Origin of the sequence: Duganella sp. 1411, from assembly GCF_017833525.1 — a bacterium.
Classification (GTDB): domain Bacteria; phylum Pseudomonadota; class Gammaproteobacteria; order Burkholderiales; family Burkholderiaceae_D; genus Rugamonas.
Genome location: NZ_JAFICD010000001.1, coordinates 459,584 through 517,254 on the forward strand (window position 1 = coordinate 459,584; position 57,671 = coordinate 517,254).

Annotated in this window: 44 protein-coding genes (2 of these 44 running past the window's edge); 27 read left to right on the top strand and 17 right to left on the bottom strand. The window is 65.0% G+C overall.

Annotated features, from left to right (window positions below):
• Window positions 1-631: the 5' portion of a polysaccharide lyase family 1 protein gene (locus JOD97_RS01850; protein ID WP_209712918.1), read on the bottom strand. 815 nt of this gene lie to the left of the window's left edge; 631 of the gene's 1,446 nt are visible here — the first part of the coding sequence; it begins with the start codon at window positions 629-631; its stop codon lies off the left edge, out of view.
• Between the two features lie 511 nt (window positions 632-1,142).
• On the opposite strand from JOD97_RS01850, the gene JOD97_RS01855 reads away from it, so the two are divergent.
• On the top strand, window positions 1,143-3,335 hold the full coding sequence (locus tag JOD97_RS01855; protein WP_209712919.1) for a copper-translocating P-type ATPase: 2,193 nt from the start codon (window positions 1,143-1,145) through the stop codon (window positions 3,333-3,335).
• On the opposite strand, the gene JOD97_RS01860 is transcribed toward JOD97_RS01855, so the two are convergent.
• On the bottom strand, window positions 3,316-4,497 hold the full coding sequence (locus tag JOD97_RS01860; protein ID WP_209712920.1) for an MFS transporter: 1,182 nt from the start codon (window positions 4,495-4,497) through the stop codon (window positions 3,316-3,318). The genes JOD97_RS01855 and JOD97_RS01860 overlap by 20 nt on opposite strands.
• On the bottom strand, window positions 4,497-4,970 hold the full coding sequence (gene arsN2, locus JOD97_RS01865; RefSeq protein ID WP_209712921.1) for an arsenic resistance N-acetyltransferase ArsN2: 474 nt from the start codon (window positions 4,968-4,970) through the stop codon (window positions 4,497-4,499). The genes JOD97_RS01860 and arsN2 overlap by 1 nt, the downstream gene beginning before the upstream one ends.
• A 163-nt stretch (window positions 4,971-5,133) precedes the next feature.
• On the opposite strand from arsN2, the gene JOD97_RS01870 reads away from it, so the two are divergent.
• From JOD97_RS01870 to JOD97_RS01905, 8 genes are all read left to right on the top strand, one after another.
• A complete protein-coding gene (locus tag JOD97_RS01870) occupies window positions 5,134-5,463 on the top strand; it encodes a helix-turn-helix transcriptional regulator (protein WP_209712922.1) in 330 nt (109 codons plus the stop codon).
• Window positions 5,464-5,478: 15 nt separating this feature from the next.
• A complete protein-coding gene (locus tag JOD97_RS01875) occupies window positions 5,479-5,973 on the top strand; it encodes an arsenate reductase ArsC (protein WP_209712923.1) in 495 nt (164 codons plus the stop codon).
• A gap of 141 nt (window positions 5,974-6,114) precedes the next feature.
• On the top strand, window positions 6,115-7,395 hold the full coding sequence (locus JOD97_RS01880; RefSeq protein ID WP_209712924.1) for an arsenic transporter: 1,281 nt from the start codon (window positions 6,115-6,117) through the stop codon (window positions 7,393-7,395).
• A gap of 29 nt (window positions 7,396-7,424) precedes the next feature.
• Complete coding sequence (gene arsH, locus JOD97_RS01885; protein WP_209712925.1) at window positions 7,425-8,141, top strand: arsenical resistance protein ArsH; 717 nt, start codon at window positions 7,425-7,427, stop codon at window positions 8,139-8,141.
• A 186-nt stretch (window positions 8,142-8,327) separates the two neighbouring features.
• Entirely contained in the window at window positions 8,328-8,492 is a 165-nt protein-coding gene (locus JOD97_RS01890) for a hypothetical protein (RefSeq protein WP_209712926.1), read from the top strand.
• Between the two features lie 114 nt (window positions 8,493-8,606).
• Window positions 8,607-9,563 carry a hypothetical protein gene (locus JOD97_RS01895; protein WP_209712927.1) on the top strand — a complete coding sequence of 319 codons (957 nt, stop codon included), beginning with the start codon at window positions 8,607-8,609 and terminating at the stop codon, window positions 9,561-9,563.
• Window positions 9,560-10,885, top strand: coding sequence for an HlyD family secretion protein (locus JOD97_RS01900; protein WP_209712928.1), 1,326 nt, complete (start codon window positions 9,560-9,562; stop codon window positions 10,883-10,885). The genes JOD97_RS01895 and JOD97_RS01900 overlap by 4 nt, the downstream gene beginning before the upstream one ends.
• 8 nt (window positions 10,886-10,893) lie before the next feature.
• Window positions 10,894-13,050 carry a peptidase domain-containing ABC transporter gene (locus JOD97_RS01905; RefSeq protein ID WP_209712929.1) on the top strand — a complete coding sequence of 719 codons (2,157 nt, stop codon included), beginning with the start codon at window positions 10,894-10,896 and terminating at the stop codon, window positions 13,048-13,050.
• Between the two features lie 9 nt (window positions 13,051-13,059).
• On the opposite strand, the gene JOD97_RS01910 is transcribed toward JOD97_RS01905, so the two are convergent.
• The gene (locus JOD97_RS01910; protein ID WP_209712930.1) at window positions 13,060-13,956 is read right to left on the bottom strand and encodes a LysR substrate-binding domain-containing protein; all 897 of its coding nucleotides are present in this window, start codon (window positions 13,954-13,956) and stop codon (window positions 13,060-13,062) included.
• Between the two features lie 124 nt (window positions 13,957-14,080).
• Between JOD97_RS01910 and JOD97_RS01915 the strand changes: the two genes are divergently transcribed.
• Complete coding sequence (locus JOD97_RS01915; protein WP_209712931.1) at window positions 14,081-15,544, top strand: aspartate/glutamate racemase family protein; 1,464 nt, start codon at window positions 14,081-14,083, stop codon at window positions 15,542-15,544.
• An 87-nt stretch (window positions 15,545-15,631) separates the two neighbouring features.
• On the opposite strand, the gene JOD97_RS01920 is transcribed toward JOD97_RS01915, so the two are convergent.
• Entirely contained in the window at window positions 15,632-17,608 is a 1,977-nt protein-coding gene (locus JOD97_RS01920) for a glycoside hydrolase family 97 protein (RefSeq protein ID WP_229264149.1), read from the bottom strand.
• Window positions 17,609-17,764: 156 nt separating this feature from the next.
• Between JOD97_RS01920 and JOD97_RS01925 the strand changes: the two genes are divergently transcribed.
• The gene (locus JOD97_RS01925) at window positions 17,765-19,966 is read left to right on the top strand and encodes an OsmC domain/YcaO domain-containing protein (RefSeq protein ID WP_209712932.1); all 2,202 of its coding nucleotides are present in this window, start codon (window positions 17,765-17,767) and stop codon (window positions 19,964-19,966) included.
• A 67-nt stretch (window positions 19,967-20,033) separates the two neighbouring features.
• On the opposite strand, the gene JOD97_RS01930 is transcribed toward JOD97_RS01925, so the two are convergent.
• Entirely contained in the window at window positions 20,034-20,978 is a 945-nt protein-coding gene (locus JOD97_RS01930) for a LysR family transcriptional regulator (protein ID WP_209712933.1), read from the bottom strand.
• A 147-nt stretch (window positions 20,979-21,125) separates the two neighbouring features.
• On the opposite strand from JOD97_RS01930, the gene JOD97_RS01935 reads away from it, so the two are divergent.
• From JOD97_RS01935 to JOD97_RS01945, 3 genes are all read left to right on the top strand, one after another.
• On the top strand, window positions 21,126-21,755 hold the full coding sequence (locus JOD97_RS01935) for an FMN-dependent NADH-azoreductase (protein ID WP_209712934.1): 630 nt from the start codon (window positions 21,126-21,128) through the stop codon (window positions 21,753-21,755).
• A 15-nt stretch (window positions 21,756-21,770) separates the two neighbouring features.
• Window positions 21,771-22,094, top strand: a complete 324-nt coding sequence (locus JOD97_RS01940) for a YciI family protein (protein WP_209712935.1) — start codon at window positions 21,771-21,773, stop codon at window positions 22,092-22,094.
• Between the two features lie 96 nt (window positions 22,095-22,190).
• Complete coding sequence (locus JOD97_RS01945; RefSeq protein ID WP_209712936.1) at window positions 22,191-22,970, top strand: alpha/beta fold hydrolase; 780 nt, start codon at window positions 22,191-22,193, stop codon at window positions 22,968-22,970.
• A gap of 83 nt (window positions 22,971-23,053) precedes the next feature.
• On the opposite strand, the gene JOD97_RS01950 is transcribed toward JOD97_RS01945, so the two are convergent.
• The 3 genes from JOD97_RS01950 to JOD97_RS01960 are packed head-to-tail and all read right to left on the bottom strand — an operon-like array spanning window position 23,054 to window position 25,569.
• Window positions 23,054-23,776, bottom strand: coding sequence for an ABC transporter substrate-binding protein (locus JOD97_RS01950; RefSeq protein WP_209712937.1), 723 nt, complete (start codon window positions 23,774-23,776; stop codon window positions 23,054-23,056).
• A 5-nt stretch (window positions 23,777-23,781) separates the two neighbouring features.
• Window positions 23,782-24,522 (bottom strand): ABC transporter substrate-binding protein, encoded by a 741-nt coding sequence (locus JOD97_RS01955; protein WP_209712938.1) that lies wholly within the window; start codon window positions 24,520-24,522, stop codon window positions 23,782-23,784.
• Window positions 24,523-24,534: 12 nt separating this feature from the next.
• Complete coding sequence (locus JOD97_RS01960) at window positions 24,535-25,569, bottom strand: porin (protein ID WP_229264150.1); 1,035 nt, start codon at window positions 25,567-25,569, stop codon at window positions 24,535-24,537.
• A gap of 446 nt (window positions 25,570-26,015) precedes the next feature.
• Between JOD97_RS01960 and JOD97_RS01965 the strand changes: the two genes are divergently transcribed.
• Window positions 26,016-27,938, top strand: a complete 1,923-nt coding sequence (locus JOD97_RS01965) for an NPCBM/NEW2 domain-containing protein (protein WP_209712939.1) — start codon at window positions 26,016-26,018, stop codon at window positions 27,936-27,938.
• A 47-nt stretch (window positions 27,939-27,985) separates the two neighbouring features.
• Window positions 27,986-29,947: a sialate O-acetylesterase gene (locus JOD97_RS01970; RefSeq protein WP_209712940.1), complete on the top strand. Its 1,962-nt coding sequence runs from the start codon at window positions 27,986-27,988 to the stop codon at window positions 29,945-29,947.
• Between the two features lie 21 nt (window positions 29,948-29,968).
• On the opposite strand, the gene JOD97_RS01975 is transcribed toward JOD97_RS01970, so the two are convergent.
• Window positions 29,969-30,862, bottom strand: coding sequence for a LysR family transcriptional regulator (locus tag JOD97_RS01975; RefSeq protein WP_209712941.1), 894 nt, complete (start codon window positions 30,860-30,862; stop codon window positions 29,969-29,971).
• 132 nt (window positions 30,863-30,994) lie between these two features.
• Here JOD97_RS01975 and JOD97_RS01980 point away from each other — a divergent pair, with 132 nt between their 5' ends.
• The 8 genes from JOD97_RS01980 (at window position 30,995) to JOD97_RS02015 (ending at window position 40,283) form a co-directional block, all read left to right on the top strand.
• Window positions 30,995-31,846 (top strand): fumarylacetoacetate hydrolase family protein, encoded by an 852-nt coding sequence (locus JOD97_RS01980; protein WP_209712942.1) that lies wholly within the window; start codon window positions 30,995-30,997, stop codon window positions 31,844-31,846.
• A 23-nt stretch (window positions 31,847-31,869) separates the two neighbouring features.
• Window positions 31,870-33,972 carry a hydantoinase/oxoprolinase family protein gene (locus JOD97_RS01985; protein ID WP_209712943.1) on the top strand — a complete coding sequence of 701 codons (2,103 nt, stop codon included), beginning with the start codon at window positions 31,870-31,872 and terminating at the stop codon, window positions 33,970-33,972.
• Window positions 33,972-35,717, top strand: a complete 1,746-nt coding sequence (locus JOD97_RS01990) for a hydantoinase B/oxoprolinase family protein (protein ID WP_209712944.1) — start codon at window positions 33,972-33,974, stop codon at window positions 35,715-35,717. Before JOD97_RS01985 ends, JOD97_RS01990 begins: the two co-directional genes overlap by 1 nt.
• Window positions 35,718-35,721: 4 nt before the next feature.
• On the top strand, window positions 35,722-36,099 hold the full coding sequence (locus JOD97_RS01995) for a hypothetical protein (protein WP_209712945.1): 378 nt from the start codon (window positions 35,722-35,724) through the stop codon (window positions 36,097-36,099).
• 12 nt (window positions 36,100-36,111) lie between these two features.
• A complete protein-coding gene (locus JOD97_RS33075) occupies window positions 36,112-37,152 on the top strand; it encodes a GTP-binding protein (protein WP_209712946.1) in 1,041 nt (346 codons plus the stop codon).
• 48 nt (window positions 37,153-37,200) lie between these two features.
• The gene (locus JOD97_RS02005) at window positions 37,201-38,628 is read left to right on the top strand and encodes an MFS transporter (protein WP_209712947.1); all 1,428 of its coding nucleotides are present in this window, start codon (window positions 37,201-37,203) and stop codon (window positions 38,626-38,628) included.
• Between the two features lie 119 nt (window positions 38,629-38,747).
• Window positions 38,748-39,776, top strand: coding sequence for a porin (locus JOD97_RS02010; RefSeq protein ID WP_209712948.1), 1,029 nt, complete (start codon window positions 38,748-38,750; stop codon window positions 39,774-39,776).
• Window positions 39,777-39,821: 45 nt separating this feature from the next.
• The gene (locus JOD97_RS02015) at window positions 39,822-40,283 is read left to right on the top strand and encodes a cache domain-containing protein (protein WP_209712949.1); all 462 of its coding nucleotides are present in this window, start codon (window positions 39,822-39,824) and stop codon (window positions 40,281-40,283) included.
• A 190-nt stretch (window positions 40,284-40,473) separates the two neighbouring features.
• On the opposite strand, the gene JOD97_RS02020 is transcribed toward JOD97_RS02015, so the two are convergent.
• On the bottom strand, window positions 40,474-42,453 hold the full coding sequence (locus JOD97_RS02020; RefSeq protein WP_209712950.1) for a U32 family peptidase: 1,980 nt from the start codon (window positions 42,451-42,453) through the stop codon (window positions 40,474-40,476).
• Window positions 42,454-42,925: 472 nt separating this feature from the next.
• On the opposite strand from JOD97_RS02020, the gene JOD97_RS02025 reads away from it, so the two are divergent.
• On the top strand, window positions 42,926-45,085 hold the full coding sequence (locus JOD97_RS02025) for a sialidase family protein (RefSeq protein WP_209712951.1): 2,160 nt from the start codon (window positions 42,926-42,928) through the stop codon (window positions 45,083-45,085).
• 84 nt (window positions 45,086-45,169) lie between these two features.
• Here the strand turns inward: JOD97_RS02025 and JOD97_RS02030 are convergent, their stop codons facing one another.
• From JOD97_RS02030 to JOD97_RS02055, 6 genes are all read right to left on the bottom strand, one after another.
• The gene (locus JOD97_RS02030; RefSeq protein WP_209712952.1) at window positions 45,170-45,760 is read right to left on the bottom strand and encodes a protein-S-isoprenylcysteine O-methyltransferase; all 591 of its coding nucleotides are present in this window, start codon (window positions 45,758-45,760) and stop codon (window positions 45,170-45,172) included.
• A gap of 10 nt (window positions 45,761-45,770) precedes the next feature.
• Window positions 45,771-48,464, bottom strand: a complete 2,694-nt coding sequence (locus JOD97_RS02035) for a hypothetical protein (RefSeq protein ID WP_209712953.1) — start codon at window positions 48,462-48,464, stop codon at window positions 45,771-45,773.
• Between the two features lie 3 nt (window positions 48,465-48,467).
• Entirely contained in the window at window positions 48,468-51,200 is a 2,733-nt protein-coding gene (rdrA, locus tag JOD97_RS02040; protein WP_209712954.1) for an antiviral RADAR system adenosine triphosphatase RdrA, read from the bottom strand.
• A 123-nt stretch (window positions 51,201-51,323) separates the two neighbouring features.
• Window positions 51,324-52,541 (bottom strand): site-specific integrase, encoded by a 1,218-nt coding sequence (locus JOD97_RS02045; RefSeq protein ID WP_229264151.1) that lies wholly within the window; start codon window positions 52,539-52,541, stop codon window positions 51,324-51,326.
• Between the two features lie 140 nt (window positions 52,542-52,681).
• A complete protein-coding gene (locus JOD97_RS02050) occupies window positions 52,682-54,127 on the bottom strand; it encodes a DUF1593 domain-containing protein (RefSeq protein ID WP_209712955.1) in 1,446 nt (481 codons plus the stop codon).
• 250 nt (window positions 54,128-54,377) lie between these two features.
• Window positions 54,378-55,319 (bottom strand): MBL fold metallo-hydrolase, encoded by a 942-nt coding sequence (locus JOD97_RS02055; protein WP_209712956.1) that lies wholly within the window; start codon window positions 55,317-55,319, stop codon window positions 54,378-54,380.
• Between the two features lie 544 nt (window positions 55,320-55,863).
• Here JOD97_RS02055 and JOD97_RS02060 point away from each other — a divergent pair.
• Together JOD97_RS02060 and JOD97_RS02065 are read left to right on the top strand one after the other, a co-directional pair.
• Complete coding sequence (locus JOD97_RS02060) at window positions 55,864-56,847, top strand: MBL fold metallo-hydrolase (protein ID WP_209712957.1); 984 nt, start codon at window positions 55,864-55,866, stop codon at window positions 56,845-56,847.
• An 8-nt stretch (window positions 56,848-56,855) separates the two neighbouring features.
• Window positions 56,856-57,671: the 5' portion of an alpha/beta hydrolase gene (locus JOD97_RS02065; RefSeq protein ID WP_209712958.1), read on the top strand. 78 nt of this gene lie beyond the right edge of the window; only the first 816 of its 894 coding nucleotides appear in the window; the start codon lies at window positions 56,856-56,858; its stop codon lies off the right edge, out of view.

Genomic DNA, 57,671 nt, shown 5'->3' on the forward strand with positions numbered 1-57,671 from the left:
CCGATTCCGGATCGCCGCCGGGCGCCAGCGCCAGCTCGCCACCGATCAGCAGCGAGGTGCCGGTGATGCGCGCCGGCCGGCCCTGGGCGTCGTTGATGCCCACCAGCGTGGTGTTCGACGGCAGGTTGATCGAACCGCCGAACTTTTGATCGGAGTAGCTGGTGTATTCCTTGAACACGGTGTTGTTCTGGCTCCAGCGCAGATCGATATGGCCGATCACGCGGATGATCTTCGGCTCGTTGCCGGCCTGCTCGATGGCGGCGCGCAGCTGCTGGCCGTTGTAGACGGTGTAGACGCGGTTGGCGCTGGCCGAGCTGCCACCGGTCACCAGCACGTTGCCCTTGCGCGACCAGGCGTGCCAGCCGGCGGTGGGCGCGGGCTGGCGCTCGAAGGTGAGTACGCCGCCGGTCGGATCGGCCGAGGCGAACTGCCAGGTGGGCAGCTTGGGCGCGGCCATGTAGCTGGCCGGGTCGTGCAGGCCGCCGACCAGCACCGGCGCCGAGTAATTGCGCACGCCGTATTGCGCCGTTTGCAGCGGCGTGCTGGCGCCGACCAGCGTGGCGGCGTCGATGGTGGCGGCTTGCGCGGAATAGGCCAGCAGGATGCCGGCGGCGAGGATGGTGTATTTCATGGTTGTCTCCAATATGGAAGTAAGTGCGGCTGCGTTCTTTTGTGAACGCTTGCTTGTGTGCTCGCGCTACGATCCGTACCCGCGTGTCGGCGCCTTGCGTGAAGCAATGCGGAATCGATTTTCGATCTGAAAACCGATGCTGACGTCAGCCGGAGGCGATGGCGAATGGCCACGGCGGATCGCGACGGACGTTGTTCCAACTGGGTGGGTACGGACAAACATTCAGCATCCGGACAGCGATGGCTGAAACAGGCACCTTGCGTACCTGTCGCCGTTGCGAGGAGGGCGGTGGGCCGAGTTCGCGCAGGTCAAGGAACCGGCGCCGGCGAACCTTGACAGGTGCGGGACGGCGTCGATGGATTAATACTAATCCCGAAGAAAGAAATTTGCAATATTGGATTTATGCTACACAGTCGCACCGCGCGCTTGACCTTTCCACCGTGGGAGGGTCTATCTTTGGGCATCGCGGCACTATCAATGGCGCCCGGCGCCACGTCCAGAGGAGGGTCCCATGAGCGACATCGAGCATCGGCATCATCATGACGGGCATCGCGCGCCGTCCGAATCCGGCGTAGCGCAAGGCACGGCCTACACCTGTCCCATGCATCCGCAAATCAGGCGGCCCGCCCCGGGCAGCTGCCCGATATGCGGCATGGCGCTGGAACCGGCCATGCCCACGCTGGACGAGGAGGAGAACCCCGAGCTGGTGGATTTCCGGCGCCGGTTTTGGTGGACGCTGCCGCTGACGGTAGCGGTATTCGCGCTGGCCATGTTCGGCCATATGGTGTTCGGCGCGGCCTTGCCCGGCCAAAACTGGATCGAGTTCGCGGCCGCCACGCCGGTCGTCGTCTGGGCCGGCTGGCCATTTTATGTGCGCTGGGCGCGGTCGATCGCCACCGCCAGCCCAAACATGTGGACCTTGATCGGCACCGGCGTCATCGCCGCATATGGCTACAGCGTGGTGGCGACGCTGGCGCCCGGGATCTTCCCGCCGTCGTTTTCCGCGCACGGGCCGATCAGCGTCTACTTCGAGGCGGCCGCCGTCATCGTGTCGCTCACGTTGCTGGGGCAGATATTGGAACTGCGCGCGCGCTCGCAGACGTCGGCGGCTATCAAGTCGCTGCTTGGCCTGGCGCCGAAGACGGCGCGGCGCATCGCGCCCGACGGCGGCGAGGAAGACATCCCGTTGACCCATGTGCATGTGGGCGACACGCTGCGTGTGCGCCCCGGCGAAAGGGTGCCGGTGGACGGCGTGGTGGCCGAAGGCGAGAGCGCGGTCGACGAATCGATGCTGACCGGCGAGCCGGTGCCGGTGACCAAGCGCGCGGGCGACAAGTTGATCGGCGCGACCATCAACACCAGCGGCAGCATGGTCATGCGCGCGCAGAAGATCGGCGCCGACACGGTGCTGTCGCAAATCGTACAAATGGTGGCGCAGGCGCAGCGCTCGCGCGCGCCGATGCAGCGCCTGGCCGACAGCGTGGCCGGCTACTTCGTCGTCGTGGTGGTCGCCATCGCACTGCTGACGTGGATCGTCTGGGGCCTCTACGGGCCGGAGCCGAGCTGGGTGTTCGGCTTCGTCAACGCGGTCGCGGTGCTGATCATCGCCTGTCCCTGCGCGTTGGGGCTGGCCACGCCGATGTCGATCATGGCGGCGACCGGGCGGGCGGCGACGCAGGGCGTGCTGTTTCGCGACGCCGCCGCGATCGAGGACCTGCGGAAGGTCGACACGCTCATCGTCGACAAGACCGGCACGCTCACCGAGGGCAAGCCGGGCTTCGACCGCGTGGTCGCCGCCGCCGGTTTCGACGAGGACCAGGTGCTGCGGCTGGCGGCCGGCATCGACCAGGGTAGCGAGCATCCGCTGGCGCACGCCATCGTCGGCGAGGCGAAACGGCGTGCGCTGGTGTTGGACAAGCCGGAATCGTTCGAGTCGGCGAGCGGCATCGGGGTGCGCGGCAGCGTTGGCGGCAAGCGCCTCGCGCTTGGCAACACCGCGCTGATGGAGGCCGAGGGTGTCGACTGGCGGCCGCTGGGCGAGGCGGCCGAGGCGCTGCGGGTGGAGGGCGCCAGCGTGATGTATCTGGCCGCGGACGGGCGTATCGCCGGGCTGCTGGCGGTGTCCGACCCGATCAAGCCCACCACCCGCGACGCGCTGGTCGGGCTGTATGCCGACGGCGTGGCGGTGATCATGGCCACCGGCGACGGCGCGGCCACGGCGAAATCGGTCGCGGCCAGGCTGGGCATCGGCGAGTATTACGGCGAAGTCCAACCCCGGGACAAGCTGGCGCTCGTGGAGCGGCTGCAAGGGCGCGGGAAAGTGGTGGCGATGGCCGGCGACGGCATCAACGACGCGCCGGCGCTGGCCAAGTCGGACGTCGGTATCGCGATGGGCACCGGCACCGACGTCGCGATCAACAGCGCGCACGTCACGCTGGTCAAGGGCGACTTGCGCGGCATCGCGCTGGCCCGCGGCATCTCGGTTGAGACGGTGCGCAACATGTGGCAGAACCTCGCCTTCGCCTTCGTCTACAACGCGCTGGGCATCCCGCTGGCGGCGGGCGTATTGTATCCGCTGACCGGGCAGTTGCTGTCGCCGATGATCGCCGCGCTGGCGATGAGTCTGAGCTCGGTTTCCGTGATCGCCAACGCGCTGCGCTTGCGCCGCCGGGCCGGCGCGCCGGTCAGCACCCGGTCGGCATAGAGGCGGTGTTCTTTACCGCTTGCAGATAAAAGAGTAGCGACAGGATCGACACGCCCAGCAAGATCACCAGCAATATCGCCGGGCTGGCATGGCGACTCAAAATGACGCCGGCGACGATCGGGCCGGCCGCCTTGGCCAGCAGCGACGGCCCGGCCATCGCGCCCGAGATGGCGCCATAGTTGGCGCGCCCGAACATCGCCTGCGGTATGGTGCCGCGCACGATCGTCAGCACGCCGTTGCTCAAGCCATACAGCACGCAGAAGACGGCCGCCGCCCAGGCTTGGGTGCCGAACAACAGCAGGACCAGCAACCCGGCCGGCAGCGTGGCAAAGGTGAATTTGCCCACCGTCCGCGGCAGCGCGTTCCTGGCGACGGTGCGTTCGCACAGGCGGCCGGCGACCTGCATCGGCCCCATCAAGGTCGACAACAGCACGGCGACGGCGGCCGTGTGGCCCAGGTCCGTCAGCAGCGGAATCAGGTGCACCGACAACGCCGAGAAGATGAAGATGTTGGCCGAGAACGCCATCGCCAGCTTCCAGAACGCCGGATGGCGCAGCGCCTCGGCCAGCGTGTGGCTGGGCGCGTGCGGCACCGGCTCGGCCGGCGCATCCCGTCCCAGCATCAGGTGCAAGGGCAGGCATAGCAGCAACTGGGCTAAACCGTACCAAAAATAGGTGTCGCGCCAGCCGATCAGCGCGCTCAGTTTCAACGTCAGCGGCCAGAACACGGTGCTGGAGAAGCCGCCGAACAAGGTCAGCGTCGATATCGCCTGGCGGCTGTCGAAGTGGAACTTGCGGTTGATGGTGGCGAACGCCGCCTCGTACATCGTCAGCGCCATGGCGACGCCGAGCAGGGTCCAGGCGCCGAAATAGGACAGCGTGCCGGTCGCCCGGCTCAGCCAGACCAGGCCGGCGCCGCACAGCAGCGAACCGAGCGCCATGATCCACTGGCCGCCGAAGCGGTCGAGCAGGATGCCGGCGGGCGTGGCGACCAGTCCGGAGACGAGCAGGCTCCACGAGAAGGCGCCGTACACCAGTTCGGCGCGCATGCCCAATTCGCCGCCGATGGCCGGGGCGACGATGCTGAAGGCGTAGTAGACGGAGCCCCAGGTGGCAATTTGTGTGAACGCAAGTTTGCCGATAGTGCGCCAAGGACGATGCATCAAGCCGCTCTATGGAGATCGCGGAGGGAGCAGGACATCAATGTCGCCGACGCGGGGCAAGCGCCCTGGAACTCGCGCGAGACCAGCACCGCGGCGGGCACCGCGGCGCGCGCGTCCTCGCTGAACCCGCGCCTTGCGAAAAAAGTCGCGGCGGTCGTCGTCAGCAGGTACAGCTTGCCGATGCCGCGTGCATCGGCGATCGCCTTCAAGGCGTCGAACAGGTGGCCGCCTATGCCCGAGCCCTGCCGATCCGGCACCACCACGACCGAGCGCAGCAATGCCGCCGCGCCATAGTGTTCGAGCGCGCCGGCGCAGACGATCGCGCCGCCGGCCTCACCGACGAGGAAACCGGCCAGATGATCGTGCGCGCCCTCGCGCGGCAACCCGGCCTCGGTTAACAAAGTCTCGATCGTGGGCCAGTCGGCGGGCGTGGCGGGGCGAAAGGTGGGAAATTCTGCTTGCATACTGCTCATCAGCGCTCCTGGTTGGCGTCGGGCCAACTGCTGGAATCAATTCGGCTTGCCTAAAGAATAATTCCTTCTCATCAAGCTGTCAATATACTTCGATATTATTTGAATGGTCGTAGCTTGTGCGTTACAATAGTTCAATCATCTTCGAATCATGGAATCGATCCTTATGGAAACCAAAGACGTGCTGGCGGCGCTGGCGGCCATCGCCCAGGAGAGCCGGCTGGCGATTTTCCGGCTGCTGGTGCAGATCGGCCCGGGCGGCATGGCGGCCAGCAGGATCGCCGGGCAGCTGGACATTGCGCCGTCGTCGTTATCGTTCCACCTGAAGGAGCTGTCGCACGCCAGGCTGATCACCTCGCGCAACGAGGGGCGGTTCGTCATTTATTCGGCCGACGTCGCCGTCATGAACGGCTTGATCGGCTACCTGACGGAAAACTGCTGCGGCGGCATTCCCTGCGGCCCGACCGGCTGCGGTCCCGACACGAAATCCACCTAACCCAGGAGAAGCCGCATGCCTGAAACAAACTATACCGTCCTCTTCCTATGCACCGGCAACTCGTGCCGTTCGGTCATCTCGGAAGCAACGTTCAACCACCTGGCGCCGGCCGGGATGAGGGCGATCAGCGCCGGCAGCCAGCCGACGGGAAAATTGCACCCGCGCGCGGTGTCGCTACTGGCCAGCAAGGGTATCTCGACCGAAGGCTACTTCAGCAAATCATGGAACGACCTGCCGGCGACGCCGGATATCGTGGTAACGGTATGCGGCAGCGCCGCGGGCGAAACCTGCCCGGCCTATCTGGGCGCGGTGACGCGCACCCACTGGGGCGTGGACGACCCCGGCCACGTGGTAGGCACGGAAGAGGAGATCAGCATCGCGTTCGAACGGACCTACGACATCATCCGCGCGCGCATCGAAGCCTTCCTCGCGTTGCCGCTGGACCGGTTGATGAACGACCAACCCGCCCTGAAGGCCGAGCTCGACAAAATCGGCCACCTCCCCACCTAAACCAACTCCGGGGTCAAAACCAACTCCGGGGTCAAGTCTAACATTCCTACATGAGCACGCCCGTAACGGCGATGCGCCGGGTGGTACGGCACAGTCCGTGTAGAAATGGTGGACCTGACCCCGGAGTGTGAAGGACTTGCGATGCTTGCAGCGTTTCTGATTTTTATCGCCACATTGTGCCTTGTGATCTGGCAGCCGCGCGGCCTCGGCATCGGCTGGAGCGCGGCCGCCGGCGCCGTCGTGGCGCTGCTCGCCGGGGTGATCCATGCCGCCGATATTCCGATCGTCTGGCACATCGTTTGGAACGCCACCGGCACTTTCGTGGCGGTGATTATCATCAGCTTGCTGCTGGATAGGGCCGGCTTCTTCGAGTGGGCCGCGCTCCATGTGGCGCGCTGGGGAGGCGGCAGCGGCAGCCGTCTGTTCGTGTTGCTGGTCCTGCTAGGCGCGGCCGTGTCCGCGCTGTTCGCCAACGACGGCGCGGCGCTGATACTGACGCCGATCGTCATCGCCATGCTGCGCGCGCTGCGTTTTCCACCCCGGGCCACGCTGGCCTTCGTGATGGCGGCCGGCTTTGTCGCCGATACGGCCAGCTTGCCGCTGGTGGTGTCGAACCTGGTCAACATCGTGTCGGCCGACTATTTCGACATCGGCTTCGCCCGCTACGCCGCCGTCATGGTGCCGGTCGACCTGGTCGCCGTGGCCGCCACGCTGGCGGCGCTGATGTGGTTCTTCCGCAAGGACATCCCGGCCGGCTACGACGTGGCGCAACTGAAGGCGCCCGGGCAGGCCATCCACGACCGCGCCACCTTCATCGCCGGCTGGTGGGTGCTCGGCGTGCTGTTGGCCGGCTTCTTTTGGCTCGAACACTTGGGCGTGCCGATCAGCGCCGTGGCCGCCGCCGGCGCCGCCCTGTTGCTGGCGGTCGCCGCCCGCGGCCACAAGATCTCCACGCGCGAGGTCGTCGCCAACGCGCCGTGGCAGATCGTCGTCTTTTCGCTCGGTATGTACCTGGTCGTCTACGGCCTGCGCAACGCCGGCCTGACCGCCTATCTGACCGCCATCCTCAACCAGTGCGCCAGCCACGGCGTGTGGGGCGCGGCGCTGGGCACCGGCCTGATCACGGCCGCGCTGTCGTCGGTGATGAACAATATGCCGACCGTGCTGATCGGCGCGCTGTCGATCGACGCGACGACAGCCCAGGGCGCGGTGCGCGAGGCGATGATCTACGCCAACGTCATCGGCAGCGACCTGGGCCCGAAAATCACGCCGATCGGCAGCCTGGCCACGCTGCTGTGGTTGCACGTGTTGTCGAGCAAGGAGATCCGCATTTCGTGGGGCTACTATTTCCGCGTCGGCATCGTGTTGACCTTGCCTGTGCTGGTGATCACGCTGGCCGCGCTGGCCGCGCGGCTCGCTTGAATCTCGAACCAACCCAACTGGATTTAAACATGGAAAAGATCACCAACCTGCCCAACATTAATCCCGAACAGTTGGATTTGCCGACGCTGGACAAGCTCGCCCAAGCCGGCGACCTGGACCATCCGCCGCGCATCCTGATGCTGTACGGCTCGCTGCGCGAGCGCTCCTTCAGCCGTTTCCTGACCGAGGAGGCGGCGCGCATCCTGGAGCACTTCGGCGCCGAGGTGAAAATCTTCGATCCGATGGCGTTGCCGATGGCCGGCAGCGTGCCCGAGGACCATCCGAAGGTGGTCGAGTTGCGCGAGCTGTGCCTGTGGTCCGAGGGCCAGGTGTGGTGCAGTCCGGAGCGCCACGGCGCCGTCACGGCCGTCATGAAGAACCAGATCGACTGGATTCCGCTGGAGATGGGCGCGATCCGCCCCAGCCAGGGACGCACCCTGGCCGTGATGCAGGTGTGCGGCGGTTCGCAATCGTTCAACGTGGTCAACACGCTGCGCCTGCTGGGCCGCTGGATGCGCATGTTCACCATCCCGAATCAATCGTCGGTGCCGATGGCCTACAAGGAGTTCGACGATGCCGGTCGCATGCGGCCGTCCGGCTACTACGACCGCGTGGTCGATGTGATGGAGGAACTGTTCAAGATGACGCTGTTGATGCGGGGCAGGGCGGATTACCTGACCGACCGTTACAGCGAGCGCAACGAACGGCAAATGAAAGCGATCGACGCGGCCATCAAGAAAATCTGACGGCATCGGCGCGCCACGCGCGTTCTTTTTCGCAGCCACATCATCCACTGCCTCCATCGCGCCGTAATCGGCGCGCCTCTACGCTGAGTTTGTTTGTTCGCAAACTAGCGCCTTGATATCGACCTAGCATAGTCCTTGGGGCTTCGATCCCCGGGCAATCCGCCCGCATTTCTCAAGGAGATCATCATGCGTAACCTCAAAAGCACCGAGCTGCAGCACGTCTACGGCGGCGGCAACACCACTGGTGGCAGCGGCAAGAGCGACAGCAAATGCAAGAGCCACAGCATGGGCAAGAGCGACAGCAAAGGCAAGAGCCACAGCAAGGGCAAGAGCCGTAGCTGCACCTACTGATAGCACTTGCGTCACCCTGCCGGCCTAACCGCCGGAGCGCCGGGGCCCGCGCGTACGAGTGGGCCCCGGCGCCGATGCCGATCATGCATACGCCTTAGCCGAACAGGAGCCGTCATGAAACGAGACAAAGTGCCAACCGCCGCGATCCTCGCTCCGCAGCGAACCGGGCAGCACGAAACCTGGCTGCTCGGGCAAGCGCCGCTGCGCAAGTACCTCGATTTCATCGACGACATGGGCGCGCCCGGCCTGGCCGCCCAGCGTGCCGAGTTGGTGCGCGAGTGGAGCGCGGCCGCGCTGTATTACGAAGAGCTGGCGCGGCGCGAGCCGGGCGTCGCCGACCATCCGGTCACGCCGCCGCTCGACCCCGCGCTGGCGCCGCTGGTCGCGCAGCTGGCGCTGAGCGCGGCCTATACGCGCACCTTCGACAGCCTGCCCGTCACCATACAGATGGTGGACCTGGCGCAACTGGTGGTGTGCCAGAATCACGTCACCCATACCTTCGTCGAGCGGATCAAGGCGCGCCTGGGCGCGGCCCCCGATCCGGCCGCGCTGTTGCGCTTTTGCCTGCCGCAAGAGGACAGCCCGGCTCCTGTCGAGCTGCGCGCGGCCGGTTCCCGACGCTACGTGTTCCGCAGCGAGTCGACCGATTTCCGCTTCCACGAGCCCGTCATGCTTGAGCAAGGCCAACTGGAGAACTATCGTTCGTTCGGCCCGGTCGCCGGCGCGCTGGCCCTGGTCGTCGGCTTCAGCTGCAATTTCATGAACGCCGTGTGCGACGACGACAGCGGCCGGCTGCTGCTGCACAACGGCTACCATCGCGCCTGCGCGCTGCTCGAGCTCGGCGTACGCTACGCGCCATGCGTGGTGCAAACCGTGACCTCCCGCGATGAGCTCGACATCGTCGCCAAGGCCTGCGTGGCCAGCGATCCCGGCTACTATTTCAACGCGCCGCGCCCGCCGCTGCTGAAGGACTTCCTCGATCCGCGCATCCGCAAGGTGCTGCCGGTGAAAAAGATGACGCGCGTGATCGAGCTGAGCTACGAGGTGCGCGACTACTTCACGGAAGCATGATGGACGCGCCAGAGCGCACGCCGCGGCACGACGAGGACGCCTTGCCGCTGTTCCGTCCCGAGCTGTTGCAGGAGCGCCAGCACCAGTGGCTGGGCACCGTGCTGCTCAAGCCGCGCCCGATGCACGCCTGGTTTGCCGCCAGCGCGGCGCTGACCGTGGCGGCCATCGTCGCCGCGCTGGCCCTGGGCAGCTACACCAGCAAGGCGCGGGTGGCCGGCTGGCTGGTGCCGGCGCAAGGGGTGGTGCGGGTGTTCGCGCCGCGCGCCGGCGTCGCCACGCGCGTGCTCGTGCACGAGGGCGAGACCGTGGCGCGCGGCCAGCCGTTGATGGCGCTGTCGACCGAGGAGCAGAGCGCGGCGTTGGGGCCGACCCAGGCCCTGGTCGCGCACGAGTTGGCCGCGCAGCGCGACAGTCTGGGCCTGGACAGCGAGCGCAGCGCACAATTGTTCAGCCAGCGGCGCGCCAACCTGGAGGGGCGGCTGGCGGCGATGGCCGAGGAGGAGCGCAAGCTGGCGCAGGAGATCGGCCTGCAAAAGTCGCGTCTGGAGATGGCGCGCCAATGGGAGGCGCGCGCGAAAGAGCTGCGCCTGATCGGCTTCGCCCTCGAGCAGCAGGTGCGCGCCGCCAGCCAGGACGCGGTCGAGCAGGCGGCGCGGGTGGCGGCGCTCGAGCGCAGCCTGATCGCCTCCGCGCGCGAGCGCGCCACCCTCGACGGCGAGCTCAAAGAGATACCGCTGCGGCTGGCCGCGCAGGAGGAAACGATCAAGCGCGGCATTGCCGCCACCTCGCGCGAGCTGGCCGAGACCGAGGCGCGGCGCTCGCTGTCGATCCCGGCGCCGCAGGCCGGCACCGTCACGGCCATCCACGCCAGCCCGGGCGCCGCGATCCGGCCCGACATGTCGTTGCTGTCGATCGTCCCGCTCGGCGTGCCGCACGAGGCGCACCTGTACGCGCCGAGCCGGGCGGTCGGCTTCGTCCGGGCCGGGCAGGCGGTGTTGCTGCGCTATCGCGCTTATCCGTACCAGAAGTTCGGCCATTACCGGGGCACCGTCGTGAGCGTGTCGCGCAGCCCGATCGAGCCGGCCGAGTTGCCGGCCGGGTTCGCCGCCGGCGGCAACCGCGACGCCAACCCGGGCGGCGCCGCCGAGGCCTTGTACCGCATCGTCGTGCGGCTCGATCGGCAGGAGGTGACGGTCTACGGCAAGCCGATGCCGCTGCAGCCGGGCATGCAGCTCGACGCCGACATCCTGCTCGACCGCCGCCGGCTGTACCAATGGATGCTCGATCCGCTGCGGGCGCTGTCGGGGAACTGGAAATCATGAAGCAGCCCATGAAACAGTCCGATTTCGGCGCGCTGCTCGGCATGCGCCTGCCCTTGATCCTGCAGACCGAGGCGGCCGAGTGCGGCCTGGCCTGCCTGGCGATGGTCGCCGCCTATCACGGCCGCGACACCGGCCTGTCGCAACTGCGGCGCCGCTTCGGGCTGTCGCTGCGCGGCGCCTCGCTCAAGGATCTGGTGGCCATCAGCGGCCATCTCGGCCTGGCGTCGCGCCCGCTGCGGCTGGAGCCGGACGAGCTGCGCCTGCTGTCCACGCCATGCATCCTGCACTGGGACCTGAGCCACTTCGTCGTGCTCAAGAGCGTGAGCGCGGGCGCCGTTTCGATCCACGACCCGGCCGTCGGCGTGCGGCGGCTGACGCACGCCGAGCTGCAGCGCCATTTCACGGGCATCGCGCTGGAGCTCGCGCTCGCGCACGACGTCGCCCGCGCCGAACCGGAGCCGCGCCTGCGCGTGGGCGCGCTGTTCGGCCGCATCGTCGGCGTCAAGCGCTCGCTGCTCACGCTGGCCGTCATGGCGCTGGCGATCGAGCTGCTCGGCGTGACCAGCCCGTTCCTGATGCAGTGGATCGTCGACGACGCGCTGGTCAGCGCCGACCGCGACTTGCTGCTCACGCTGGCGTGCGCGCTGCTGTTCATGATGCTGCTGCGCGTGGCGATCGGCGCCATGCGCGGCGCCACGCTGATCGCCATCTCCGGCACGGTCAAGGTGTCGGGCCGGGGCTCGCTATTCGGACATCTGGTGCGGTTGCCGACCCGGTATTTCGAAAGCCGCCACCTGGGCGACGTCATGTCGCGCTTCGGTTCGCAGGAAACCATTTTGCAGGCGCTGACCACCGACCTGGTCGAGATCCTGCTCGACGGGTTCATGTCGGCCATCACGCTGGTCGCGATGCTGTGCTACGCGCCGGACCTGGCCGCCATCGTGCTGGCCGGCGGCGTGCTGTACGCTGCCCTGCGCGCGCTGTCGTACTCGACGCTGCGTAACGCCCAGGCCGAGGCGATCGTCTGGGGCGCGCGGCGCGACAGCCACTTCCTTGAAACCTTGCGCGGCATAAAAACGATCAAGCTGTTCAACGCACAGCTCGCGCGCCAGACCCATTGGATCAATCTGCTGGTGCAGACCGTCAACCGCCAGGTGACGACGCAGCAGCTGGGGGTGATGTTCCGCTCGGTGAACGCGGCGCTGATCGGACTGGTCGCCGTGCTGGTGGTCTGGCTGGGGGCCGAGCGGGTGCTGGCCAACCAGTTTTCGGTCGGCATGCTGCTGGCCTTTATCAGCTACAAGGACCAGTTCCTGACGCGCGTCAGCGCCTTGATCGACAAGGCGCTCGACCTGTTCATGTTGCGCCTGCATGCCGAGCGCCTGGCCGACATCGCGCTGACGCCGGCCGAGCCGGATGAAGCGCCGCCCATGGCCGCGCCGGCGCGCGCGCCGCTGGCCGTCGAGCTGCGCGACCTGCGCTTCCGCTACGGCGCCAGCGATCCGTGGATACTCGACGGTATCGACCTGGCCATCGCGCCGGGCGAATCGGTGGCGATCGTCGGCCCGTCCGGCTGCGGCAAGACGACGCTGCTGCGGCTGCTCGCCAGCCTGCTCGAACCTTGCGCCGGCGAGCTCAGGATCGACGGCCGGGCCCTGGCGTCGCGCGCGCTGGGGCACTACCGCTCGCTGATCGGGGTGGTGCTGCAGGACGACCAACTGTTCGCCGGCTCGATCGCCGACAACATCAGCTTCTTCGCCGACGCGCCGTCGCAGGAAAGAATAGAATCCTGCGCGCGCCAGGCCGCCGTGCTGGAAGACATCCTTGCCATGCCGATGGGTTTTCACACCTTGATCGGCGATATGGGCGCCGTGCTGTCCGGAGGACAAAAGCAACGCGTGCTGATCGCGCGGGCGTTGTACAGGGAACCCGGCCTGCTGCTGCTCGACGAGGCGACCAGCCATCTGGACCTGGCGCGCGAGCGTTCGGTCAACACGGCGGTGGCGCAATTGCCGATGACCCGCATCATCGTGGCGCACCGGCTCGAGACGGTGCTGGCGGCCGACCGCATCATCGTGCTGGAAAACGGCAAGGTCGCGGCCGACCTGCGCGGGGAGGGCGGCCGGGGACGTTTCCGCGAGATGGCTGCGGCGGCGCTTGAATAGGATTTGCCGTCAAAGGACGCGCAGTTTGTCCCACAACGCGTCCAGCATGGGCTTGCGGTGCGCGATGGCGCGGAACAGGCGGATCTCCAGCCGCATGGTCCAAAGCTCGCCGCCGGCGCGCACCAGCTTGCCCTCGGCCAGCTCACGCCCGATGCAACTCTCCGGCAGCCACGCCACGCCATGGCCGGACATCGCCATCGTCTTGAGCAGTTCGGCCATGTCGCTTTCGTAGCAGCTTTGCAGGCAGGCGGGCTGGCCGGCGCGCTCCTGCAGCCGCTGCACCACACGGCCGAAATAGGAGGTGGCCGTGTAGCTCAAATAAGGCAGCGGCGCGGCCTTGCCACCCGGCAGGGCGAAGGCGGGCGAGCCGGCGCGGTTGGGCACGCACACCGGCATCACCGTTTCGTCGCCCAGGTGCAGGTATTCGAAGCGCCGCGCGTCCAGCTCGACCGGCAGGTCGGCGTGGTGGTAGCACAGCAGCAGGTCGCAATTGCCTTCGACCAGCGCCAGCACCGAATCGTGCACATTGGTCGGCAGGATGCGGGCGGGCAGCGGGCCGTGCCAGGCTTGCACCGAGTTCAGCCAGTTGGGGAAGAAGTTCAGCGACAGCGCATGGCCGGCGGACACGCGCAGCACCTGGTCGTTGGTTTGCTCGACGCGCAGCATGGCGCGGGTGTCGTTCAACAGGCGCACCGCCTCGGTGGCGGCGGCGCCGAACAGCTTGCCGGCCGGCGTCAGCTCCAGCGGATAGCTGCCACGGTCGACCAGATCGGCGCCGACCCACGCCTCCAGCGACTGGATGCGCCGGCTCAGCGCCGACTGCGTCACGTTGCGGTCGTCGGCCGACCGCGAAAAATTGCGCGTCTGCGCCAAGCTGATGAAATCCTCCAGCCACTTGATGTCCATCCGCCCGCTCTCCTTTGCCGCCCTGGTCGCTATTCCGATTCCGCATAGTATCAGAGCAAACTTGCATAACCATCGCGGCCAGGTCCGATATCGTGGGTCTCCACGATAGAAAAAGGAATTCGCCATGACCGCAAACACCGCGCCCCGTCACCTCGCCGTCATCGGTGGGCTGGGACAGCTGGCCGGCATCGATTTGTACGGCAAACTGCGGCAAGCGGTGACCGCCAGCGGCGCCGCCGGCCGCTATCTGCTGGACCTGGAGCGTTTGCCGTATCTTCGGGGCGACGGCACGGGGGCCGAGCGGGAGCGCATCGGCGGCCGTAAATTATATTTGTACGATGCGGCCACGCGGCTTGAACAGCGCCGGGCCGACGGCGTACTGCTGCCATGTTTTATCAGCCACACGTTTTTGGAGGAACTGCAGGCCGAGCTACAGATACCGATTCTAAACATGATGAGCGCGCTGGGACAGCGGCTGCATGGCGGAACCGGGAAGCTGGGCGTGCTGTGCACCGATTACGTGCGTACCAGCCGGTTGCTCGAGCGGTATATCGACGCGGACCGGCTCATTTATCCATCGCGGCGGACGTACGAGAGTTGCGTGGCGCCGGCGATCTATGGAGCCGACGGCGTGTTGGCCGGATCGGCCGGCGATGCAGTGCTGGACCGGCTGCAGCGCGCATGCGAGGAATTGCTGGAGCAGGGCGCCGAGGTCATCATCCCCGGCGTCAGCGAGATCGCCGCGCTCGCCGGGGCGCTGCGCCGACGCGGGCTGCCGGTGCTGGACAGTCACCAGATCTATGTGGATTACGCGCTGGCATGGCGGGATGGGGGAAGGCCGCCGGCGTTCAAGCTCGGCATCGTTGGCGGCATCGGTCCGGCGGCGACGGTGGATTTCATGCAAAAAATCATACGGAACACGCGCGCGGAGCGCGATCAGGACCACATCCGCCTGATCGTCGACCACAACCCGCAGATACCGGACCGGACCGCCAATCTCATCGGGCAAGGGGCCGACCCGACGCTGGCGCTGTACTCCGCCTGCAAGCGCCTGGAAGCCAACGGCGCCGCGCTGATCGCCATGCCATGCAACACCGCGCATGCGTATGTGGCTAGGCTGCAGCCGGGCCTGGCCATACCGATCGTAAACATGTTGTCCGAAACCGTGCGCCACATCAACGAGCATTGTGCCGGGCACGCCAAGGTCGGCTTGCTCGCCACCACAGGCACCGTGGGCAGCGGCGTCTATCACGAAGCGGCGCGCGGCGGCGATTTCGAATTGATCGTGCCGGACGCGGCCCACCAAGCGCTGGTGATGGAGGCGATCTACGGCAAGCAGGGTGTGAAGGCGGGCCATGTGGACGGTCCGTGCAAGGCGATGCTGATGGAGGCTGTAACGCATCTGGCGGAGCGTGGCGCGACCGTCATCGTGCTTGGATGTACGGAATTGCCGTTGTTGCTGCCGGAGCAGCCGGCATTGATTGTGGGCGAACGCTCGGTGGTAGTCCTCGACCCCACCGCCATCCTGGCACGGAGGTGCATCGCGTTGTCCCGCCCGCTAAATCAAGCGTCCATCGGAATCACGTAGGGCGGATTAGCGAAGCGTAATCCGCCATGCATGCGCCGTCGACAGCGCATGCATGGCCGATCACGGCGTTCCGCCCAACGAAAATCATCAGGGCTTAATCACCGCCACCGCCCCGCCGGACGGCGCCAGCTTCAACGTCAGGCTGCCGGAGGCGCTAACCTTGCTGTCGCTGGCCGTCAGCCGCGTGGGCTCGGCACCATCCTGCAGCACATGCGCACTGTGGGCGCCCTTGCCGAGGAACGACAGCGGCACCTTCACCGTGCGCCCCGACTCGTTGGTCATCGCGCCGATGTACCAGGTGTCGCCCTTGCGCCGCGCCGAGACGATGTACTGGCCGATATCGCCAGCCAAAATGCGGGTCTCGTCCCACGACGTCGGCACCGTCTGGATGAACTCGGCGCCGTCGGCGTTGACGTAAGCGGCCGGGGCGTCCGACACCATCTGCAGCGGACTGTCGTACACCACGTACATGGCGACGGCCTGGCCGCGCGTGGTCATCACAACCGGCTCGTGGTTGCGGTGCTTGAACCCGGCCGGCGTGACGTTGCGGAAGCCGCCCGGCGTGTAGTCCATCGGCCCCAGGATCATGCGGGTGAACGGCAGCGTGACGTTGTGCGTGGCCGTAACGCGCGCGCTCCACTTGTTGTGCTCCGCGCCCAGCACGCCTTCCTGAGTGACGTAGTTCGGCCAGGTGCGGTTCAGGCCATTGGGCGGATAGGCGCCGTGCAGGTCGACCATCAAGTGGTGCGCCGCCGCCTTTTCCAGCACCTTGTGGTACCAGTCGACCATTTCCTGGTCGTTGCGGTTCATAAAGTCCACCTTGACGCCCTTGATGCCCCAGGCTTCGTACTGCTTGAAGGCCGCGTCCATCTGGTTGTCGAGTTGCTGCCACTGAAGCCACAGCCACACGCCCACGCCCTGCGATTTGGCGTAGTCGAGCAGCGCGGGCATGTCCATCTCCGGTTTGCCCCGGGTGACGTCGGCGTCCGCGTTCGGTTCGATGTCGCTGCCGACCGACCAGCCTTCGTCGATCAGGATATCGTCGAGCTTCATGCGCTTGGAAAAATCGATGAAGGCCTTGTAGGTGGCGGTATTGATGCCGGCGTTGGGCACGTCGACGGCCCAATCGTTCCACCAGTCCCACGAGGTCTTGGCCGGCTTGATCCAGCTGGTGTCCTTGATTTGCGACGGCGCGGCCAGCGTCGGGATCAGCGAGGAGGCGGCCAGGTCGCCCGGCGCGTCGGCCAGCATCACCACCCGCCACGGCGTCTGGAAGCCTTGTCCCTTGAGCTGCACGCTGGCCAGGACGGATTTGCGGGAGCGGAAGTTGCGGTCGTTGTCGAAGCGCGGCGGCAGCGTGACCGCCACGCCCAGGCCGGCGTCGCCACGGCCGGACAGGAAGAAGCCCGGATAGTCCTTGACGTCCGATTCGGCGATGGCGAAGGTGGTGCGGCCGGCGCCCGTCTTGCAGACCAGCGGCGCGATGTAATGGTGGAAGTCGCGAATCTTCGACGCCTTGGTCTGGTCGTACTCGCCCTCGAAGCTGGTGTCGAAGCGGCCCATGTTGGCGCCCCAGCAGTCATAGTCCTTGGCGAAGTTGAATTGCGTGTGCTCGCGCTTGACCTTGACCGCGCTGACGCCGGCTTGCTCCGGCAGCGTGTAGCGGAAGGCGACGCCGTCGTCGTACGCCCGCACCAGCAGATGGAAGTTGAGCGGCTTGCCGGCGGCGGCAAACGCCAGGTCGGCATGGTTGTAGTGGTCGGGCGCGCTGCGGGCCTTGCCCAGCACGATGTCGTAGGTTTCGTTGACGCTGCCTTTGGTGCTGCCGGTCAGCTTGGCGCCGGGTCCGATCGCGCCGATGTCCAGATTTAATCCCAGTGGCGACGGCTCGATGATGACTTTGCCGTTGCGGCTGACCGAGTAGGTCAGCTTGTCGCTGTCGATGGTCACCACATTGCTGCCGCCGGGCGATTTAACGGTGACGGTTTCCGCGTGGGCGGACCCGATCGCGGCTAATACGGTGGTCATCGCGAGCAGGGTGGCGGCGCGGACGTGATCTGGCATGGTTGTATGTCTCCGAATTGACAGGTTTGCATTGAAATGCCGCCAGTTCTGGCGGCGGCAGGGGGCCGGTCAGCGGTCAGCAGTCTTTGCCGCCCGGCCAAAACAACGGATAATGGTGCCCAACTCATTTTGAGCACTAAATATTGGAATTCTCCCATGGAAATTAAGGTCAACTTTCTCGACAAGCTGCGTCTCGAAGCCAAGTTCGATGATTTTACGGTGATCGCCGACCAGCCTATCCGCTACAAGGGCGATGGCTCCGCACCTGGCCCGTTCGATTACTTTCTGGCCTCATCGGCCTTGTGCGCGGCCTATTTCGTTAAATTGTATTGCGTAACACGCAATATTCCTACCGAAAATATTCGTCTGTCGCAGAATAATATTGTTGACCCGGAAAACCGCTACCAGCAGATATTTAAAATCCAGGTCGAACTGCCGGCGGATATCTCGGAAAAGGACCGCCTGGGGATTTTGCGTTCGATCGACCGTTGTACCGTGAAAAAGGTGGTGCAGGCCGGCCCGGAGTTCGTGATCGAGGAAGTGGAGAATCTCGACGCCGACGCCCAGGCGTTGCTGACCCTGAAACCCGCGTCGGATACCGGCACCTATATCGTCGGCAAGGACCTGCCGCTGGAGGAAACCATCGCCAATATGTCCGGCGTTTTGGCCGGCCTGGGCATCAAGATTGAAATCGCCTCGTGGCGCAATATCGTCCCCAACGTGTGGTCGCTGCATATCCGCGATGCGCACTCGCCGATGTGTTTCACCAACGGCAAGGGCGCGACCAAGGAAAGCGCGTTAGCGTCGGCGCTGGGCGAGTATATCGAGCGACTCAATTGCAACCACTTCTACGCCGGTAGTTTTTGGGGCGAAGACATCGCCAACGCGGAATTCGTGCATTACCCGAACGAGCGCTGGTTCAAACCAGGCCGCAAGGATGCGCTGCCGGCCGATATCCTGGACGACTACTGCCTGCAAATTTATAACCCGGACGGCGAGTTGCGCGGTTCGCACCTGTACGACACCAATTCCGGCAATAAGGAGCGCGGTATTTGTTCGCTGCCGTTTGTCCGCTACTCGGATAACGAGGTGGTATATTTCCCGTCCAACCTGATCGAAAACCTCTACGTCAGCAACGGCATGAGCGCCGGGAATACCCTGGCCGAAGCGCAGGTGCAATGCCTGTCGGAGATTTTCGAGCGGGCGGTAAAGCGCGAGATTCTGGAAGGCGAAATCGCCTTGCCGGACGTGCCGCAGGAAGTGCTGGCCAAATATCCCGGCATCGTGGCCGGCATTCATGGCCTGGAAGAGCAGGGCTTTCCGGTGCTGGTGAAGGATGCGTCGCTGGGCGGAACGTATCCGGTGATGTGCGTGACCTTGATGAATCCGCGCACGGGTGGCGTGTTTGCGTCGTTCGGTGCGCATCCAAGCTTCGAGGTGGCGCTGGAACGCAGCCTGACGGAATTGCTGCAGGGCCGCAGCTTCGAAGGCCTGAACGATTTGCCGCGGCCGACCTTCGTCAGCAACGCCGTGACGGAGCCGAATAACTTCGTCGAGCACTTCATCGATTCGAGCGGCATCGTCTCGTGGCGCTTCTTCAGCGCCCAAGCCGATTACGATTTCGTCGAGTGGGATTTTTCCGGCCAGGGCGAAAACTCCAATGCCGACGAAGCGGCGACGCTGTTCGGCATACTCCAGGAAATGGGCAAAGAGGTGTACACGGCGGTGTACGACCAATTGGGCGCCACCGCCTGCCGCATTCTGGTGCCGGGTTATTCGGAAGTGTATCCGGTCGAGGATCTGGTTTGGGATAACACCAACAAGTCGTTGTTGTTCCGCTCCGATATCCTGAACTTGCATCGCCTGGACGACGACAGCCTGGAGGCGCTACTCGAGCGTCTGGAGAACAGCGAGCTGGACGAGTACGGCGACATCGCCACCTTGATCGGCATCGAGTTCGACGAAAACACGCCGTGGGGCCAGCTGACGACGCTGGAGTTGAAGCTGCTGATTAATCTCGCCTTGCAGCAATTCGAGGAAGCGCAGGAACTGGTGGAAGCCTTCCTGCAATACAACGACAACACGCTCGAGCGCGGGCTGTTCTATCAGGCCGTGAACGTGGTGCTGGAAGTGCTGCTGGACGACGACCTGGAACTGGACGATTACGTGGTCAATTTCCGCCGCATGTTTGGCAACGAGCGGATGGACGCGGTGCTGGGATCGGTGGACGGCAGCGTGCGCTTCTACGGCCTGACGCCGACCAGCATGAAGCTGGAGGGGCTCGACCGGCACGAGCGCCTGATCGACAGCTACAAGAAATTGCACACGGCGCGGGCCAAAGCCGCCGCATCCAGCTAGGGCGAAGGATGCACCAGACCCTAATCCGCCCTACGTGGCATTGGCTATCGCACGCACCGCCCCGGCCTCACCTCGACCGCGCCACGGTTACCTGAAAGTCTAGATTTGCCTGCTTCATGGTCTGCGGCAGCTCCGCCGCAAGCATTTCGACGAACGCCTTGACCGCCGGTACCAGGCCGCGTCGCGTCGGGTAGACGGCGTGCAGTTGATGGCCCGGCAGCGTGTGATCGGGGAGCAAGACGGTCAAGCGGCCATACCGGATGTCCTCCTCGCAAACATGGAAAGGCAGTTGTGCCACGCCCACGCCCGCCAAGGCCATGCGCGACATCAGGTAGACGTCGTCGCTGGCGAAGGTGGGGGTGTATTTGATTTCCACCTCCACGCCGTCCGGTGGCGTCAGCCGCCAACGCGGCCGTTCGCTGCGCACGCCGGCTGGACCGATTCCCTTGACGCCCTGCAGCGACTCCGCGGTGATGACGGTCCCGAGCCCCTGCAGGAATGCGGGGGTGGCAACCAATACCTGGTCGCTGACGCCGAAATTGCGCACCACCAGCTCGGAATCCTCCAGCGTCGAACGAATCCGTATGGCGAGGTCGTAGCCTTCTCCAATCACATCGACCCGGCGGTTGGTGAGATCCAGTTCCAGCCGCACGTCGGCATTCTCCAGCATGAACTTTGGCAGCAAGGGGGCGAGGAACAGGTGCGCAACGCCGATCGGGCAACTGACGCGCAAGCGGCCCGAGGGCCGGGCGTTGGCGCGTTCCGCCACCTCGTAGGCGGCGCGCGCGGCGGCCCCGATCGATTCGCAGTGGGTAAAGAAGGCGGCGCCCACCTCCGTGACGTTGACCGACCGTGTCGAGCGCTGAAGCAGGCGCACCGCCAACCGTTCCTCCAGCTCCGCGACACGGCGGCTCACACGCGACTTTGAAATGCCGAGCGCGCGCGCGGCGCCCGAAAAGCCCCCATGCGTGACGACGGCGGCAAACAAGACAAGGTCGTTCAGGTCTTCCAAGACGGATCCCGGTGATTGATTCAAAACTGCGCAAAAACGAGGCGATTGTATCAAATACAGAACAATCTGTCCTTGCCGCGACGGCTAGTTGGCCACCCGTTCCATCTTTATAGTTGATTCCGTTATCACTCAACAAGGATCCAACTGATGAACATCCTGCATCTCGATTCCAGCATTCTCGGCGCCGACTCCACCTCGCGCCTGCTCAGCGCGGCGATCGTGGAGGAATTGCTGCGGCAGCGTCCCAATGCCCAAGTGGTCCATCGCGACTTGGTGCGGGAGCCCGTCTCGCACCTGACGGGCGCCATCGCCGCCGGCTTTCGCGCTCCCGCCGGCGAACCCGTCACCGACCCGGCGACGCTCGCCGAGCACGCCACGTCGGCGCGCCTGGCCGACGAATTCCTCGCCAGCGAGGTGATCGTCATCGGCGCGCCGATGTACAACTTCTCGGTCGCCAGCCAGCTGAAAACCTGGATCGACCGCGTCGCCCAGCCCGGCCGCACGTTCCGCTACACGGCCGACGGCCCGGTCGGCCTGTCGGGCGGACGCCGGGTGATCGTCGCTTCCACGCGCGGCGGCATGTATTCGGCCGGCGCGGCGGCCGGCATGGATTTCCAGGAATCCTATCTGCAGGCCTTCTTCGGCTTCCTTGGCATCGCCAACGTTGGGTTTGTGCGTGCCGAGCGCCTGACCAAGGGAGCGGAACTGCGCGAAATTTCGATCGACGCGGCCCGCGCCACGGTGCGCGACGCTGTCACCCGTGCATTGATGTCCTGACTGGCGGGAGGCCATATGCTGTTTATCGTCACCCTGAGCAACCGTCGTCCCGCCGAAGAGATCGACGCCCAACAAGCCGGACACCGCGACTGGCTGATCGCCAACACGCGCGCCGGCCGCATCGCCGTCGCCGGCCCGCTGGAGCCGCGCACCGGTGGCCTGATCATGGCGCACTGCGCCGATCGCGCCGAACTCGACCAGATGATGGCCAAGGACCCGTTCGTCATCCACGGACTGGTCGAGGTCCAGGTGCTGTGCGTCGCGGCGGCGTTGCGCCACGAGGCGTTCCCCGCCCGCTGGGCGGCGGAAGCGAAATCCATATCCGAGAACGAGAGCTGAACCTCGCATTCACTGACGCAGTATTACCCGGTTCACCCGCTCGCCGCCGCTTCCGCCGGCCGGCTAGAGGTGGCCGCTCTTCTGAAGGGAAATATCATGTTTCGTTGGTCCGGCCTGTTGCGCCTGTTCCGTCTCTGGCTTACCTGCGCGTTGTCGCTGATGCCTGTATTCGCCGTGCAAGCGGCCACCCCGCCGATGCCGAACGTGGTGCTGGTGCACGGCGCGTTCGCCGATGGCTCCAGCTGGGCGCAAGTCATCGCTCTGCTTCAGCGCAAGGGCTATCACGTCAGCACCGTTCAGTTGCCCTTGACTTCGCTGGCTGACGACGTTGCCGCGACTCGCCGTGTGATCGAGCGTCAGTCGGGCGACGTCATCCTGGTCGGGCACTCGTGGGCCGGCGTGGTTGTCACGGAGGCGGCCAATTCCCCTGCGGTGAAAGGCGTGGTGTACCTGTCCGCGATGGTGCCCGACAATGGTGAGTCGGCTGCGGACATGCTGCGGCGCTTCAAGTCGCCCGTGGAAGGCATGAAGCCCGACGCCAACGGCCTGATCTGGCTGGACGACGCGGTGGCGTTTCGCAACGTGATGGGGGCGGATCTGCCGCCGGCCACCGCGCAGGTGCTGGCGGCGGTCGGCAAGCCGATCGCCGCGCGATCGTTCACGGACGCGATCACCCACGCGGCCTGGCATGACAAGCCGACCTGGTACCTGATAACGACGGACGATCACGCGCTGCCACCGGCCGTGCAACGCCAGACCGCCGCGCAGTTGAACGCGCAGACCATGACGCTCAAGTCGAGTCATTTATCACTGATGTCGCACCCGCGCCAGGTCGCCGAATTGATTGGCCGGGCCGCGAGCGGCGCAGCGCGCTGACGCCGAACGTTGGCGCCTCGATACTGGACCGGAACAGGTTCGGCCAGATCCGTATCATTTGCGGCGGGTTTGAACCCGCCGCGTCATAGCCCGCCCAACTTCAGCGCAATTTCCTTGTCCAGCCGCTGCATGATGTCGTCGCTGACATCCTTGCTGCACATGATGTGGCGACGCTCGCCGGTGGGCACGTCCAGCAAACGCAGCACGCGCAAGCGCTTGTCGCGCAGCTCGGCAAGCTGGAGCAAATAATCGGCCTCTTCCGAGGCGAGGAACATCAGGTCGGCCCGGTGCGCGCCGATCATCGCCATCATGACCACGCTCTCGGCGGTGGTGGAGATCCGTGTCGGCCGCGTGTTGGCCAGCGCGTCGTCGACGTAGCCGCCGTACGAATACTTCTCTTTCACCAGCACCACCAGGTTGCGCGTGGAGACCAGCCGTTGCAGCGTCGCCGCGCCGCGAAAGACAAAGTCGTCGCGCACGATCGCCACCAGCGGCAAGTCCTGGTAGATCGGACGCGAGAATTTGGCATAGCGCTCGCGCTCGGCGTTCCTGAACCAGCCGACGGCACAGCGCTGACCGCCCTCCTGAAGCAGCGCCAGCTGGCGGTTGCTGGGCACCCGCATCCAGTGCGTGGGCACCCCAGCGCCGGCAAATGCCGCCGTCGCCGGATCCGCCGTCAGGCCGTGCACGCCGCCGTCCGGCGCGCCCATCAGGTACGGCGGGCGCTCGTTGTAGTAGAGGACCAACGGTTCCTGCGCCCGGGACGCCGGCAACAGCAACAGCCACAAGCACAGGATGCGGAACATGAGCGCTATTTTTTGCTCTTCTTCGCGCCGATCACCTTGTTCAGCTTGCCGATGACGTCGTCGGAAACGTCCTTGCTGCACATGATGTAGCGGTCGTCGCCGACGGGCACGTCCGGCATCTTGATCTGCTTGAAGTTGCCCGCGCCGATGCCGGACTGCTCCACCAGATAGCTTGCCTCCTCTTCGGACGCGAACATGAAGTCGACCGAATTGGCGTTGACCAGTTGCAGCATCTGGGTCGAGGTGCCGTTCGATTTGGTTTGCGCGGCCTTCACCTTGTCCAGCGCGGCGTCGATGTACGGGCCGTAGGTGAAGTTTTCCTTGACCAGCACGCGCACGCCCTTGGTCGCCAGGATATCGCCGAGCTTGGCGTTATCGCCGGCGGCGAACTTGGGATTGGCGATGATCACGGTCGGCTTGTCGCGATAAATCGGTTTGGTGAATTTGGCGAACTGCTCGCGCTCGGCCGTCTTGTACCAGCCGATCGCGCAGTTCTGTCCGCCTTCCTTGATCACCACCAGTTGACGGTTCGGCGGAACCTTGCTCCACGCGACGTCGATGCCGGCGGCACGGAAGGCCTCGGCCGCAGGCGTGCCGGTCAGGCCGCTGGCCGATCCGTCGGCGCCCGCCACCAGGTAGGGCGGGCGGTCGTTGAAACTCAGGGTGATCTTGTCGTCGGCCATGGCGAGCACCGGCGCCAGCATCGACAGGCAGGCGAACAGGCGGCTGAAAGAATGGTGTTTCATGATGGTGTCCGATCAAAATTTGTGGAAGATGCCAACGCCGTAGAAATTGACCGACGTCGCGGCCGCGCGGCGCGACAGATCCGCGTAAAGATAGGTGCGGGTCGACAGGTTGTATTCATAACCGACACTGGTTTGCTTGGTCTTGGCGAGGCCGTCCGGCGACTTCTGGCCATAGCCCGCGAGGATCGTGCCCAGGCCGACGTTCCAGTTCAGGCCGGTCACCCAGGCTTTGGTGTCGTAATTGGTGGCCATGGTGTGGCTTTGATCCTGCTTCTGATACGAGGCAACCAGCTTGACGTCCGGATTGGCCTGGACCGAGCCGGCGACCGACCACAAGGTGGTCTCGGCCGCGTTGCGCTCGTAGGCCAGCATGGCGCCGAAGATACCGCCCCGGTAGGTGCCCGACACGGAATAGGGATTCGATTCGAGCGTGGCGTTGGCCGGATACTGTGGCTTGGCGGTGGTGCCGCGGCCGACGATGACCGGATTGCCGTTGGCTTCCTTGGTGGCGACCGTCACGTTGAGCTGGAAACCGCCTTTCTCGGGCGTGTTGTAGAACACCGCGTTCGACCAGCGGTTGGCCGACGAGCCGGCCGGATCGAGCGGCTGGCTGTTGTAGCCGGCCACCGTCAGATCGGTCTGGAAGCCGGCGGTGCTGGGCACGCCGCGCCACGGCTCGAACGCGCTCGACGAGTCCTGCAGCGCGGTCAGGCCGCGACCGATGCGCACGGTACCGAAGGCGCCCTGCAGGCCGACCCGGCTCTGGCCCTGGAACAGCGGGCGCGTTTTCCCCTCGACGGTGCCGATGTCCGGGTCGTAGCGGATCTCCAGCTGGAACAATGCCTTGAGGTCGCCGCCGAGGTCTTCGACGCCCTTGAAGCCGAGCCGGTTATTGTCGCGCCTGCCGACGGCAAGCGTCGAGTCGCTGCGTTTGGAGACGCCGACATCGACGTTGCCGTAGACGGTGACGGAGGACTGCGCGGCGGCGTAGCCGGCGCTGAGGGCCATGAGGGAAAAACATGCTGCGGATGCGGTCGCTTTGTTCATATCGTATCTCACCTGTACTGGTGGTTGCTGGAAAGGGGGCTGCGGTCGCCACGCGCTCGGGGTGGCTGTCTGAGTGTCTCTTCCGGCGGTTTTGCGGCCTTGAAAGTGGCTTCAGCATAAAACGACGGCCTGACGTGCTGGGGGGATTTCGTTCCTGCGGGCACCAATTTCTTGGAATAGTGTATCTTTGTGTTGCCGCGAGGATACAAGTCGGCTTGCAAGATTTATCGATCCGCAACGAAGCGCGGGGCGTTGACATGGCAAAACAATGGAGGTTAGACTTCGTTAATATCTATTAACTTAAACTAAATATTTTCTTAATGTCCGGCGTGCGACGCGGCCCAGCGTCGCTACAGTCGGGCAAAGGCGCGACCCAAAAGGTCTTGAATATATAAAAAACCATGGGCGTGACGCCCGACCGATAACAAGAATTGATTGGAGACTTGATGCAAGAGAAAACGAGTTCGCGCTGGTGCCGCCTGGTGTTGTTACCCCTGTGCCTGGCGATGGCATCCACGTACGCGGCGACCGACCCGCTGGCCCCGACGGCGCGCTGGAGCGCCTACACCGCCGGCCGCGCGTCGACACCGCCGATGGGCTGGAGCAGCTGGAACGCGTTCGGCACCGATATCGACGAGGCGAAGATCCTCGGCTCGGCCCAGCGCATCGTCGACAGCGGCCTGGCCGCCAAAGGCTACCGCTACGTCAACATCGATGACGGCTGGATCACGCGCCGCGAGATCCCCAGCGGCCGGCTGGTGATACGGGCCGACCGTTTTCCTTCCTCCGTCACCGGCGGCGGCAGCAGCTTCCGTCCGTTGACCGACAAGCTGCACGCGATGGGGCTCAAGGCCGGCATCTACTCCGATCTTGGCCGTAACACCTGTTCCCAGGCCTATTCCAGCGATAGCAGCGACCTCCCCAAGGGCAGCGTGCTGGAGCGGGAAGTGGGACTGTACGGCCATATCGATCAGGACCTTGCGCTGTTTTTCGGCGACTGGGGTTTCGACTTCATCAAGGTCGACGGCTGCGGCCTGCGCGCTTATGGCGCCGACAGTCCGAAAGTGCGCTCCGGCGAGTACCGCGCGCTGGCGCCGGTGCTGGACCTGGAATCGGTGACCCGCTCCGACATTCCGGCGGTACAGGCGGAATTCACGCAGATTGACGCGGCGCTCAAGCGCCACCGGCCCGATGGCGACTTCCTGCTGTCGCTGTGCGTCTGGGGCGCCGCCGACGTGCGCGCGTGGGGCAAAAACTACGGCAACCTCTCGCGCACCAGCGACGACATCCGGCCCTCGTGGACCCGCATGCTCAGTAATTTCGACAGCGCGGCAAGGCGCGAGCTGTATGGACATCCGGGCAGCTGGAACGATCCGGACATGCTGTTCATCGGCGCCGGCGACTTCGACGCCGATCACCTGGTGGAAGCAAAATCGCATTTCGCCCTGTGGGCCATGTTGAACGCGCCGTTGATGACGGGCGCCGACTTGAGGAAGACGCCGCAGCCGCTGATGGACATCTTCGGCAATGCCGACATCATCGCCGTCAACCAGGACCCGGCCGGCAACCAGGCGACGCTCGCCTATGACACCGACGATGTGCAAGTTCTGGTCAAGCCGCTGGCCTCGGGGCAAAAGGCGGTCGCCATCTTCAACCGCGGCTTCGCGCCGTTCGACGTCGACCTGACCGCCGAGCAGCTGAAGTTGCGCAAGGATGCGCCGGTCACGCTGACCGATCTCTGGACCAAGGCCGACGCCACCTTCACCAACGAGACCAAGCTGCGCGTGGCGCCGCGCGAGACGCGGATCTTCCGCGTGCAGGGTACGCGCGCGCTGGCGCAGGGCGTCTATCTTTCGGAACAACCCGGCAGCGTGAATCCGGCGGTCGATGGCGTGACCACGCCGCAGGCCGACCCCACGATCTTCCGCTCGTCGGGCGGATGGACCGGCACCAAGGGGGCGGGCGAACGGCCGATGTACGCGGGCTGGGGCGGCGCGCGCGCCGACAGCACCCCCTACGGCCAGACGCTGCGGATCGCCGGCACGACTTACGCGGCCGGCATCGGCGTGCTGGCCAATTCCCGGCTGGAAGTGCGCAATGCCGGCCATCGCCGCCTCAGCGCGCAGGTTGGCGTCGACGATTCCGCCCGCGATGCCACGCACGGCGTCACGTTCATGGTCTACGGCGACGGCAAGCTGCTGGCGAAGAGCAAACCGCTGCGCCGTGGCCAGCGCGCGCAAGCGTTGAGCGCCGATGTCGCCGGCGTCAAGGTGGTCGAGCTGGTGGCGCGCAGCGCGGCAAAGGACAACGAGCAGCTGCCGGTCAGCTGGGGCGACGCCGCGCTGCTATCGTCCGGCCAGACCGACTAATCCGCCGCGCGACCATACACGCATCGATACCGACAACGAGAGAACTCATGATCAAGACAACACGCATCGCCGCGCCTTTGTTGGCGCTCGCCGCCGGGGGCGCCTGCCTGCCCGCGCACGCGGCCGAACTTGGGCTGGCCCGCATCTTTTCCGACCACGCCGTGCTGCAGCGCGACCAACCCGTCGCCGTGTGGGGCACCGCCGGCGCGGGGCGCAAGGTCGCCGTCACGCTGGATGGCCAAACGGTCAACGGCAGCGCGGACGCGCAGGGCAAATGGCGGGTCCAACTACCGCCGCGCCGCGCGGGCGGACCGTACACGCTGTCGGTGACGTCGGAAGGGCGGACGGTCAGCCGCGCCGACATCCTGGTCGGCGACGTCTATCTGTGCTCCGGCCAGTCGAACATGGAATTCGCGCAGCGCGAGTCGACCAACGCCATGGGCGCCACGTACAGCGCCGCCAACGACAAGCTGCGCTTCCTGAACGTGGAAAAGAACAGCGCGGCGACGGCGCAGGATGACCTGCCGGGCCCCGTCGAGTGGAAGGTCGCGGCGCCGGACACCATCGGCGGCGCCTCCGCCGTGTGCTACTACATGGCGCGCTCGCTGCAGGGTAGCTACAAGGTGCCGGTGGGCTTCGTCAACGCCAGCTGGGGCGGCACGACGATCCAGAGCTGGATCGCCGGCGAATCGCTGCGCACCCTCGGCGACTACCGTGTCGGCGTCGAAGCCGTCGCGCAGTTCGGCGCCGATCCGGCCGCCGGCATGCGCGCCGAGGAGGTCCGCAACGAGACGTGGTGGCGCGCGCACGACCCGGCGGCGGCCGCGCAGCGGGCCTGGATCGCGCCCGATTTCGACGACAGCGCGTGGGCCAGCGTCACGCCGGCCGGCTCGTGGAAGGACAGCGGCCTGGCCGGCTTCAAGGATTTCGACGGCGTGGCGTGGTACCGCACCACCGTCACGCTGACGGAGGATCAGGCCAAGGCCGCCAACATGCTGCGTCTGGGCCCGGTCGACACCTACGACAGCACCTGGGTCAACGGCCAGCGCGTGGGCGGCGGCGCGGTGCCCTGGGTCTGGCGCGCCTACGCCGTGCCGGCCGGAGTGTTCAAGCCGGGCCGCAACGTGATCGCCATGCGCGTGCTGAGCGGAGGGCAGGGCGGCGGCCTGTCGGGCCAGCCGGCCAACCGCCAGATCGTCATGCGGGACGGCCAGACGATCCCGCTGCCGGCCGCGTGGAAGGTCCAGCGCGGCAGCGCGTTGAAAGGACTGGCGGTGCCGGCGACGCCGTGGGACGTCCCCACGAGCCTGACGACGCTGTACAACGGCATGATCGCGCCGCTGGTGGGCTACAAGTTCAAGCTGGCGGCGTGGTACCAGGGCGAATCGAACGCGGGCGCGGCGCAGGAATACCGCGCGCTGCTGCCGCTGTTGATGCGCGACTGGCGCCAGCGCTTCGGCCAGCCGGCGTTGCCGTTCGTCGTCGCGCAGTTGCCGCAGTTCGGCGCCGCTGCGAAAGCCCCCTTGCAGTCCGGCTGGGCGGAGCTGCGCGACGCCCAGGCCGACGCCGTGGCGCACGATCCGCACGCGGGGCTGGCCGTCACGCTCGACGTCGGCGACCGCTTCGACATCCACCCGACCCAGAAGACGGTGGTCGGCGAGCGCCTGGCGCGCGCGGCGCGGGCCGTCGCGTACGGCGACAAGACGGCGCCCGGCAGTCCGTACGCGGTGTCGGCGCGGCGCGCCGGCGGCGATATCGTCGTCGCGTTCAAGGATACCGGTGGCGGCCTGGCCACGTATTCGTCGGACCGCGCGATCGCCTTCGAGGTGTGCGCGGGCGCGGCCTGCCGCTTTGCCGACGCGCGCGTGGCCGGCGATACGGTCGTGCTGCCCGGCGCCGGCGCGCCCGACGTCACGCGCGTGCGCTACGCGTGGGCCGATTCGCCGTTCGTCAACCTGTTCAGCGGTGACGACCTGCCGGCCGCGCCGTTCCAGCTCGAGGTGCGTTGACGGCGCTTCGTTGGGCACCTCTCACCAGCCACCCGAGGCGCCATCCTCTATCAATTTCATGACGGTGCGCCCGGCAAGACTAAGATGGCCGTGGCGCGACATGGCCAAGGCGATGTGGCGTGACAATTCCGGCTCCACCACGCGCGCCGCCTGCAGGCGCAATTCAACGTTGGCGCCGGCGATCGCATACGGCCCCAGCAGCGCATAAATGCCGCCATCGCTGACGATCCTCGTCTGCAGGGCCAGCGAATCGGCTTCGGCCGCCACATCGAGCACGAGGCCGCGCTCGGCAGCGAGCTGGTCGAGCCGGTCGCGCCAGGAGTTGGGGCGGCAGAACAGCACCAGCGGCAGCCGGTCCAAGACGTCGAAGCATACGCTCTCGGCGCGCGTCAGCGGATCGCCCGCCGGTCCCACCAGAAATGTCGGCACGCGCGACAAATAAATGTCGCCGTGGTTGGGTGTCGGGCTATGCCGGTAGAGGATGGCCAGGTCGACGTCGCCGTTGTCCAGCCAGGTTTCAAGCTGGGCGCCTTGCCCCTCGCGTACGATCAGCTGGATCAGCGGATAGCGCTGTTTCAATCGATGGTAGAGCGCGCTGACCAGCGGATGGGCAGTCGACGGCAATATGCCCATGCGCACCGTGCCGACCGGCGTGCCGGCCGTGGCCTGAATATCGTTGGCCAGCTGCTCGGTCTGCGTGATCCAGTTGCGGATGCGCGGCGCGATGCGGCGCCCTAGTTCTGTCAGCACCACGCCGCGCCCGGTGCGTTGGAACAGGCGGCCGCCACACGCGCGTTCCAGTTCGCCGATGCGGCGGCTGATATGCGGCTGCGTGGTCTCATGCGTGGCGGCCGCCTTGGTCAAGCTGCCGAGCTCACTGACGTCGATAAACAGTTTCCATGCCGAGTAATCCACCGCACCTCCGTTATGCCTATTTGCGAATAGCTGAAATGTCGGAACGCTATCTTCTCGCATATCGTAGCATGTCCTACACTCATCCGTAGCACTGGTTCAGCCAGACCCCATCGAGAACAAAGGAGACATGTCATGAAGTTAGTCGCATACGAACATAACGGGATCGCCGCCTATGGCGTGCTGTCCGGCACGCAGATCACCGAGCCCGACGCCGGCACGCTGGCGCGCTATCCCGACATCCGCGCCGTGCTCGACGCCCAGGCCCTGCCCGAGCTGGCCGCCGCCTTCGCCGGCAAGCCCGCCACGCTGGCGCTGTCGGACGTGCGCCTGTTGCCGCCGGTGGGCAATCCGCGCAAGATCTTCTGCGTCGGCCTCAATTACAAGTCGCACGTGGCCGAGACCAAACGGCCGGACGCGGTCCATCCGGCGATCTTCGTGCGCTTCGCCGACACGCTGATCGCCGACGGCGCGCCGATGCGCTTCCCGGGCGCCAAGTCGACGATGTTCGACTATGAAGGCGAGCTGGCGGTGGTGATCGGCAAGGGCGGCACCGACATCGCCGAAGCGGACGCGTTCGACCACATCGCCGGCTACGCTTGTTTCAACGACGGCACCGTGCGCGACTGGCAGCGCCACACCCACCAATGGACGCCGGGCAAGAACTTCGCCGACACCGGCGTGTTCGGCCCGGCGCTGGTCACGGCCGACGAGATCGCCGACATCACCGCGTCGCAATTGACGACGCGCCTCAACGGCCAGATCGTCCAGCAGGCGCCGATCTCCGACCTGATCTTCACCTTGCCCGTCATCATCGCCTATCTGTCGAGCTTTACCGCGCTCAATCCCGGCGACGTCATCGCCACCGGCACGCCGGGCGGGGTGGGCGACCGCCGCGATCCGCCCGCCTACATGAAGCACGGCGACATCGTCGAAGTCGAGATCAGCGGTATCGGCCAGCTGCGCAACGCCGTGCAGGTCGTCTAACTATCATCAACCGGAGACTGTCCATGACCACCCCAAGCAAGCCCGGCAAACGCAGCGCCGGCCACCTGCGCATCGCCGTCGACATCGGCGGCACCTTCACCGATCTGGCGATCCTCAACGAGAACACCGGCGAACTGTCCTTCGGCAAGGCGCTGTCGACGCACGGCCAACTGGTCGACGGCATCCAGAACACGCTCGACAACGCCGGCGCCCACGTCGAAGACGGCGGCCTGTTCCTGCACGGCTCGACCATCGCCATCAACACCCTGCTCGAACGCAACGGCGCCAAGACCGCGCTGCTGATCACCCAGGGTTTCCGCGACATTTACGAGATCGGCCGCGTCAACCGCCCCGACGCCTACAACCTGTTCTTCTCCAAGCACGAGCCGCTGATCCGCCGCTCGCTGCGCTACGAGGTGCCCGAGCGCCTGCTGGCCGACGGCAGCGTGCACGTGCCGCTCGACGAGGCGCGCGTGCGCGAACTGGCGCGCGAACTGAAGGCCGAGGGCGTCGACGCCGTCGCCATCCTGCTGCTGCACTCCTACCGCAACGCCGCCCACGAGATCCGGGTGCGCGAGATCGTGCGCGAGGAGCTGCCCGGCGTGTTCGTCACCGCCTCGCACGAGCTGTCGCAGGAGTACCGCGAGTTCGAGCGCGTCTCGACCGTCGCCGCCAACGCCTACGTCGGCCCGAGGGTGTCGGCCTACCTGGGCCAACTGGAAACCCACCTGACCGAGCAGGGCTTCCCGGGCGACTTTTACGCCGTGCAATCGACCGGCGGCCTGTTCCCGCTCGAGCACGCCCGGCGCGAATGCGTGCGCATGCTCGAGTCGGGCCCGGCGGCCGGCGTCATCGGCGCCCAGGCCATCTGCGCCCAGCTCGGCCTGGGCGACGCCATCGCCTTCGACATGGGCGGCACCACCGCCAAGGCCGGCGTGATCAGCGAGGGCAAGCCGCTCACCAGCAGCAGCGCGCTGATCGGCGGCTACGAAAAGGCGCTGCCGATCCAGATTCCGATGATCGACATCTTCGAAGTGGGCACCGGCGGCGGCAGCATCGCCCGCCTGGAGGTGGGCAAGGCGCTGCGCGTCGGCCCGCAGAGCGCCGGCTCCAATCCCGGTCCGGTGTGCTACCGCCGCGGCGGCACCGAGCCGACCGTCACCGACGCCAACCTGCTGCTGGGCCGCCTGGACGAGAACAACTTCCTCGGCGGCGAAATGCTGCTCGACAAACAGGCCGCGCACGCGGCCATGGCCGAGCGCATCGGCGGGCCGCTCGACCTTGATCCGGTCAAGGCCGCCGACGGCATCCTGCGCATCGCCGTCACCTCGATGTCGCACGCGGTCAAGGCGGTCACCACCGAACGCGGGCTCGACGCCGGCCACTTCACGATGGTCGTCTACGGCGGCGCCGGTCCGCTGCACGCGTCGGCGATCGCCCGCGAACTGGGCATCCGCAAGGTGCTCATCCCTTATGCGCCGGGCTATTTTTCGGCCTACGGCATGCTGTTCTCCGACCTGCGCTACGACTATGTGCGCTCGGTGTTCCGCAAGCTCGACGAGGTATCGTTCGAGGATATCGAGGCGATCTACGCCGAGATGGAGGACGAGGGCCGCGCCGCGCTGGCGCAGTCGGCCGTCACGCCGGAGGCGATCGTCATCGAGCGCGCCGCCGACATGCGCTACGTGGGCCAGGAGCACGCGGTGGCGGTCGATCTGGAGACCGAATACTTCGCGCGCCAGGATCGCGGCGCCATCAAGCAGCGTTTCGACGCCGTCCACGCGGTGCGCTACGGCACCTCGGCGCCGGCCGAGCCGGCCGATCTGGTGAGCCTGCGGGTGACGGTGCTGGGCGTGATGCGCAAGCCGCCGCGCCACGCGGTCGAGGAGGGCGGGGCCACGCCGCCGGCCGAGGCGCTGCGCGCCAGCAAGCCGGTGTACTTCCGCTCGGCCCAGGGCTTTGTCGACGCCAACGTCTACAAACGCCATCTGCTGCGCAGCGGCAACCGCATCGACGGCCCGGCGCTGGTCGAGGAACACGCCTCGACCACCGTCATCCAGCCGGGCGACTCGGCACTGGTCGACGCCTGCGGCAACCTGCAAATTTCCATCGGGAGCGAACTGTAATGAACGGACCACAATCGGTCGACGCCGTCACCGTCGAAATCATCCGCAACGGCCTGATCGCCGTGACGGAGGAAATGAAGTCGAATCTGACCCGCACCGCCTACAACCTGATCATCTACGAGGCGCTCGATTTCACGGTCGGCCTGTTCACCGTCGAGGGCGATTCGATCTCGATCGGGCTCGGCCTGCCGATGTTCATCCGCGGCATGAGCGAGACGGTCAAGGCCAAGATCCGCCATTTCGGCCTGGAGAACATCGAGCCGGGCGACATCCTCGTCACCAACGACGCCTACACCACCGGCAGCCACCTGAACCACTTCACCTTCACCATGCCGGTGTACCATGAGGAGCGCCTGATCGGTTTCACGTGCTGCATGGCGCACTGGCTCGACGTCGGCGGCACGCTCGGCCAGATCACCACCGACATCTATTCGGAAGGGATCCAGATTCCGATCGTCAAATACCGCAAGCGCGGGGTGGTCAACCAGGACCTGGTCGACATCATCGCCATGAACGTGCGCCTGTCCGAGCGCGCCATGGGCGACCTGCGCGCGCAGATCACCGCCATCACCACCGGCGAGCGGCGCTTCCTGGAACTGGTGCGGCGCTACGGCTGGCCGGCGGTGCAGGGCGCGGTGGCGCAGATCATGGACCATTCGGAGGCGCTGGCGCGCGCCAACACGCTCACCATTCCGGACGGCGTGTACGAGGCCGAGTCGTTCATGGACGACGACGGCCTGGAGGTGGGCAAGCGCATCCCGATCCGCGTCAAGGTGATCGTCAGCGGCGACGAGATGACGGTCGACTTCAGCGACGTCGCCAAGCAGGTGCGCGGCTTCTACAATTCCGGCTTCACCACCGGCATCGCCTGCGCCCAGGTGGCCTACAAATGCCTGACCACGCCGACCGACTATCCGGTCAACGACGGCAGCTTCCGCCCGCTCAAGGTCATCATGCCGATGGGCACCGTGATCAGCGCCGAGCGGCCGTTCCCGATGCGGGTGTGGATGACGTTCCCGATGACGGTGATCGACACCATCTTCAAGGCGCTGGCGCCGGCCATTCCCGAGCGCGCCATCGCCGGCCACCATGCCGACCTGGTGTTCCCCAACATCCACGGCATCTCGCCGGAGGACGGTCGCCTGTTCATCGTCGGCATCGGGCCGCTGGGCGGCGGCTGGGGCGCCAAGGCGCGCGAGGACGGCGTCTCGGCCACCGTCTGCATCAACGACGGCGACACCCACAACAGCCCGACCGAGCAGCTCGAGGCGAAGTATCCGGTGCTGGTCGAAAGCTACCGGCTGCGCGAGGACAGCGCCGGGCCGGGCCGCCAGCGCGGCGGCCTGGGCGCGGAAATGGTGGTGCAGGCGCTCTCGCCGTTCGCCGTCACCACCCGCATCGACCGCGTCCACTGCAAGCCGTGGGGGCTCGACGGCGGCCACGACGCGGCCGGCAACGGCATCGGCATCCGCCGCGGCGGGGTGTGGGACGAGGAACAGCCGAACGCCAAGGTGTTCAACGTCCGGCTGGCGCGCGGCGACGCCTACAAGATGCGCTCGGGCGGCGGCGGCGGCTTCGGCCCGCCGGCCGAGCGCGATCCCGAGCTGGTCGCGCATGACGTGCGTGAAGGCTATGTCAGCGCGGCCCAGGCGGCCGACGCCTACCGGGTGGCGCTGACGGCCGACGGCCAGGTCGACGCCGGCGCCACCGGCCGCCTGCGCGGCGGCCATCCGGCCGGAGTCTGACGCCATGGCGCCGGCCCAACCCGAGCTGGTGGCCAGCGTCGCGCGCGAACTGCTCGACATCTGGCAACGGTTGTCGAGCCAGCACGTCGCCCTGGCGACGGGCTGCGCCTGCGGCATCGGCGGCGTCACCTTGCGCCTGGAGGATTTCGAGCAGGACATCGCCGATTACCTGCTGGCGCAGGCCGAGCGTGGCCGGCGCGACGACGTCGTCGCGCTGCTGCGCCGCCACGGCTTCGACGAGGCGGCAGGCGCCTGGCGCCTCGGCGCCTTGCTCGCGGCCTTCATCGACGGCCCCGCCGCCGCCGCCGACGCCGAGCCGGCCGATTTCATCCTGTCCCGGCTGGGCAAGACATTGCGTTCGTTCGCCAAGCTGCACGGCTAAAAAGGAGACGACATGAACCAAGCGAACCACCCGGCGGCCACGCTGCCCGTCACGGTGCTGACCGGTTTTCTCGGCAGCGGCAAGACCACCTTGCTGTCGCATATACTGCGCGATCCGGCCTACGCCCGCACCGCCGTCATCATCAACGAATACGGCGAAGTAGGACTGGACCACGAATTGCTGGAGCAGACCCGCGAGGAGTTGGTGTTGCTGGCCAATGGCTGCGTGTGCTGCACGGTGCGCGGCGACTTGCTGACCGCGTTGAACCGCCTGCGGGTCGATGGCGGCGCGCTCGGCGTCAACCGGGTGCTGGTGGAGACGACCGGGCTGGCCGACCCGGCGCCCATCCTGCACACGCTGATGTCGGACGAAACGCTGCGCGGGCACTTCCATTTCGACCGGCTGATCACCACGGTCGACGCGGTCAACGCCGGTTCCACGCTGGACCTGCACGCCGCCGCCGTCAACCAGGTGGCGCTGGCCGACCGGCTGGTGCTGACCAAGGACGACCTGGCGACCGGGCCGGATCGCCAGGCCTTGCTCGAGCGCCTGGGGCGGCTCAACCACGGCGCGCCGGTCCACGTGGTGCGCCACGGACGGATCACGCCGGAGCTGCTGTTCGGCGGCGCGCCGGCCGGCCAGGACGACGGCCACCACCATGGCCATGGCGATGGACACGAGCATCCGCACGGCCACGATCACGAGCACGATCACGCTCACCGTCACGGGGAACCCCACGGGCACCACGACGACGGCATCCGCTCCTACGCGGTGGTGCTCGACGAGCCGATCTCGCGCCAGGGGTTCGAGTCCTGGCTGGCCTTGATCACCGCCATGCGCGGGCCCGACCTGCTGCGCATCAAGGGCCTGGTGAAGGTGCGCGAGCATCCCGACCGGCCGGTGGTGTTCCACGGCGTGCAGCATGTGTTCCACCCGCCGCGCGTGCTCGACGCGTGGCCCAGCGAGGACCGGCGCACCCGGCTCGTGTTCATCACCCGTGGCATAGAGCGGGAGGAGATCGACGACACGCTGTCCATCTTCGCCCACAAATAACAGGATCGCCGCGCAGACGGCGAAACAACCCCACATAACGGAGACACAATGAGCATCGCATCATACCCGACGGGATCGCAACAAAAGGACGCCGGCGCCACGCCACCGGGCGCGCGCGCCGCCGGCCTGCTATTTCGCCTCGAAAACGTCCACATGTGCCGCTGGCACACCAAGGCGCGCATCGTCATGGGCACGGCCACCTTCTTCGACGCCTTCGACGCGCTGTCGCTGGCGTTCGTGCTGCCGGTGCTGATCGGCCTATGGCATATCACGCCCGGCCAGGTGGGCATGCTGATCGCCGCCGGCTACCTGGGACAGGTGATCGGCGCGTTGTTCTTCGGCTGGCTGGCGGAACGGATCGGGCGCGTGCGCAGCGCCGGCATCACTATCGGCGTGATGTCGGTGATGAGCATCGCGTGCGCCTTCACCGGCAACCTGCACATGTTGTTCCTGGCGCGCTTCATCCAGGGCATCGGCGTCGGCGGCGAGGTGCCGGTGGCGGCGACCTACATCAACGAGCTGTCGCAGACCCACGGCCGCGGCCGCTTCTTCATGCTGTACGAAATGATCTTTCCGATCGGCCTGTTGGGCGCGGCCCAGATCGGCGCCTTCGTCGTGCCCCGTTACGGCTGGGAGTGCATGTTCCTGGTGGGCGGGCTGCCGGGCCTGGTCATCACGTATTTCGTCTGCCGCCTGCCGGAGTCGCCGCGCTGGCTGATCGCACGCGGGCGCTACGACGAGGCCGAAAAGATCGTCGCCAGCGTCGAAGCGGTGTCGCCCGGACGGCACACCGATCCGGCCGACGGCACCGCCGTCGCGCAGCGCGTCGCCACCATCACCAGCACGCTGCAAAACCAGCGCAAGCGGTCATGGAAAGAGCTCTTCTCGCCGATCTACCGGCCGCGCACGCTGGTGGTGTGGGTGTTGTGGGCCAGCGCCTACTTCATCGCCAACGGCATCAACAACTGGCTGCCGAGCCTGTATAAAACCGTCTACCACCTGCCGCTGCAGGAAGCCTTGCGGATGGCCTCGCTGTCGAATGTGCTCAGCACCTGCGCGGTCATTTGCTGCGCGCTGATCATCGACCGGGTCGGCCGGCGCCGCTGGGCCATCGGCAGTTTCTGCGTGGCCGGCATGCTGCTCGTCGGCCTGGTCGTGGTAGGCACCGAGAGCGCCACCAACGTGATGATATTCGCCTCGGGCGCCTACGCGGTGATGGGCACCACCACCGTCATGCTGTACCTGTACACGTCGGAGATCTATCCCACCCGGATGCGCGCCATCGGCACCGGATTGGCGACCTCGTGGCTGCGGGCGGCATCGGCCGCCGCGCCGGCCATGGTCGGCGTGGTGCTGGCCAAGCAGGGCATCGCCATGGTGTTCCTGGTGTTCGCCGGCGTCACCGTCGTCGGGCTCGTGGCGAGCTGGCGCATGATCGAAACGAGCAACCGCTCGCTCGAAGAAATCTCACCCTGAACGGCATGGGCCGCCACGGCGCTGGGTGTGGCGGAACCGAAACTGCGCGCGACTATTGATTTACTTGAAAGAATTGCCCGCTGTACGCTTTGGTGTGCATCGGGACACAAGGAGACCTTATGTATAAGAAATATAAGAGCTGTTTGCCCATGCTGGTGCTGGCCACCGTTGCCGGCGGCGCCGTGATCGACGCCCGCGCCCAATCATCGGTCGAGGTCTACGGCCTGGTCGGCGCCTACGCCGGAAAAATGAAACGCAGCGGCGACGCGGCCGCCGTCACGCAAGTCAACGGTGGCGGCTTGACCACGTCGTTTCTCGGCTTCCGCGGCAAGGAAGACCTGGGCGGCGGCCTCGGCGCGATCTTTTCGCTCGAGAGCTTCTTCCGTCCCGACACGGGCGAACAAGGCCGCAGCGCGGCCGATCCGCTGTTCTCCCGCAACGCCTGGGTCGGCCTTGAAGGCGGCTGGGGCCGCCTGACCCTGGGGCGCCAGAGCAATCCGGCGTATCTCGCCATGCTTCAGCTGAGCCCGTTCGGCACGTCGGTGGTGTTCTCGCCGCTGGTGTTGCAGACCTTCGTCGCCAACTACGGCAGCAACGTGCTCGGCGACACAGTCTGGAACAATGTCGTCCAATACACGTCGCCGACCGTCAACGGCTTCCGCGGCACGGCGCAGTACGGCCCGGGCGAAGTGGCCGGCCGCGCCGGGGTGGCCAATGTCGGCCTGCATGGGATGTACACCAGCGGCGCCTTCGTGGCCGCGCTGTCGGCGCAGCGCCTGCGGGTCAACGTCCTGACGCCGCTGGCGCTCGAGCAGAAGGCCGTGCTCGGCGGCGCCAGCTATGATTTCGGTCCGCTCAGGGTCTACGGCAACGGTTCGCGCACGCGCATCGACGGCGGCCGCGCCACCCGCACCGGCGATGTCGGCCTGTCGGTGCCGGTGTCGGCGGCCGGTACGCTGATGGCGGAAGTGGCCCGCTCGCGCATCGAGGCGCCGCGCCTGGCCGACGCGCGCCGCACCACCTCGTCGTTTGGCTACGGTTACCGGCTGTCGAAGCGCACCGATGTCTATGCGGTGTATTCGCGCGACAAGCGCAGCGACGCCGCCTCGGCGGGCAGCCAGGCGGTCGGACTGCGGCACACGTTCTGACGCGCCGGCCATGTCGATTTTTAGTGATGAAAACGGAGGAAAACTATGCGCACGTTCTTTAAACTGGTGATCGCGTCGCTGTTGCTCGGCCTGGCGGGCGCGGCCGCCGCAGCGTCGGACCGGGGCACGCCCGAGGAGGCCGTCGCGATGGTCAAAAAAGTCATCGACGACATCAAGAAGGACGGCAAGGAGAAGGTCATCCAGGCGATCCAGGCCGGCAGCGCGCGCTACAAGGACCGCGACCTGTATGTGTTCATCAGCGGCATGGACGGCGTCACCCGCGCCAACGGCGCCAATCCCCAAATCGCTGGCAAGAACCTCAACGACATCAAGGATGCCGACGGCAAACCCATCGGCAAGGAGCGCTTCGAACTGGCCCGTACCAAGGGCAAGGGCTGGCAGGAGTATCGCTGGCCCGATCCGCTGACCAAGGAGGTCAGGAAGAAAGCGACGTATCTGGAAAAATACGAGGATCTGGTGGTCAGTTGCGGCATCTACAAGGACTGACCAGACTTTGTGCTGGCGGCCCGCGCCAACGATGCCGTCGGTATCGTTGGCTGGGACGAGGTGCGCAAGCTCGGGATCAACGGTATTCTAGGGTAACCGGCGCTTGTTTGCGGGCCCGTCGACCCGGCGCTGGCCTTGACTGCCTTCGTGGTGCGCTACCGGGCCGACAAAGCGTCGCAATGACCAACGCTCAGGTCGTCGCGCGCGGGCGCTGGCGGTGGAACACCAGGGGACTATACGGGATGTTCGACGGCGGCGGCGATTTCAAAATAGAAGGCTTCATGGCGCCCACCACGTGCATCTCGCAAGGCTTGCAGTCGAAACGCAGCGTGTAGGTGTGGTCGCCGCTGACCAGGGTCATCGGCTCGGCGCGTACCTGGCCCTGGACGCCTTGCACGCCCTTGGCCTGCTTGGGGCACAGGTTGAACGAGAAGCGCAGGCAGTGCTTGGTGATCATCAGCGGCACCTCGCCCGGCTCCTCGTGCGACTCGTAGGCGGCGGCCACCAGTTGCACGCCGTGCTTGTGGTAGAACGCGCGGGCCTTTTCGTTGTAGACGTTGGCGAGGTAGCTGAGTTCGGTGTCATGGTAGACCGCCGGCGGTTCGGCGGCGGGCTTGCGCGTCGGCCGGTCCCACGCGGCCAGGCGCGCGGCCTCGTGGGCCTCGATCGCGTCGCGGCGCAGCGCGTTGATCGCCGCCGACGGCACGAACCAGGGTTTGGACAGCGCCAGTTGCACGCTCGCGGCCGAGAACATCGTCCCGCCCAGCTTGCCCAGGCTGGCGCGCAACGAGGCCTCGGCCTGCTCGGCTTGCTGTGCGGGTTGGTAGCCGATCGCCGCCTCGGTCACGCTGACGATGCCGTCCTCGTCGCGCAACGACAGGCGCAGGCTCTCGTCGTGCTCGCTCAAGGACAGGTGCAGCTCGACCTTGCGTTCCGACGACTTCTTGGTCAGCGTTCCTTCCCAATGATGGTCGCGGTTGCGCAGGATGGCGGCGCCGGCCTTGAAGCCGGGCAGGGTGCTCAGCACCTCGTTCGGGAACACGCGCCATTGCTCGCCATCGGCTCCCTCGCCCAGTTTTTTCACCGTGTTGGCCTGGATGCCGAACGACTCGCGCTTGTACATGTAATTGAGGCCGTCGCCGTTGGCCATGGGCGCGTTGGTGGTGATGTCGAAATGGTCGGTGGCGATGCGCGTGACCGTGCCCAGTTCCACGCCGACGTATTTCGGGCTGTCGAAGGCGCCGATTTCTCCGCCCTCGCGGCCGTGGGCGAAGTAATCGGTGTGGCCCCGGTGGAAAGTCTTGTCGACGTCCGGCGTGAACAGGATGCTGGTGCGGCCGCTGGCGGCGCGCGTGAATTCCGGGCGGCGCTCCAGCAGTTCGTCCAGCAGCACGCGGTAATGGGCCGTGATGTTCTTCACGTAGCCCATGTCCTTGTAGCGGCCCTCGATCTTGAACGAGCGGATGCCGGCATCGACCAGCGCTTCCAGATTGCGACTCTGGTCGTTGTCCTTCATCGACAGCAGGTGTTTCTCGTATGCGACGACGCGGCCTTTGGCGTCGCTCAGCGTGTACGGCAAACGGCAGGCTTGCGAGCAGTCGCCGCGATTGGCGCTGCGGCCGGTGTCAGCGTGCGAAATGTAGCACTGGCCGGAATAGGCCACGCACAGCGCGCCGTGGACGAAATATTCGAGCGGCGTGTCCACCTCGGCGTGGATCGCGCGGATTTGCTCGATGGTCAGCTCGCGCGCCAGCACCAGCTGGGAGAAGCCGACATCGCCAAGGAATTTGGCTTTTTCCATCGTGCGGATGTCGCACTGGGTACTGGCGTGCAGCTGGATCGGCGGCAGATCCATCTCCAGCAATCCCATGTCCTGCACGATCAGCGCGTCCACGCCAGCCTCGTACAGCTGCCAGATCTGCGCGCGGGCGGCGTCCAGTTCGGCGTCGTGCAGGATGGTGTTGAGCGTGACGAAGATGCGCGAACGGTAGCGGTGCGCGAACTCCACCAGTCTGGAAATTTCCTCGATCGAATTGCTGGCGTTGTGGCGCGCGCCGAAGGCCGGGCCGCCGATGTAGACGGCGTCGGCGCCGTGCAAAATGGCCTCACGGCCGATCTCGGCGGTTTTGGCGGGCGACAGCAGTTCGAGCTGATGGGCTAGCAGAGTCATGGCGTGATCCAATTGCGATGAAAGGGGGAATTATAGCCAATCCCGTGACGTTCCCTTCATGGACTTTTTCTGCGGCGCCTTGCTGGGAGATGCACTGGAGTAACAAATTTCATTTTCCCGATTGATGATTTTCGCAATTGTGACGCCTTCATGACCTACGTATGCTGCACGGCAGGGTCTTATAGCTTTGTTGATCATTCATACATGTGAGGTGGAAATGCGTCGTATCCCGAAACAATCGCTGGTCGTGAGTACCCGCATTTGCCGTCTGGCCGGTCTGTCGGTCATCGTCGCGCTGGCAGGCTGCGGTGGCGGTGGCGGCGGTGGGGCAGCGGGCGGATCAAGTGTTGTCGCGTCGACGCCAGTCCCCGCACCAACTCCAACTCCAACTCCAACACCCACGCCAACCCCGACTCCGACTCCGACGCCAACGCCAACGCCAACGCCAGCGTCGGCAGCCACCTGGCATAGCGTGAAGTGGGGCGGCGGCGGCTACGTCAGCGGCCTGGTCTTCCATCCCACCACCGCCAACCTGTTGTACGCACGCACCGACATCGGTGGCGCCTACCGCTGGGACCAGCCCACGTCCTCCTGGATGCCGATCACCGACGGCTTGGGTTTCGGCGCGGCCGAGAGCAAATACCACGGCATCGAGAGTATCGCCCTCGATCCGAACAACGACCAACTGGTCTACATGGTCACCGGCATGTACACATTTGAAGGCAACGGCCGGCTCTATGCCTCCAGCGACCGGGGCGACCACTGGACCCATGTCGACCTGCCGTTCCCGGTTGGCGGCAATAATTCCGGCCGGGCCATGGGCGAACGTCTGATGGTCGATCCGAACCAGCCGTCGACGCTGTTGTACGGCTCGCGCACGGCCGGCCTGTGGAAGAGCGCCGATTCGGGCAAGACCTGGAGCCAGGTGACAACGCTGTCGACCGTCAAGATGACCCAGGACCAGGTCAACGCCGTGGGCGGCAGCGCGATGGGTGTCGACTTGGTGGTGTACGACACCGGCAACAGGGGCGGCGGAACGGCCACCCAGACCATCTACGCCGCCGTCGCCCCGGATTACGCCAGCGCGGCGGGGCTGGGCGCGAACATGTACAAGTCCAGCAACGGCGGCGCCACCTGGACCGCGGTCGCGACCCCGGTGTCCGGCTACCACATCCCGCACATGGTGCGGGCCGCCGACGGCATGTTCTATGTCGTGTTCACCAAGGATGCCGGGCCGGGCGCGGGCGGCCCCGGCCGACTATACAAGTTCGACGGGACCAACTGGACGCTGCTCAAAAGCGTCGATCCGCAAGGCGGAACCAACTTCGGCCTCGGCGGCGTGTCCGTCTACGGCACCGGCGCCACCACCCGCATCGCGCTGGGCGTGACCAACTCCTGGGGCAACTTCAGCGGCCAGCAGATCGTGCAGCTGTCCGACGACGGCGGCAAGAACTGGCGCGAAATCGAAGCGACGATGCCCGGTGAAATCGCCTCGGGCTGGGTCGACGACGTCGAGATCGATCCGTCCAACCGCGACCACATCCTGCACGTCCACGGCGGCGGCATCGTCGAGACCCGGAATGCCTCCTCGGCCACGCCGGGCTGGAACGGCGCGATCGCCAACATCGAGGAGACCGCCACGCAGTTCCTCGCCGCCGCGCCGGCCGGCGCGCCGTACAAGTTCATCAATAGCGCGGGCGACGTCGGCACCTGGATCGTGACGGACGTCGCCACCAAGCCGACCATGGGCCCCACCGCCAATTGGAGCAACGGCAACTCCGCCGACATGGCGTGGGCCGATCCGCGCTATATCGCCGGCGCCGGCGTGGCCAACTGGTCCGGCGCGGGCGGGTTCGGCTTCTGGTCCGGCGACGGCGGCGCCACCTGGGCGAACTTCGCGACCCTGCCCGCCGGCGCCCAGGCCAACACCGGCTCGGCGGGAAACATCGCGGTCCCGTCGCGCGGCAACGTGATCTGGGCGCCGGCCAACTCGGTGCCGTCCTACTCCACCAACAATGGCGCAAGCTGGGTCCTGACCAACTTGCCGGCGCTGGCCGTGGTCGGGCAGGGCTGGGATCGCGGCTACCGGCTGGCCGCCGACCGCAAGAATCCGAACAAGGTGTATGCCTACGATTCGGGCGGCGCAACGTGGGGCACGGCAGGGAAGTTCTACGTGTCGACCGATGGCGGCCACACCTACACGCTGAGCGCCGGGTCGGTGGCGGCGAATCTGGCCCCCAATGCGTGGTTGGCCACCTCGATGGCGGTCAACCCCAACGTCGAGGGCGACATCTGGCTGACCGATGGCAACACGGTGTACCACTCGCTGGACTCGGGGGCGACCTGGACCAAGCTCAACGGCTTTGCGACGGCCAACGGCGCCGCCGGTGCCAGCCTGATCGCCCTGGGCAAGGCGGTGAACGGCGCCTCGTACTCGGCCGCCGTCTACGTGGTGGGCGTGGTCAACGGTGTGTGGGGCGTGTACCGTTCCGACGACGGTGGCGCAAGCTGGACGCGCTTCAACGACGATGCCCACCAGTTCGGCGGCATCGGGGTGATGGCGGCGGACTGGAACAGCTACGGGCGGATCTACGTCAGCGGAACCGGCCGCGGTTTGCTGTACTCCAATTGAGCAGTCCAATCCCATTGATGCGTGAGCGGTCCCAGTGAAAGCGGGGATTTTAGGCCGCGCGGCCGTCGGATACGAATACTTGCTTCAGCGTCGCAGCGACGGGAATAGGCGATTGGTCCGGGCCTGGTATTGGGCATAAGCACTGCCGAAATGATCGAGCATCATTTTTTCTTCTTGCTCGATCCTCGAGCAGTACAATAGCGAAAACGTCAGCACAAAGGCGGGGCCGACCACAAAATTCCCGATCAGCAGCAACTGGGCGATGGCGATGGCAAATATCGCCGTGTACATGGGATGGCGTATTTTGCGGTAGATTCCCTCGGAAACCAGCACGTGCGAGTCCTTGAGTTCCAGCATTGGCGAAAACTGGCGTCCGAGGTCGCGGTGCGATTTCCAGAACAAAAATAGACCGAGCACGGCCAGCACGATTCCCAAGTAGCTCAAGCCGGCGGGTAGCGGGTAATCAGCGAAATCAAACCAGGGCGTGAACAGGTACAACACAGGCATGGTCGTTGAGCCAGTGAACACCAGCAGAAGGAGCAATCTGCCCACCGTGCTTTCGCGCGATTCGACGGCGCGAATGCGTTTGTTTTTGAACTCCAGTGGCGCCCGTATCAAAAAACACAGCACCAGCATGACGATGTAGACGTAATCGAAAAGGTCCTTGTGATGCATCGAAGTCTCCCTAGTGATTGTTTTGAGATAACGATAGCATCCCGGAGTCGGTCCAGACAGAGACACGATTCCCCTCGAACAGCGTATTGGCCGTCTGCCGGATCTCGTCGAGCCACCCCCCTGGCTGGCGGGCGTTCGGGGGCAACCCGCCCGCTTCGGCAATCAGCAGGAATTCGGTACGCAACGTGGTCGGCATGATGCCCGGATCGTCGGTGTTGATGGTGACGGCCATCGGACCATGGCGCAACCCATACAGGTTGTATCTGCCACCAGACGCCAAGAGCTTAGCGTCGGCCGGCGCCCAGCGGTAGATCGGATGTTCGCGGTACGAACCAAGCCGTGCAACGTATAGATTGGACGTCGGGTTAGTCTCGATGACGATTTTTTTGTTGCGATATTTTTCCAGCAGATGGTCTTGCAGCGCATGCATGAAGTTCAGTTCGTCATCGTTGTCGTAGTCGGTGAAGAACTTCAAATGCTCGTTAAACTGCGGCTCGGCGTCATTGCCGGGACGGAGCAGGACTGTGATTTCAGGCGGGCTGGAGGCGAGCAATCGCTTATTGCGGTCGTGATAAACGCGCTGCGCGGTCATGGCGTTAGCCTTTTGCCCTTGCAGGCCGGTTGCGGCGGGTTGCTGTGTCGATAACAACTCGGTCAGATCGGGCACCGCCGCCACGACCTTCGCGTCAGGAAGCTGCTGCGAATCCCGGTACTGCTGAAATTGGATCGGACAGTTCATGCGATACAGCCACGCCTGGTAAAGGGTGCGCGCACGCCCGGCGTCGCCAAAGTTGCCCTTGGCCCAGGAGACATGTTGGGCCGCGGCTTCGATCCGCTGTTCGAAGCGGCTTACCACCTTGCGTGCCAGCGCGGTTGTTTCGGCAGGCGCGTCTTGAAGTTCGCCGATCTCCACGGCGTGGTGCCAAGCCCACACGAGATTATCGAGGTGCTCGGATATTCCTAGCAACATGTCGCCCTGCCGTTCGCACCAGACGGTCGGATCGATGCCCAGCGCAAGCGCATGGCCAAGCCGGTCGGCTTCCCCCAACTCGCAAAACAGCACGGTCTCGTCGACATGCCGCATGCCCGACAACGGATGGGCATAGTCCTCGCCGGCATGGATGCTCAGGTAGCGGCGGCGTTCGTCCTTGGTTGGTCGGGGCAACATGTCGAACCGGTCCGCGCCGGCGGTTTTGTGATGGGAGCGCAGCCACCTGAGGATAGGCGCATAGACTTCGATGCGGCAGGCGTTTTCATCGCCCACGACGTCGAAACCGCGGATCCAGTTGGCGGGCACGAAGCCGAGTTGTTGGCCGGGGTAGGACAAGACGTCCTGGGCGAGCCACTCCGCCGACGTGTCCATCTTCCGGATCAGCGCATCGGCACTGTCCCATAACTGGCCGCGTTCCGCCTCCCGGTAATCTTCCGCCCTGCGGGAGAAATGGATGCAGAGATTCCATTGATCGGACAAGCGGCGCAAGTTGGGCTTGACCTCGTCCGTCCCGTCCCCGGCACTCGGGTCCAGGCCGCGTACTTTATAGAGGTTACTGACGAATTGCCGGATCATGGCGTCGTCGAAGAAGTCGGGGCCAACTTTAATTTCGGCGCAGTCCAGCCGTCCTTGCAGCAGTAATCGGGCGTTTGCCAACCCGTTCGCCGCGCCTGCGCTCTTGCGCAAGGCGCTGTTGCTGAGGGCTTTGAATTTGGCCAGCCCGACGCCGTCCATGATCAACTGGCGACGCACGCGCATCAGGCTGCCCTGAAGGTAATGGACGCACATGCGCAGCGTCGACGTCGCGTTTTTGTGCTGGAATTGCCACCAAAGAAAAACGTGAAGCCATTGCCACGCGCGCGCCAGTTCCTGGCTGTTGACAGCCGCCGCTATCTGCCAGCGCAACCAGTGCCATCCGAACTCGACGGGTTCGGGTTCCTCCTCGGCCAGCCACGACCATTCCACCTTCGGCGGGTTGCCGCAGAGGGTCTCCGCCAGCAGCGGAGAAATCCTGGCACGCAGCATGGCGTCGTCGACGGCCCCGCTGTTGTGGCCGGGCCGTACTTCCAGCGTCAAGCAGGGGGTGGCGGCGAGTTGATGCGTCAGTGCCGACAGGGTGGCGATGTCATGGGTGTCGTTGCGGACCGCATGCTGTTGCGGCCAGATCTGATTCATCAGTATCACGCCATCGAAGTGCAGCCCGTTCAAGTGCACATGGCCGTCGGTGTATTGCTCCGTATCATCGGCCGGGGCCGAGAAGAATGGCTGTTGAGCTTCCACCATGGCCCGGATCGCAGCGCAGTCGGGCAACGGGGCCTTGTAGATCTGACGGGCGATATCCCAGGCGACCAGACAGGTCGGATCGAACCTGCCCGCGAAGTTGGCGTAGTCCTGGACTTGCGACGGCGCGTAATGGACGACCGCTCCATCCCTCTGCATCAGCATGGCGAATACGTGGGCCATGACCGAGGAGTTGGGCATGGTGTGTATCGTCGCCGGCCATACCAGGTCACTGACCGTGTCGAGGTCCGTTTCGCGAAAGCGCCGCGGATGGTCGTCGTTCAGATCCTCGCGCAGCGCGCGCAGGCAACGCTTGCGCAGCTTGCCGGAGCTGGGCTTGGGCAAGCGCAATTCCTCTGACAAGGCCGCCAGCACGTTTTTTCCGGTCATCGCCGTGGCGATGGCCAGTTCGAATAGACGATGGGGCAGCACGGGTCAGGAGCGCTGCTTGGCAACGAGCTCGACGACCTCGAGGAAGCGATCGAGGTAACGGTCTTGTGGGAATTTTGCCAGTACGTCGTCGACGATATTCTGCCAGTCCTTACGGTTGAGTGCCTTGTTGACCACCCATGTCCGACGGAATATCGTATAGTGCGTTTGCAGCCGCCCGTTCAAATATTTCAGCAGCGGACTCGTCATGTCGCGCCGGGCGTTCGGGGCCTTCGCCCGCGTGGGCGCTTCCGGCGTGACCGTGGAGCCGTCCGCCAGCAGCGGCGGCGCGTCGAGCGCCTGCACGAGCTCCCGCAGCGGATGATCGGCCATCATGTAGGTATAGGCGCGGGTGGTGCGGCCAAAAGCGTCGGCTTCCGTCCGCGTGCCGACGAACGGAGCGATATTGCGGGAGTACAGTTCGCTGCTGCGGAAGAGTTTGCCTTCACCCACGTTGACCTGGGCAATGATCGGCGGCAGGCCGAACAACGGACCTTTTTCGAAGCTGCCGATGGCGGCCCAGACGCTGTTGAACACCTTCGGCGCGAGCCGGGCCAAGTAGTCGAGCGCCTTGCTGTCGGGATTGCTGGACCGGGCTTGCGGCGCATTGAAGATGGCCGCCTGGTTGAACAATTTGTTCATCACGTTGTAGAAGAACCAGGGAGCAGGCACGTGGCCGGCAAGCGCGTGGCGCTGGCGCCATGCGTTGATCCGGTCGGCCAGCTGTTCAATTTGCGGACCGTGCAGCGCCTCGTCGTCGGCATCGGCCTCGCTGGCGGCTGGATCATCGACCACGTCGCCATCGTCGTCGGCCGCGATCGTCTGTGTTTTGGTCGCGGCAACCGCCGCGAGGGAATGGAAGGGCGGACGCTGGAGAATGTCGGCGACGTCGACGCTTGTGACATCCTTGACGAAGCTGGTCACGATCAATTCGAAGATCCGGCCGCAGCACGCCAGCGTGGCCCGCTTGCTCGTTGTGTAGAAGTTCCTGTGCAGGAGCAGGGAGGCGATAAAATCCGATTCGGGATCGTTGAAGCGTGCGTTGCCCTTCTTGAGCGCATAGCCCGGTTCGGGCGCGGGGTAGGGGAGCAGAACCTCCTCCGGCAGGCGCGCGATCCAATCGGTAGGCGCACGGTCGCGTATCATCTCGTGCCATGATGCCGTACTGGCACCCGAGGCAAAATGGCGCAAGGCCGCGTCGCTGTGCCGCATAGGCTGGAACAGGAAGCTATCCAGGACGCTTCCATCTTCACGGCTTGGGATAACGTGTTGGTCAAACCAGTGTTCTTGCGCCGTGAGCGTCAGGTATGCAGGCCCGCCTTCGGCGGCAAGCTGGCAGTATTTTTTCAGCAGGCGCTGGCTCGCGACAGCGAGTTCACGCAAGCGATGGTACTCGGGCGCCGCACCCGCATTGGCCGCAAAGTCCTTGTAGGCGTCGCGCCGCGCGGCTTCGTTGGCCGATTTGTCCACTATGCGGCTGGCTGCGGCGTAGGCCTGCTCAAACGACTGGATCGCAGCGGCTTGCACCGGAATGACGGCTTGGCGCCGCAGATGTGCCGGGCTGAGCGATCCGTCGGCAATGCTCTGCGCCAGCTGCGGTATGCGGTCCTGGACGGAATACACGAGCTGCGCGAGCGATCGCACGTTCTTGATCGGCGGCGGCAGATAGCTGTTTTCGAGGCCGTTAGTGCGCTCGTTGAGCAGGGTTTCGAGCCAGCTATGAAAATGCTGCATCGTGATCGCCTCGATGGCCTGGCCTTTCGCATCGCAAAAGCCGATCCACGTCGCTCGCAGGTAGTGCGTCACTTCCGGCATCTCGATCCGATACTGCAGCGGCAGGACTTTGCGCTGATATTCCCGCGCAAGATCCTTGGCCCGGTGGATTGCGGCCCGGTTTTCCGCCTTGCTCGCGTCTAGCAATTTGCCATGAAAATTGCGCCAGGTCAGGTCGCCGTAAAGCTGGAGGTCGCCACTGATCACAGGCAGTACATAGGGCGACACCAGGTATTTCCTGATCACTTCGAGGTTGTCGAAAGCCCGGTTGAGCGATGTATCGACATCGTCGATCGGCAATACCAGCAGCTCTTTGCCAAGCAGGTCCAGCGCGGCCTTGAAGACCTGGTGTACTTCTTGCGCCAGATTCTGGTTGCCCATGAACGCGCGTAGCTTGTCCAGACCGCGCAGCTCGCGCTGGGATTCGAGCCGATCGAGGGTATTGCCCAGCCGCTGCAACTGTTCATAGAACAGATCGAACTTTGCCGGCTCGTCCTTGCGCGCCGCCTGTATGGCGTCGTCGCAGACCAGGCCGGCGACGATCACGTTAAGGAATAGATCGTCATTGGTCTCCAGCAGCGTCGGATCGAGCGGCCTCAGGATGTGGACGCGCCTGGCGAATTCCTGGTCGTTTTGCGCTAGAAACCTGCCGATGTTGACCAGGACCGAGCTCTTTCCCGTCCCACGGGAGCCGTCGATCAACACCGCCGTGTGTGCCCGGTGGTGGTTCACGTCATCAGACTGTTGCTCCGGCTTTTTTGCCTCCTGCGCCAACTGCAACGCTTCACGCACCGTGCGCGTGAGCTTCTCATACACGTCAACGGCCAGCAGCACTTCGGCGGAGCGATGGGCAGCCTGTTCGCGCTGGTTGATGGGGAAAAGGACACGTGGGCGTGACATAGATTTGAGTAAAGTTGACGAAGAGAATTTATTGTAACTTAGAAATAATGAAAGAAAAGCAGTCATAGGAAACATTGTTAGTAAAGTTTGCCGTTCAAACCGCGTTACCCTGGCGTGAGATTAAATTCGCATAATTTATATTATGTAAAATGACGTACGGACATCAGCCTCCTGCCATATCTCTCCCGCTCACAGGATATTCTTCCCGTTCAGCGACGCCAGGATCTCGTCGTGCCGCTCGTTGTCGGTTTTGTGCAGATAAGCGGCCGTCGTGGCGATGTTGGCGTGGCCCGCCGTCTCCTGCAGTGTCTTGAGTTGCACGCCATTGTTCGCATGGTTGGTCAGCATGCTGTGGCGCAGCCAGTGCGCCGACGCCTGCCGCAGATTGGCCGCCGTGTCGGCGTCACCGTTTGCTGCCGCCGCGCTCGCCGCTGCGGCGAACAACGCTTTAATCGCGTCCGATGCAGCCTCGTCGGTAATGCGCGCCAATCCCCGCGATCGGCTCGACAATACCAGCGGCGTTTCGTCGAACCCGCTCGCGTGCGGCAACAAGCCAAAGGCAGCGCGGTACTGGCGGAACGCCGCCAGCATTTCCGGCGGCACCGGCAGCCGGCGTGGCTTGCCGCCTTTGCCCAACACGTCCAGCCACCAGCGCCCATTTCCTTCGGTATAGATCGCGCCCATGCGGGCGTTGACGATCTCATTCAGGCGGGCGCCGGTGTGGGCGAACGCGACCAACAGGAACCGGTCGCGCGCGCGGCGGCGCTGCGCGGCCGGGGTTTTGCCCTCCGTGGCCTCCAGCGTTGCCAGCGCCAGGCCGATGGCGTCCTGCGTCAGGTAGCGCGTGACCCTGCTGGCGGTCGGCGTTTTGACATTCTTCACCAGCGCGCCCGGATCGCGCCGCAGATACCCGGTCTGCTCGGCGAACGCCATCAGCCCTTTAACGGCGATCATCGCCTGGCGCCGGCTGGCGTCGGACAACGGACCGCTGAACGGCCGATAACGCTCGTCGCTGCGCGGCCATTTGGTGGTCGACACCCAGTCCGGCGGCGGCGCCCGCAAAAACTCCTTGTATGCGTTGAGGTCGGCGACGCTCAGCTGACGCAGCGGTTTCCTCACCTCTTCCCGGCACCATGTCAGAAAGCGGAACAGCTCTTTTTGGGTGTTCACGATCGACTTCGGCCCCAGTTCGCCGTGACTGATGAATTCCCGGGCGATTTCGCTGTCGGTGCGCGCATCCGTGATGGCGTCTTCGGCGATACCGCGCAAGGCTTCGATATCGCGTTGCCGGCGTTCGGCGCTGGCGCGGCTGTCGGGAGGCAAAGGCCGCAGGTCGATCAGTTCGAATTTTGTGACTGGCATGGGCAGAAATGCTGAATGAATAACCAGTATTGTACAGTATTTCATACAGTATTTAAGATCGAGAATATAGGCAGTAATCTCGACTTTAAGATGGGGCGATCGGCGTGGCGCGCACTTGCTCCACCTTTGATCGCCACCGCTTTCCCCGGCCGGCGACAACCCGCAATCGGGGTGAAACCACTTGCTCAGGGCGCGGACGGGATGAACGTGACGACGACCCGTCCGTAGCGCGTCAGCGCCGGACTGCCCTTATCGATCACCTTGACGATGAAGTGGGCGGTCTCCGTCTTGGTCACCACGGGCGCCTGCCCCCACACGGTATGGTGATTCTCCGCATACCCAAGTTTGATCGGCTCCCTGTAGCTGCCAGCTTCGGGATACTGAAACCACACGTAGCTCAAGCTATCCCCGTCCGGGTCGGAGCTGCCGGCGGCGCTCAGCATGAAGCCTTCGCCGGATTTGACGGTCAGCCGATCTCCAGGGCTGAGCTTTACGACTGGCGGATGATTCGCCCCCTTGTACGGCTTGGTGGCCCAGTCCATTCGGGCAGCGAAGTCGTTCTGGAACTCCTTGCGCCAGCGCCAGATCGTGGTTCTGTATCCACTGAAGACCTTATCGTGGGCACGCACGTTGCGGCCATAGTCGTTGTAGACAGTCGGCCTGTAGCTATCGACGGCGTTGGTCCAGATGGCGCGGGGCTCTTGCAAAACAGGTACGTTGCCGGTGAACCCTTCCGGATTGGTGGTCTCCAACGCCGGCGTGTACAACTCGTAGCGCCCTCCCCAACCGCCCCAGTCCGGATGCTCGGGCGCGTTCAGGCCGTTGGGTATCAGGGACATGAAGGATGGCGAATCGCCCTCCATACCAAAAGAGACATCCGGATACATCGCCCCCAGCGGTCCATGCCCCTGTTGAATATGCGCGGCGAGCCAGTTGTTGCCCACTTCCGTGTTGTCGAAGTCCGGTTCGACCGTGTGGATGCCCGTCCACGTGCCATTGCCATACCCGCCGGGGCTGACGATGTAGAACAGGTCCGGAAACCGGGTGCGTATCCAGATACCGGAATCGTCCTGATCGGAGATCGTGTAGACGCGCAATTTGCTGACCAGGCGTGCCGCCTGCTCCGGCGTCCTGTCGTGCCCAATCCGATACAACGCTTGGGCAAGCGTGTTGGCGCCTCCCCAGACCGATATCCACAGTGGCCGCGTATCTTTTTTCTCCAGCGCCTTGATGATGGCGTCCGATCCCGGCGAGTCGCGGCCGTCGCCGACACCCTGCATGCCGTAGAGTTGCGAGCCGGCGCGCACCACCGCTTTCAGCGCCTGCGCTTTCGGAAAACCCGGCTCGTGCTTCAACAGCTGGGGCTGTACCTTGCCGTAGGCGTCGATGATCGCCTGTATGGATGCCGGTGCGATCCGCGACTTCTGATGCGTGGAGGTCGTGGCGACGATACCTTCGACATCGATCTGGTTCGCGTACAGAAGCAAGCGCACGAGCGACTGGCTGTCATCGGGATCGGCCTCGATATCGGTGAGGACAATCAAGCGTTGTTTGGGTTCGGCGAAGCCGACGGCCGGCACGCCAGCCAGTAACGCTGCCAGCATGGCGGTGATTGGAAGTAGTCTCATCATCTCTGTATTGAATTGGGGGCTAGGGGTCCGGCAGGTTACGGGGTTGCGCCCTTCACCAGCGCGTCGAGGCGGTCCGGGTCGAGCAATTGTCATGGGGCCTGGAAATTTTTCCTGGGCCACGCGTCAGTATAGGGAGGACGGCGCGGTCGCCGGTAGCGATTTTCCTGAAAATGCTAGCAGCGTGCGCATAGTTGATGAACTTGGGGATTTACATCTACTGTTTGACTGGGTGTAGCGTCGCCGGATCCAGCTAGTCCTTGAATAAATCCGCCGCCGTTCTCTCGACGCTGAAAAACAGCCCGGCGTCGGGATACCTGCGCCTCATGCGGGCTTTTAAGTCGGCGCCGGATGTCGAATGGGCGAGTTCTTCTTCAAACACCGCCAGATAGCCCTTGGTGAAACGAATCGCGCTATCGGCATCGAACACCTTATGCGGTTGACTGTGCCCGGGAATGACCATTTCAGGTTGCAGTTTTTCCAGCTCTTCGAGATTGCGCATCCACTGCGACCTGCTTTGTCTGGTCGTTTCCACCGTATAGACGTGCATCTGATCATAGGCCATGTCGCTCACGACGGCCACCCGCTCTTTGGGAAACCAGACGTAGGAATTTTCACTGGTATCGCCCTGGAGATGGGTTCGCAGCTCGACCTTCACATCCTCGAAATCGAGCTGATCGCCATCGAACCTCGTGATGTCGACGCGGCTGGTAGCGGCCTTCGGCCCCAGCAAGCCCTGCCACTTCGCGAGCTTCTCCGCGTAGACACCATCGATGCGATCGGCCACCTTCGAATTCGCGACGATTTTGACGTTTGGAAAAGCGTTCTTGAAGACTTCCAGCCCGAGGAAGTGATCGGCGTGCTCATGCGTGATGTAGACCAGCTTCAGCTCCTTGTTGAGTTTATGGATCAAGTCCAAAACCTTCAGCGCGTTCGAGCGCGTGAGCTGGGCATCGATCAACAGGAGCCCGGCTCGTCCCTCGACGACAACCGAGTTATCAAAAAAACCGTCGTCTTCCGACGTAAAGACATGAAATTTCGCAGCGGCAGGCGCCGGTGTGGGGCCGCTGGCAAAGGCGTTTTGCACGCCAAATGACCAGGCGAGACAAAATACGACGCATGAACCGGCGCGCCTTGTAGCGCCAGCGGCCGCGGCCCACAGTCCTGGCGTGACGAGCTTTGGTAGATTTAGCATAAAAGGGCCTAGGGGGTAAGGTGGAACGATCAGTCCAGCTATCATGGAACGAATGTTCCAGATTGTCAACCGCAGATTTTGTGCGCGCGAATCCCCGCTATGAGGAAGGCGCCGTCATCGGCGCCGCAATCGGTGTGTATCGGCCCGGCGCTCGCAACATGCCAAGCGCCGGACGCGGCGCAGCGGGATGCCTGTGACGCAAGTCATCCATAGGGCACTCCAGCGTAAAGCCCCCCACCCTCTTCCAGCAGTTCCGTAGCCAAGGACGCCTCCTTGTTCGGGGGCGCATGCCGCAGTCCTTGCTGTGCTCCGGCGGGGCTGTGGAACGGCCCCCGTTCCCGAACGCCGGTCGTCTTGTCGGCTGCACAGCTCCTCTAGTTAAAATTCCACTTGCATTCCGCAATCAGTGGCAGTAATATTCAACCAGTTGCACTTTGCAAGCGGTGCAGAAATCCCGGCGGATCGACAGGAGAACGACCGCGCGTGCGGCCAAGCATGCACGTGTACCCCTACTCCACTACCAACAATATAGATAGGAAACATTATGAAACTCTCCATCGTCACTTCACGTACCGTGCTCGCGGTATCGTTAGCGTTCGCTGGCACCTTCGCCGCGGTGGCACCGACCCAGGCTGCGGCGCCGATGCAGCACAAGCAGGTTCCGGGCTACTACCGCACGATGATTGGCGACTATGAAGTCACCGCGCTCCATGACGGCGGCGGCAAAGTTGACACCAAGATCCTGCATGGCGATCCGGCGCTCATCGCATCCCTCCTGGCGCGCTCCTTCGAAAACGACCCCAAGAGTGTCGCGGCCACCGTCCAGGCCTACCTCGTCAACACCGGGTCCAAGCTCGTCCTCATCGACACTGGCGCGGGCGGCCACTGGGGCGGCCCCACGCTGGGCAAGCTGATGCAGAACTTGAAGGCTTCCGGCTACAAGCCGGAGCAGGTCGACCTGGTGCTGCTGACCCATCTTCACGCCGACCACGCTGGCGGAATCTACCAAAACGGGAAACGCGTCTTCCCGAACGCGACGGTGATGATGAAGAAGGCCGACGCCGAGTTCTGGCTGTCGAAGGAAATCACCGCCAAGGCCCCGGAAGACGCAAAAATCTTCTTCACGGTGGCACAGGATGCCGCTGCGCCTTACATCGCCGCAGGCAAGTGGAAGCCGTACGAAGGCATGGACGAAATTGTCCCCGGCATCGCGCCGTATGCCATTTCCGGCCATACGCCCGGTCACACCGGCTACATGATTTCCTCGAAGGGGCAGTCGCTGCTGGTCTGGGGCGACGTCGCCCACGTCACCGCCGTCCAGATGCCGCACCCGGAAATCGGCATCGACTACGACTCGGACGGCGCGACGGCCATCAAAACGCGCGCAGCCCTTCTGGTGAAACTCGCTGCGGACAACACGATGATTGCCGCCGCCCATATGCCGTTCCCTGGCCTCGGCCGTGTTCGAAAGGCCGACACCGGCGTGGGCTACGACTGGGTACCGACGACTTTCCTCGACGTGAAGTGAGCTGAACCATGACCTACGACTCCTCCCCCATCCGCAAGCTCCGCGAGGCGATGTTCGCCTTCAACGTGGCGCACCCGATAGCCACCATCGAGACGCTCCGCCTCGCGATGGAGGCAATACCACAAGCAAACCCGCCGGCGGCCGACCTGACGGTCGAACCGACCACGCTCGGAGGCGTGGCCGCGGTGGCAATCACGGCGCCGGGCGCGTCCACAGACCGGGTCATCTACCATCTCCACGGTGGCGGCTGGGTGGCCGGCTCTCCCGCCTCGCACCTGGGCATGCTCGGCGAGCTGTCCCGGGCGGCGAAGTCCCAGGTCATCGTGCTGGACCACTCCAGGGCACCCGAGCATCCATTTCCGGCGTCCTACGACGAGTCCATCCGCGGCTACGAAGCGCTGCGCGCGCAGGGCAAACCGTTCGCCGTAACGGGCGACTCCAGCGGCGGCGGGATGGCCCTGAACGTTCTTGCCTACGCATCCTCGAAGGGGCACAAGGACGCGCGGGCAGCGGTCCTCATTAGTCCATGGGCGGACTTGACGTTGACGCTGCCCTCGTTAACGCAATTGGCCGAGCGCGACCCGATGGTCAACGCGGACGCGATCCGGGGGATGGTCGAGGCTTACGCCGGCAACCATGATTTGAAGGATCCGCGCATCTCGCCCATGTTCGCCGACATGCACGATTTTCCGCCACTGCTCATCCATGTCGGCAGCGACGAAGTACTTCTCGACGACGCGCTTGAAATTGACCGCAAGGTGCGCGCGGCCGGCGGCGAGTCGCACCTGGAGGTCTGGCCGGAGATGCCGCACGTCTGGCACGTT

Coding starts and splice junctions, on each gene's coding strand:
- JOD97_RS01855 (WP_209712919.1), top strand. CDS start 1,143: ATGAGCGACATCGAGCATCGGCATCATCATGACGGGCATCGCGCGCCG.
- JOD97_RS01860 (WP_209712920.1), bottom strand. CDS start 4,497: ATGCATCGTCCTTGGCGCACTATCGGCAAACTTGCGTTCACACAAATT.
- arsN2 (WP_209712921.1), bottom strand. CDS start 4,970: ATGAGCAGTATGCAAGCAGAATTTCCCACCTTTCGCCCCGCCACGCCC.
- JOD97_RS01870 (WP_209712922.1), top strand. CDS start 5,134: ATGGAAACCAAAGACGTGCTGGCGGCGCTGGCGGCCATCGCCCAGGAG.
- JOD97_RS01875 (WP_209712923.1), top strand. CDS start 5,479: ATGCCTGAAACAAACTATACCGTCCTCTTCCTATGCACCGGCAACTCG.
- JOD97_RS01880 (WP_209712924.1), top strand. CDS start 6,115: ATGCTTGCAGCGTTTCTGATTTTTATCGCCACATTGTGCCTTGTGATC.
- arsH (WP_209712925.1), top strand. CDS start 7,425: ATGGAAAAGATCACCAACCTGCCCAACATTAATCCCGAACAGTTGGAT.
- JOD97_RS01890 (WP_209712926.1), top strand. CDS start 8,328: ATGCGTAACCTCAAAAGCACCGAGCTGCAGCACGTCTACGGCGGCGGC.
- JOD97_RS01895 (WP_209712927.1), top strand. CDS start 8,607: ATGAAACGAGACAAAGTGCCAACCGCCGCGATCCTCGCTCCGCAGCGA.
- JOD97_RS01900 (WP_209712928.1), top strand. CDS start 9,560: ATGATGGACGCGCCAGAGCGCACGCCGCGGCACGACGAGGACGCCTTG.
- JOD97_RS01905 (WP_209712929.1), top strand. CDS start 10,894: ATGAAACAGTCCGATTTCGGCGCGCTGCTCGGCATGCGCCTGCCCTTG.
- JOD97_RS01910 (WP_209712930.1), bottom strand. CDS start 13,956: ATGGACATCAAGTGGCTGGAGGATTTCATCAGCTTGGCGCAGACGCGC.
- JOD97_RS01915 (WP_209712931.1), top strand. CDS start 14,081: ATGACCGCAAACACCGCGCCCCGTCACCTCGCCGTCATCGGTGGGCTG.
- JOD97_RS01920 (WP_229264149.1), bottom strand. CDS start 17,608: ATGCCAGATCACGTCCGCGCCGCCACCCTGCTCGCGATGACCACCGTA.
- JOD97_RS01925 (WP_209712932.1), top strand. CDS start 17,765: ATGGAAATTAAGGTCAACTTTCTCGACAAGCTGCGTCTCGAAGCCAAG.
- JOD97_RS01935 (WP_209712934.1), top strand. CDS start 21,126: ATGAACATCCTGCATCTCGATTCCAGCATTCTCGGCGCCGACTCCACC.
- JOD97_RS01940 (WP_209712935.1), top strand. CDS start 21,771: ATGCTGTTTATCGTCACCCTGAGCAACCGTCGTCCCGCCGAAGAGATC.
- JOD97_RS01945 (WP_209712936.1), top strand. CDS start 22,191: ATGTTTCGTTGGTCCGGCCTGTTGCGCCTGTTCCGTCTCTGGCTTACC.
- JOD97_RS01950 (WP_209712937.1), bottom strand. CDS start 23,776: ATGTTCCGCATCCTGTGCTTGTGGCTGTTGCTGTTGCCGGCGTCCCGG.
- JOD97_RS01955 (WP_209712938.1), bottom strand. CDS start 24,522: ATGAAACACCATTCTTTCAGCCGCCTGTTCGCCTGCCTGTCGATGCTG.
- JOD97_RS01960 (WP_229264150.1), bottom strand. CDS start 25,569: ATGAACAAAGCGACCGCATCCGCAGCATGTTTTTCCCTCATGGCCCTC.
- JOD97_RS01965 (WP_209712939.1), top strand. CDS start 26,016: ATGCAAGAGAAAACGAGTTCGCGCTGGTGCCGCCTGGTGTTGTTACCC.
- JOD97_RS01970 (WP_209712940.1), top strand. CDS start 27,986: ATGATCAAGACAACACGCATCGCCGCGCCTTTGTTGGCGCTCGCCGCC.
- JOD97_RS01980 (WP_209712942.1), top strand. CDS start 30,995: ATGAAGTTAGTCGCATACGAACATAACGGGATCGCCGCCTATGGCGTG.
- JOD97_RS01985 (WP_209712943.1), top strand. CDS start 31,870: ATGACCACCCCAAGCAAGCCCGGCAAACGCAGCGCCGGCCACCTGCGC.
- JOD97_RS01990 (WP_209712944.1), top strand. CDS start 33,972: ATGAACGGACCACAATCGGTCGACGCCGTCACCGTCGAAATCATCCGC.
- JOD97_RS01995 (WP_209712945.1), top strand. CDS start 35,722: ATGGCGCCGGCCCAACCCGAGCTGGTGGCCAGCGTCGCGCGCGAACTG.
- JOD97_RS33075 (WP_209712946.1), top strand. CDS start 36,112: ATGAACCAAGCGAACCACCCGGCGGCCACGCTGCCCGTCACGGTGCTG.
- JOD97_RS02005 (WP_209712947.1), top strand. CDS start 37,201: ATGAGCATCGCATCATACCCGACGGGATCGCAACAAAAGGACGCCGGC.
- JOD97_RS02010 (WP_209712948.1), top strand. CDS start 38,748: ATGTATAAGAAATATAAGAGCTGTTTGCCCATGCTGGTGCTGGCCACC.
- JOD97_RS02015 (WP_209712949.1), top strand. CDS start 39,822: ATGCGCACGTTCTTTAAACTGGTGATCGCGTCGCTGTTGCTCGGCCTG.
- JOD97_RS02020 (WP_209712950.1), bottom strand. CDS start 42,453: ATGACTCTGCTAGCCCATCAGCTCGAACTGCTGTCGCCCGCCAAAACC.
- JOD97_RS02030 (WP_209712952.1), bottom strand. CDS start 45,760: ATGCATCACAAGGACCTTTTCGATTACGTCTACATCGTCATGCTGGTG.
- rdrA (WP_209712954.1), bottom strand. CDS start 51,200: ATGACTGCTTTTCTTTCATTATTTCTAAGTTACAATAAATTCTCTTCG.
- JOD97_RS02045 (WP_229264151.1), bottom strand. CDS start 52,541: ATGAAATACTGTACAATACTGGTTATTCATTCAGCATTTCTGCCCATG.
- JOD97_RS02050 (WP_209712955.1), bottom strand. CDS start 54,127: ATGATGAGACTACTTCCAATCACCGCCATGCTGGCAGCGTTACTGGCT.
- JOD97_RS02055 (WP_209712956.1), bottom strand. CDS start 55,319: ATGCTAAATCTACCAAAGCTCGTCACGCCAGGACTGTGGGCCGCGGCC.
- JOD97_RS02060 (WP_209712957.1), top strand. CDS start 55,864: ATGAAACTCTCCATCGTCACTTCACGTACCGTGCTCGCGGTATCGTTA.